This window comes from Gordonia sp. C13, from assembly GCF_023218005.1.
GTDB classification, from domain to species: Bacteria; Actinomycetota; Actinomycetes; order Mycobacteriales; family Mycobacteriaceae; genus Gordonia; species Gordonia namibiensis.
Genome location: NZ_JALPSY010000012.1, coordinates 1 through 57,671 on the forward strand (window position 1 = coordinate 1; position 57,671 = coordinate 57,671).

Genomic DNA, 57,671 nt, shown 5'->3' on the forward strand with positions numbered 1-57,671 from the left:
TGGCAGACTAGGTTCACACCATCCAAGCCACCCCGTCTCCGGGGCAACTCTTCCAGCCTACCAGACCTAATCTCCGCCCCGCAAACCCGAAGATCCGCAGCCCGAAGGAATCTGGCAAACCCCTCAAACACCAACCCGAGACACAAAGACTCGAACCGGAAGTTCAGGGGCGGTCAGCCGCAAGCCCGATCTCCACTCCCCATCCAAACCCTCTCAGGCCGGCCGGGGCGGCGCCGTGGCGCGCTGACTCGACATAAGTTACGCACGTGGGTCCTCAGCGTCAAATCGCCTGGTCAGCGGCTATGCCTGGGGACCAACACCGAGTTCGGCGTGCATTCGGAACGGATACCGAGCCTTGTCCGGGCTTTCCCGATGGAACCGCGCCCCCGTATCCGCCCTCCACGGGCGGTCCGAACGACACACCGTCGCCGGCAGATCTGCGGAGGGTGGATTCCAGGGGCGGGTCCTGGGGCCGGTTCTTCGAGCCGGTTCTCGTTCAGCCATCAACCCGGGGATCTCGAGCCAACACCCAGGCCGAGAGAACAAACCCAGAAAAAGCGAGAACCCCCGCCCGGACATCCCGGGCGGGGGTTCTCGTGTTGGTAGCGGGGACAGGATTTGAACCTGCGACCTCTGGGTTATGAGCCCAGCGAGCTACCGAGCTGCTCCACCCCGCGTTGGTGAACACAACGTTACACACGCGTTTGTCAGCGATGCAAATCGATACCGCAACCGCCCGTGACCAGCATCGATGCCAGTGACAGCGGTCACCGCGGCGATAAAGACGTGGTCACGACGGCGCATCGTCCGGCTCGGGCAGCTTTCGCTGTTGTGAGCTGGGTCACTCTCGGGCGTAGACTCGGCGCTACCCGATCCGGGCTGACCCACTACCGAGGAGGGAACCATGTCCGCCCATCTCCACCATGAGAGCCATGGCAACCACCCGATGAGTTTCATCGGATTCGTACTCGCACTCGGCGGCTTCGTGGCCGCGGCACTGTGGCTGGTCCACATGGCCTCCGGCAACACGGGCCCCGCAATCGTGTCCGCGGTGCTCATGGTCGCGGCGTTCGGCGTGGCCGTCTCGATCTTCTTCACGATCGGCCACCGGTATCACCACAGCCCGGTTCTTCCGGACAACACCCCGGACGAGAAAGAGCGCTACGTGCGCAAGTATCGCGGCTAGCGATACCCGACGCACGTAGCGCTCCGATTCCTTCTCCCGATCGATGCGCCCCTCATCGGGGCGCATCGATCGGAATCTGTCCGGCTAGTTCTGCTCGGGCAGTGATTCGTACTGTGCGACAGCCTTGTTCAGCCGATCGAGGGCTTGGCCGTAACCGGCGAAGTCGCCCTTTGTCTGCGCGTCCCGCAGTGCGCCGAGCGCGTCCCCGATCGCCTTCACCGCGGCGTCGCGTTCGGGCGTTCCGCCCTGGGGAGGCGCGGGCTGCTGCGGGTTGGTCGTCCCACCCTGCTGCTCGGACTGGTCGGGTGTGTCCTCGGACTGCTGCTCACCGGGAACCACACCGGCGGCCGGCGTGATCCCGACCTGACGCAGCGCCTCCGCCGTCGTCGGGGCGTAACCGATCCGCGCCTCGCGTTCCTTCGGCTCGTAACGGGTGATCACCCGGAAGAGCCGCGGGAAGGCTTCTTCGCCCTGGGCCTGTGCGTACATCGGGACCACGTACAGGATTCCGTTGTCACCGACCGGCAGCGTCAGCAGGTTGCCGAACGTCACCTTCGCCGTGTTCTCGAGTGCCTTCAACGATTCGGCGACTCGGCCATCGGTCTTCATCGGGTTGAAGGCCTGCTTCGGTCCCGACCGCTGGTTGTTACCCGGGAGCTCCTTGACGGTGATCTGCCCATAGTTCGACGGGTCCGAGGAGACGGTGATGTAGGCACCGAGGATCGGCCGGTTGAGGCGGGTGAGCACCGAGGTGATCTGGAACGATGCCTGCTTGCTCTCCGGATCCGAGGCCACGAAGTAGTACGGCGGCTGATCGAGTCCGCGCTGTTCGGCGTCGGGACTCGTCGGATCAGAGGGCACCGACCAGAAGTCGTTCGCCTGGAAGAACGTGCCCGGGGAGTCGACGTGGTAGCGCGTCAGAAGTGCCCGCTGGATCTTGAACAGATCCTCTGGGTACCGGACGTGCTCCCGCAGGGAGGTCTGCTTGTCGAACTCGGCACGCGAGGCGACCGAATCCGGGAAGACCTTCATCCAGGTCTTGAGAACCGGGTCCTCGGTGTCGACCTCGTACAGCTTGACCTCACCGGTGTAGGCGTCGACCGTGGCCTTCACCGAGTTGCGCACATACGACACGGTCTTGTTGACCTGCGTGCGTCCGGTCTGCCCGGGATTGAGGTCCTGGGCGTCGGCGGTCGCGCTCTGCAACGACATCGGCTGCGAGTACGGGAAGTTGTCGAGGGTGGTGTACCCGTCGACGACCCACTTGATCGAACCGTCCTCCATCACCGCGGGATAGGTCTTGGAGTCGACGGTCAGCCACGGCGCGACCTGCTTCACGCGGTCTCGCGGGTCGCGGTTGTAGATGATCTTCGACGCCGAGGTGATCTCCCCCGACAGCAGGAAGTTGCGTTCCGCGTACTTGCCCGCGTACAGCAGCCGGCTGAACCAATTGCTCAGCGGGACGCCCGCCGGGCCCTGGTAGGTGTACTTGGCGTCGCCCATGTCGTGTTCGCGGGGCTCGCCGCCCTCGGAACCGACGATCGCGTAGTCGGGATCGATCTTCGCGAGCAGCTCACCGAAGTAGATGCGCGGCTGCGTCACCTTGATCGGGGCGTCGCGCTTGTACGCCTCGGTCTGGTAGTTCGTGGTGTCGCTGACGTAGTAGAACGGGTCGCCGCCACCGTCGATGTCGTTCTCGTCGGCCGACTCGTTGACCCGGTTCGCCGGCGCGGCGACGAAGCCGTTGCCGTGCGTGTAGACGAGATGCTTGTTCAGCCAGTTCTGCTGGTTCTCGAGGTAGCGGCTCGGATCGAGTTCGCGAACCGCCACCACGAAGTCGCGGACTTCGCCGTCGATCTTGTAACGGTCCACCGCGAGCTGGGTCGGGAAGCCGTAGAAGTTCTGGCGCTGCTGCTGCTGGATGAACGTCGGCGAGACCACGTTCGGGTCGAGGATGCGCACGTTCGACAGCGTCGGGATGTCGCTGTTGACGAGGGCGGGGTTCGCCGGCTCGGCCGTCCAGTCCTTCTGCGTGATGACCTTGTCCGGCCCGATGCCGTAGGCCTCTCGCGTGGAGTTGATGGCCCGCTGGATGTACTCGGCCTCCTTCTGGGCAGCATTCGGCTTCACCGAGAACTGCTCCATGGTCAGAGGCCAGCCCACACCGATCAGCAGTGCCGAGAACAGCATCAGCACGGTTGCGAGAGCGGGGATACGCAGATCACGCAGCACGACGGCGGCGAAGAAGGCGACGGCACAGATGATCGCGATCGCCATCAGGATGAGCTTGGACGGCAGGACTGCGTTGATGTCGGTGTAACTGGCGCCCGGGAAGATCTCGGACTTCCGCGAACTCGAGAGCAGGTTGTAGCGGTCGAGCCAGTACGCCGCCGCCTTGAGCAGCAGGAAGGTTCCGGCCAGGACCGCGAGCTGGATGCGGGCGGCCATCGTGACCGATCCCCCGCCCTGCGCGAGTCGGATGCCGCCGAAGATGTAGTGGGTGACCAGGTTGGCCAGGAACGCCACGACCACCACGACGAACAGCAGGTTCAGCACGAACCGGTAGAACGGCAGGTCGAAGGCGTAGAAGCCGATGTCGAGGTTGAACTGCGGGTCCTTCTGACCGAAGGACGTCCCGTGCAGGAACATCTGGACCGTGGCCCAGGAACCCTGCGCGACGAGACCGGCGAGTGCGCCGATGATCAGTGCCGGCAGCACCGCGAACCACCGCACCTTGGTCATGATGGCGGTCCGGTAGCGCGCGAGCGGGTCGTTGGGCCCCGCGGTCGGCACGAAGACCGGCCGGGACCGGTACGCGAGGGCGACCGCGCCGAAAACGATCAGGCCGACCACCAGCGTCGTGATCAGGAAGAGGATGACGCGGGTCCAGACGACCGTGCTGAACACGCTCGAGTACCCGACGTCGCGGAACCACAGCCAGTCGGTCGCAAGACCGATCATTCGTGGCCCGATGAGCAAGAGGACCAGCACGGCGACGCCGAGTCCGATGACGATCTTGCTCCTGCGTGACAGTGTCGGCATTCCTGCCGGCCCTCGGACGCCCACCAGACCCACTCTCCAAAGCTCTCAATCCGGACAACGCCCTGCGTGACGAGCAAGCCTGGGCGTGGTGCCCACTGTACTGGCACCACCCGGGTGCTGATCACACTCGGGCGTCGGGACAACGATCCGAGGTCGATCACGGTTCCCCGGGGTCGTGGACGACGGCTTCGTCGGGGCAAGATGGGCGGGTGCCCGACCCCACGACACCCCCGACGACGCCCCGCGGTTTCTCCACCGACGACCTCGGGAGCGCATTGAGCGAGATCCTCGACCACGTCGACGCCGCAGGCTGGGGCCAGACGCCGTCGGTGTTCGCCCTCGTCCCCACTGCGGTCCTGGCCGAGCAGGCACCCGACGTTCTCGGCGACGACGCCGGCTCGCCCCTCACCCCGATCGAGCAGGAGCACGCCGACCTCGACGCCTTCCTGGCATCGGCGATCTGGCCCGACGCCGTCGTCGGAGCCGCGGTGGCCATCGAGATCGTGGTCGCTCCCCCGGCTCCCGGCGACGACGGTACGCCGCGTTATGTCGCGAACGAGAGCCAGCCGGCTGCAAGCGTTCCGGACGACGCGTCGGAGCAGGCGCGTCTGGTGGTGGGCGTGCTGCGCTCCGGAAAGGATCTCGCGCTCATGCGGTTACGCCATCAGCCGGGTGAGGAGATCGAGACCCTCACCCATCCGCAGCTCGGGACCGAGTTGCGGGCGGCGCTCGCCGGCACCTTCACACCCGACGAACCCGGGGTCTGAACCGCCCGGACGAGGAACGACCGGTCAACAGGTCGGGGCCGGGCGCCCTTCGCCGATGGCGTCCAGGGCGTCCACCGCGCTGTCGAGCGTGTCGACCTTCACCAATTCGAGGCCGTCGGGACGGTCGGAGACGGCCTCCGCACAGTTCCGGGCCGGGACCAGGAACACCGTCGCACCGGCATCGTGCGCCGCGCGGGTCTTGTGGGTGATGCCGCCGATCGGCCCGACGTCCCCGTCGGCGGTGATGGTGCCGGTTCCCGCGATGAACTTGCCGTGGGTGAGCTCGCCCGGGCTCAGCTGATCGATGACCGACAGCGCCAGCATCATGCCCGCCGACGGTCCACCGATGTCACCGACGGTGTAGGTGACCTTCAGCGACGGGTCGGCATTGGCGACCTCGGCCGCGACCCCGAGGAACCCGGCCTTCGCGTCGTCGGGATGTGGGGCGAGCGTGACGGTCACCGTCTGCGGGGTGCCCTGCCGCACGATCTCCAGCGGCAGCACCGTGCCCGGCGGGTTCTTCGACACGACGTCGCGCAGTTCCTTGCTCGTCTCGACCTCGACGCCCCCGACCCTGGTGACCACGTCACCGGCCTGCAGGACACCGGCCGACGGACCCTCGGCGCCCACGCCGGCGATACGCAGAACCGTGGGACGGTCGAGGAAACGCAGCGCCGCGATGGTGGCGCTCTCCTCCGACCCCGTCATCTGCTGAGCGTTCTCCTGCTGGACCTGCTCGGTGGTGCGGTCCGGCGGATACACCTCGTCGCGCGGGGTGAGCGCGTACTTCCCGGACAGCCACATTCCCAGTGCGTCGAAGAGGGTGAGCCCGTCGCTGACCGACACCGTCGTCAGGTTGAGGTTGCCGGTGGTCTTGTCGAGGGGCGCTCCGTCGATCTGCACGACCTTGCGTTCGACGACCTTGCCGTCCTGCTCGACCTTCGTCATGCCCAGCGTGTTCAGCGTCGGACCGGGACCGAGTGCGGCGTAGGGCACCTGCACCTGCGTGCCGACGACGAGCAACGCCATCAACACCAGGGCGCTGACCGCGGCGGTGGCGATCCGGCGGAAGCGGGGGCTCGAACTCATTCCGCACACGATAGTGCCCCGACCTCCGACGACAGTCCCGGCGTCGCTACGCGCACGGCGAACATCCGACGCCGTGGACGCGCCTGTCCGGGCGGTACGGTGGACGTATGAGTGATCTGCCCTTCGGCTTCTCGGCGTCCGGCAACGGCGACGACGACCGCGACAAGAACAGCGGCGACAAGGACAAGCCGGGCGGCAACCCCGGCAACCCCTTCGGTGGCGCCAACCCGTTCGGATTCGCAATGGGCGGACAGGGTTCCGGCGGCGGACAGGGCTTCGGCGACTTCGACCCGTCGAACTTCGACCCGAACATGCTCGGCCAGATGTTCTCCCAACTCGGCAGCATGTTCAGCGGCATGGGCGCCGGGATGGCCGGTGGCGGCGGCGGTCCGGTGAACTACGAGGTCGCCACGAATCTCGCCCGCCAGCAGATCGGTTCGTTCACACCGATCCTGGAGAAGGAGATCTCGGCGTCGGCCGACGCCGTAAGACTCGCCGACGTCTGGCTCGACGACGCGACGACGTTCCCCAGCGGCGTCACCCAGACTGTCGCGTGGACCCCGGTGCAGTGGCTCGAGGAGTCGATGGACACCTGGAAGGGTCTGTGCAACCCGGTCGCCGAGCAGCTCGCGCGCACCTGGCAGGACAATCTCCCCGCCGAGGCCGCCCAGTTCGCCGGGCCGATGCTGGGCATGCTGACCCAGATGAGCGGGATGGCCTTCGGCACCCAACTCGGGCAGGGGCTCGGCCAGCTCGCCAAGGAGGTGCTCACCTCCACCGACATCGGTCTGCCGCTGGCGCCCGAGGGCATCGCGGTGCTGCTCCCCGAGGCGATCGCGAAGTTCGCCGAGGGTCTCGAGCAGCCCGCCCAGGAGATCATCGTCTTCCTCGCCGCCCGCGAGGCCGCCCACGTCCGGCTTTTCACACACGTCGGCTGGCTGCGTCAGCGTCTGCTGTCGACGGTCGAGGAGTACGCGCGCGGGATCAGCATCGACTTCAGCGGGATCACCGACGCCACGTCGAACATCGATCCCACCGAGTTGCTGTCCGATCCGTCGAAGCTCGAGGAGCTCATCAGCTCGTCGACGTCGTTCGAGCCGACCACGACGCCCGAGCAGAAGGCCGCGCTCGGCCGTCTCGAGACGCTTCTGGCCCTCATCGAGGGCTGGGTCGAGCAGGTCGTGACCCGGGCCCTCGGCGACCGCATCCCGAGCACCGGGGCACTGACCGAGACCATCCGTCGTCGCCGCGCCTCGGGCGGCCCCGCCGAGCAGACCTTCGCGACCCTCGTCGGTCTCGAACTGCGCCCGCGCAAGGTGCGCGAGGCGTCGGAACTGTGGCGTCGGGTCTTCGAGGCCACCGACCTGTCGACCCGCGACGGTGTCTGGGCACACCCCGACCTGCTGCCCGACTCCGACGACCTGGACAACCCGGCGGCGTTCATCGACCGACTCCTGCACAAGGACACCGATCTCGACGACGCCATCGCGCAGCTCGAGAAGTCACTCGCCGAACAGGACGACACCGAGTCCGGAGACGACGGGCCGAACGGACAGAGCGGGCAGGCCGGCTCGTAACTCCACAGTCGACGCCGCACGCGCCCATGTTGTGGATAACCGGCCCGACCGCCTCCCGCGAGATGTTTTCGCTGGCAGAGTTGCGTCATGTCCATCACGGTCCCGCGCATCCGGCCGGGAACACCGATCCTGGTACGACCGGGCAACCGGGTGCACGTGGGGATCGATCCGGCCGGCAGCGTGATCATCGAACTCAACGACGCGATCTCGGCGCATTCGGTCGCCACGATGCTGCGCTCGCTGGAACGCCCGTGCACCCCGGAGCTGCTCATCCGTCGGGCGTCTGCCGCCGGACTCGCCGACGACGAGATCCGGACGCTCCTCGACGGTCTGGCCGCGGCCGGGCGGACGGTCCCGAGTATCCAACCCGAAACCCCCTCGGCGAGTGGGGATCTCGTCGAATTCCGCATACAGATCCACGGTCAGGGACCGTTGTCGGACCTGTTGGTCGCCTCCTTGCGAGCGCAGGGCCTGCAGGTCCACCGGACGATGCGCCGACGCCCCGACGGCTCTCTCGACACCGTCGACACCAGACTCGTGATCCTCAGCGACTTCCTCGTCCACGACCCGCGGGTCGTCTTCGCCCTGACGAGGGCGCGGATTCCGCACCTGCTGGTCCGGGTCCGCGACGGCGTCGGAATCGTCGGCCCGCTCGTCCTGCCGGGCCTTTCGAGTTGTCTGATGTGCGCCGACCACCATCGCTCCGACGCCGATCCGGAGTGGCCGACGATGGCGGTGCAGCTCATCCGCGCACCGGGCGACCCGGATCCCGCGATCGTGCGGCCGACCGCCGCGATCGCGCACGGGCAGGTCGAACGTCTCGTGACCGCACTGCGTGGGCCCTCCCCCGCCGCGCCACGGGGCGTGCCGCAGTTGTTGAATCAGGTGTTGGAGTTCCGCGATGATCCTGTGCGAGTGGACCGCCGAGAATGGTCACCCCACCCGAGCTGCGATTGTCGTCTGGTGCGAGACGAACAGCTCAAGTCGTCTATTGTGTGACGCGGAAAGGATGCTATGACCGACATCACTCGGGGGCAGGGTCGTCGCAACGCGAAGTTGGCTTCTCTCCCCATCGGTATGGCCGGACGTGCGGCGGCGGGGCTCGGCAAGCGCATGGTCGGTAGAGACAAGGACGAGGTCAACCAGGAACTCCTCGAGAAGTCCGCAGAACAGCTGTTCGCGGTCCTCGGTGAGCTCAAGGGCGGCGCCATGAAGGTGGGTCAGGCGCTGTCGATCATGGAAGCCGCGATCCCCGACGAATTCGGTGAACCGTTCCGCGAAGCACTCACCAAGCTCCAGGCGGAAGCACCGCCGATGTCGGCCGACAGGGTCCACAAGGTCCTCGACCAGCAACTCGGTACCCGCTGGCGTGAGCGCTTCAAGGAGTTCTCCGACGAGCCGGCCGCGTCGGCATCGATCGGCCAGGTGCACAAGGGTGTGTGGTCCGACGGGCGTGAGGTCGCGGTCAAGGTCCAGTACCCGGGCGCCGACCACGCGCTCAAGGCCGACCTGAAGACGCTGTCGCGCATGTCGGGCCTGTTGCAGAGGTTGTCGCCGGGCACCGACGTCAAGGCGATGATGGACGAACTCATCGACCGCACCGAGGCCGAACTCGACTATCTCGGCGAGGCCGACAACCAGCGGGCCTTCGCCAAGGCGTACGACGGGCATCCGAACTTCCTGATCCCCAAGGTGGTCGCCAGCGCGCCCAAGGTCGTGGTCTCGGAATGGGTCGACGGTGTCGCGCTGTCGAAGATCATCGCGACCGGCGACCAGGAGACCCGCGACAACGCGGCTGCGAAAATGGCCGAGTTCGAGGTCAGCTCGCCGTACCGGGTCGGCCTGCTCCACGGCGACCCGCATCCGGGCAACTTCTTCATCGCCGACGACGGCCGTTTCGGTGTCCTCGACTTCGGTGCGGTCGGCCACTACCCCGGTGGACTCCCCCCGGAGACCGGGCCGATCCTGCGGCTCGCCCGCGACCAGAAGTACGACGAACTCAAGGACCTGATGGTCGAGGCGGAGTTCATCCGCCCGTCGCACGCGTCGAAGGTCACCAGCGCCGACCTCGAGGCGTACCTGCGGCCATACGTCGACCCGCTGTACTCCGAGTCGTTCCACTTCACGCGCAAGTGGATGCAGCGTGCCGCGGGCAAGGCGACCGACGTGCGCGGCGAGGTCTACAAGACCTCGCGGAACCTCAACGTACCCAAGCGGTTCGTGATGGTGTTCCGTGTGCTCGGCGGTTGTGTCGGCATCGCCTCGCAGCTCGAGGCGCACGCGCCGTACCGCGCCATCATGGAGGAATGGGTGCCCGGTCTGGGTGACTGATCCCCGACGACGAACAGCGACGCCGCGAGTATCTGCTCGCGGCGTCGCTGTCTGTGTTCTCAGGCCGCCGAGTTCTTACGCGGCCGGCCGCGGGGCCGCTTGCGTGCGATCACGGTGCCACGTTCGAAGATCTCGCCGCCCCACACGCCCCAGGGCTCGGCACGATCCAGGGCCGCCTGCAGGCACTGGGTCCGGAGCGGGCAGTCGGCACACATCGCCTTGGCACGCTCGAGGTCACGCGGGTTGTCGGCGAACCACAGGTCGGCGTCGGCCACCTGGCAGGGCAGGTCGAGCCGGGCGGTCGCTGCGCGGTCCGCCGAGATACAGGACTCGAGTACGCAATCGACGGTCATTGGGTTTCTCCACATCTGCTCGTTTGGGATTGGTGACCCATGTCCTCGATGTGGCTGCCGGTCCGAGAACCCCTGCGAGGGGTGATGATCGGGTGACAAAAAAGAGGGCCACGGGTTTCGCCTCTGCGATTCGCCCGTGGCCCGAAGTTCTCGGAGGTCTAACTCCGGAGAATCGGTGTCGGTACGGGGAACCCATGCGGCGCGGGGGCTGCTGCTGCGGCTGCTGCCGGCGCTACGTGCGCTGCTACCGGATGCACTGCCGCGGCGGGATGCGCTGCCGCAGTCGGCGGAGCGACCGCCGGGAGTGCGGCTGCAACGGCCGGCGTTGCCGGAATCGTCGCTCGAGCGACGACCGGACGTGCACAGACGGCAGGCAGCCAGGAGCGGTTGCGACGGGCGCGCAGAACGACGGCGTGTGCCTGGTTCGGCTTGGCCGCAGACACGGCGATGCCGGCCTGGTTCACGGTGCTTCCGTTCACTGATCCGCTCCTTTCTCTTCTCGACGAACTCCGATGAGCGATGGTTCCTGGTGGGCACAAGAGCGTTCCCACCCGTGTGCTGACGGAGATCAGCCTAAACGGTGCGCCAGAAGGCGCACAACCTATTTTTGACCTGCGGTTTTGACGAGTTCGAGGAGATCCTCGCCGTACTCGTCGAGTTTCTGCGCGCCGATCCCCGAGATCGACACCAGCGCAGCGGTATCCGTGGGCCGCTGTTCGGCGATCGCGGTCAGCGTCTTGTCGGAGAAGACGACGAAGGGCGGGACCTTCTTCGCCTGGGCGCGAGACCTGCGCCATTCCTTGAGCGCGACCAGGAGGTTCTCGTCGAGGTCGGACGGGCATCCCGCGCACCGACCGAGCAGCGTCGCGGTCGAATCCATCAGCCGTGAGCCACAGACGCGGCAGGTGGGTCCCTTGCGGGGGGTACGTTCCTTGGCGATCTTCGACGCCGGCGAGTCGTCGGGGACGAGATCGGTCAGGAACCGGGAGCGACGACGGGCGCGTCCACCCTCGTTACGCGCGAGGGCCCACGACAGATGCAGGTGTTCGCGGGCACGCGTCACGCCCACGTAGAACAGTCGGCGCTCTTCTTCCACGTCTTCCCAAGACCCCTTGATGGCCTGGCTGATCGGCAGTGACCCGTCGGTCAGCCCGACCAGGAAGACCGCATCCCACTCGAGTCCCTTGGCCGCGTGCAGCGACGACAGGGTGACGCCCTGGACCGTCGGCGGATGACGCGCCTCGGACCGGGTCGTGAGTTCGGCAGACAGTTGCGGCAACGTGAGGTCGGGGTTCTCGGCGACCATGTCCTCGGTCAACTGCACCAACGCCTTCAGCGACTCCCACCGGGCGCGCGCCTGGGCGCCCGACGGTTCCTCGTCGGTGAGTCCGAGTTCGCCGAGGACCGCGCGCACGACCTCGATCGTCGTGACACCGGGCCTCACCTCGCGGTTGGCGACCGTGGCGATCTGCCGCATCGCCTGCCGCACCTCGGTGCGCGCGAAGAACGCCTCGCCGCCGCGCACCTGATACGGGATGCCGGCCTCGGTCAGCGCCTGCTCGTAGTTCTCCGACTGGGCGTTGACGCGGTAGAGGATCGCGATCTCCGACGGTGCGACACCCGACTTGATGAGGTGCTTGATCTCGATCGCGATCGAGGTGGCGGCGGCCGGCTCGTCGTCGTATTCGGCGAACTGCGGTTGCGGGCCGGACGGCCGCTGTCCGATGAGGCGGAGACGGGTCCCGGCGATGCGTCCGCGCGCGGCACCGATCACGCGGTTGGCGAGGTCGACGACCTCGGGCGTGGACCGGTAGTCACGCTCGAGCCGGACGACCGTCGCCTCCGGGAAGCGACGGCTGAAGTCGAGCAGATAGTTCGGGGATGCGCCGGTGAACGTATAGATCGTCTGGTTGGCGTCGCCGACGACCGTCAGATCGTCGCGCTCGCCGAGCCAGGCGTCGAGCAGTCCCTGCTGGACGGGCGTCACATCCTGGTACTCGTCGACGACGAAACACCGGTAGCGCGAACGGAATTCGTCGGCCGCACCGGGCTCAATGGTGAGGATCTGCGTCATGTAGATGAGCATGTCGTCGAAGTCGAGGAGGCGATCGCCGTCGGGTGAGACCTTGGAGTCCTCGTAGTGGCCGTACACCGCGGCCACCTTCTGCGGCGGTGCGGGCGACTCGCGTCCGAGGCGGCCGACCGCCTCGACGTAGTTCTCCGGCGAGATCAGGGTGGCCTTGGCCCACTCGATCTCCGACGAGAGATCGCGCAGGGTGTCGGTAGCGGTGTCGAGTCCGGCGCGGCGTGCGGCGCGCGAGATGAGCGGGAACTTGTTGTCGATCAGCTCCCACCGGGCATCGCCGAAGGCGCGCGGCCAGAAGTAGCGCAGCTGCCGCATCGCCGCGGCGTGGAAGGTCTGGGCGGCGACGTTGCCGGTGGCCCCGCCGACGCCGAGGCTCCGCAACCGGGTCCGCATCTCGCCCGCCGCGCGAGCGGTGAATGTGACCGCGAGGACCTGGCCGGGATTCACCTGACCGGTGTCGACCAGGTGGGCGATGCGTCGCGTGATGGTGCGCGTCTTGCCCGTACCCGCGCCGGCCAGCACACAGACCGGGCCGCGCGGAGCGAGGACGGCCGCGGACTGCTCCGGGTCGAGTCCCTCGACCGCGCCGGCATCGCGGAAGCGGGCATCGGGGTTCGCGAGGGAGGTCGGATGGCGCACGGACTCCACTATGTCACCACCCACCGACGCTCCCCGGACCGGCGATCGGGCTGTGCGTGACGCGTCCCACGTCGCCGATCGCGGCGCCGCCGGGAACAGCCTGCGCATGCGTGGTGTTATGACAGTCATGAGCAACGTGATCGACGACGAGGCAGGCGCCCGCAACTCCGACACCGGCGAACTGACCATGTACACCACCTCGTGGTGTGGTTACTGCGCCCGCCTGAAGACCGGACTGAAGGCCAGCGGTATCCCCTGGCAGGAGATCGACATCGAGTTGAACCCGGATGCCGCCGAATTCGTCGGCAGCGTCAACGGCGGCAACCACGTCGTCCCGACCGTTCTCTACGCCGACGGCACCACCGCGACCAACCCCTCGATCGCCGACGTCAAGAAGAAGCTCGGCGTCTGATCTCGTGACCTGAACACCCGGGCCGGCCTTGCCGGACCCGGGTTTTCTCGTCTACCGGGACTGCTGCGCCGTCACCCGGCCGCGGCCCAGGACTCGATCAGCGTGCGTGCGATGGAGATCGATCCCGGCAGCTGCAACCGGGGTGCCGCGCCGTCGGGTCCGGGATCGGCACGCGTCCACCCGTCCCGCGACAACGCCTCGCGCACCTCGTCACGGTGGAACCACTGCGCATCGCCGATCTCGCCGTCGAGGAAGGCGAGCTCGTCAGCGGGATCGCCGATCGCGGCGAAGCCGAGCATGAGCGACCGCGGGAACGGCCACGGCTGGCTGCCCAGGTAGCGCGGTTCGCGCACCACGATGCCGACCTCTTCGTGCACCTCCCGCAGCACACATTGTTCGAGTGACTCCCCCGGTTCGACGAACCCGGCGAGGGTCGAGTACCAGCCCTCGGGCCAGACGGCCTGGCGCCCCAACAGGATCCGGTCGGCGCCGTCGTGGACCACGGTGATGATCGCTGGATCGGTGCGTGGGAACTCGTCCCGGCCGGACTGGACGCTCCGACGCACCCAACCGCCACGCGCCGGCCGCGTCGCCGACCCGTCGACCGGCGAATGACTCGCCGTCTCATGCCAATTCAGGATTCCCAGCGCGGTGACGAGCAGTCCCGCCTCGTCCGGCGTCAGATGTACGGCGCCACGTCGTGCGTCGTCGGTGGGTCCGTCGATGTGATCGACCCGGCGCGCCCACCGGTCGATGCCGTCCACGACACCGAGGATCACCGCATCGGCGGGCGGCTCGTCGGCAACGGTGGTCGCCGGAACCCAGTGCAGCACACCCGACTCCCCGACCGGATATCGACCGTTGGAGTCGATCAGCAGCACCTTCGCCTGTGGCCATCCCGCCAGCATGCGCTCGGCGTCGTCGCGGACCTCGTCGGCGCGGTGGAATGTCGCGCGCGACAGAAGCGGCTGGTGGACCAGTTCGAAGTGCACGTCGGTGTGTCCCTTTTCAGTGGTCGGTGCGCGGGGTGTCCTGGTGGCCGACACGCTTCTCGTCGACCGTGCTTCTCGTCGACGGGGTCTAGTCGTCGCCGGGGCTCTTGCGGACGTACAGCAGACGGTCGCCGACCTCGATCTGTTCGACCTCGCTGTCGTCGACCCGGTGCAGCACCCCGTTGCGGACGACGCCGAGCACGATGTCGCGGGTGTGCGCGGGCGAGCCGCCGGTCTCCGTCGGGTCGACCTCGCGTTCGGCGATGGCGTAACCCGCGTCGGGGGTGAGGAGATCCTCGATCACCTCGACCACCGACGGGGTCATCGTCGCGATACCGAGCAGGCGACCGGCCGTCTCCGAGGACACCACCACGGAGTTCGCGCCCGACTGCCGCATCAGGTGGGTGTTCTCCGACTCGCGGATGGACGCCACGATCTTGGCCCGCGGATTGATCTCGCGTGCGGTGAGTGTCGCCAGGACGGCGGTGTCGTCGCGGCTGGTGGCCACGACGATGCTCGAGGCATGCGCGACTCCGGCCAGACGCAGCACGTCGGACTTGGTGGCGTCGCCGCGGACGGTGACCAGACCGTTGGAGGCCGCGGACTCCAGGACGGTCGGGTCGGAGTCGACGACCACGATCTCCGAGGGCTTGATGCCGTCGCCGCGCATGGCGTCCACCGCGGTGCGGCCCTTGGTGCCGTAACCGATGACGACGGTGTGATTGCGCACGGTATTCCTCCAACGCTGGATCTTGAGCGCCTGTCGGGACCGTTCGGTGAGCACCTCGAGGGTGGTGCCGATCAGCACGATCAGGAACAGCACACGCAGCGGCGTGATGATGATGATGTTGATGAATCGGGCGAAGGGACTGATCGGCGTGATGTCGCCGTAGCCGGTCGTCGACAGAGTGACCGCCGAGTAGTACAGCGAGTCCAGGTAGGACAGTTCGCTGTTCTGCGCGTCCCGGTACCCCTCGCGATCGAGCCAGACGACCACCGAGGTGAAGAACAGCGCGAGGCACGCCCAGAGCACGCGGCGTCCGATCGCGCGTGCGGGGCTCTGCTGCAACTCGGGGATACGGACGACGCCGACCAGTGCGTGGTCGGGCCGGTTGGCCAGCTCGGCGTCGGATCCGAAGCGGCCGCGGAAGCGGTTACGCATTGCCACGTTTGCGCTCCTGGAGTTCGCTCACACGCTGAAATGTAACCCACACGACGGTGCGAGGGCTCATTTGGCCAGCTTGGCGGCAAGGGTCGCCTCGTCGGGCAGGTCGTCGGCCTCCAAGGTGTGTCCGTCGCGCACGTAGTGGAAGGCGGCGTGCACCTTCTCCACCGGCACGCCGGCCAGCTGAGCCCAGGCGATCCGGTAGGCGGCCAGCTGGATGAACAGCGACTCCCGTTTCGCCGGTTCGGGTACGACGCCGGTCTTCCAGTCGACGACCGTCCAGGATCCGTCCTTCTCGGCGAAGACCGCGTCGATGCGGCCGCGCACGACGATGCCGCCGATCACGGTCTCGAACGGCACCTCCACCTCGGTGGGACTGCGATTGGCCCAGCGGGACGCGAGGAAGGCCTCGCGCAACGCGTCGAGGTCGGCGTCCGGGCTCGCCGTGGCGTCCGCGGCGCCGGGCAATTCGTCGATGTCGAGCAGCCGGGTGGCACCGAACCAGCGCTCGACCCAGGCGTGGAATGCGGTGCCGCGCCGCGCCATCGGGTTGGGCCGGAAGGGCGTCGGGCGCCGGAGCCTGCGGGCGAACTCGGCCTCGTCGGCGTCGAGTTCGACGAGCTGGCTGACCGAGAGGTGCGTCGGCAGCGTCACCTCGACGAGCGCCTGGTTGGCCTGGTGGTGTTCGGCCAGCAGGGCCGACACCTCCGCCTCCCAGGCCGCGACCTCGTCCTCCGGGTCGGGCGGCATCGGCAGCATCTCCGGATCGTTCGGGGCCTCCGGCGCCTCGAACAGTGCGGGCGCCTCGCGAGTGGCGATGGCGTCGAGGACGAGGTCGGCTGCCGCCTGCACGGCGTCGCGGCGGCCGGCGAGCGGATCACGCGGCCACGGCTGCGCCACAACGCGTTCGGCCAGCGGGTTGGTCGCGTCCTCGGCCGGCGGCGGGGTGCGCACCGCGATCGACAGGCCGGTGGAGTCGACGGCGGGATCGGTGATCGCCTCGTCGATGGCGACCATCAGCTCGTCGAAGAAACCCGAACCGCCGCGCGGCTTGTCACCGGTCTCCGACCAGTGGTGAGCGGAGATCAGCAGGTCGTGTCGTGCGCGGGTGAGGGCGACGTAGAGCAGGCGCCGATCCTCCTCGAGGCGGCGTTCGCTGATCGCCGCCTTGTGGTCGGACAGGGCGTCCTCGAGTTGTTTGCGGTCGCCGACGGTGTCGATCTTCAGCAGCGGGAAGCCCTCGGGCGTGCCGTCGGCCGACTCGGCCGGGATCGCGAGGTCACCGCGCAGGTCGGCGGGTAGTTCGCGCGCGCTGCCGAGCCACGTGGTGTCGGCCTTGGCGCTCGGGAAGATTCCCTTCGCGAGGTGCGGGATCGCCACGACGTCCCACTCGAGACCCTTGGCCGCATGCACGGTGAGGATCTGCACGCGCTGCTCGGCGACCTCGATCTTGCCGGGCTCCAGGCCTTTCTCAATGGATTCGGCGGCGTCGAGGAAAGCCAGCAGCCCGGGAAGGTTCGCACCGGGACGGTCGGCGTAGTGGCTGACGTAGTCGGCGAAGGCGTCTAGGTGTTCGCGGCCGGTGATCGCGCCGCGCATGCGCCGGGCACGGATCTGCGCCTCGACGCCCACGCCGATGGTGTTCTCCACATCGGCGACGAGTTCGGGCAGTGGTTGTCCGATGCGGCGGCGGAGGGATTCGAGCTGCGCACCGAACGCCCGGATGCGGGCGTATCCCTCCGGGCTGTAGTCGCCGGGGTCACCCGGATCGACGACGGCATCGGCGATCCCGGCGCGATCGACGATCTCGGTGGGCAGTACGGCGTCGAGCGCGGCGTCGAGTTCCTCGCGGCTGGTGACGACGCCACCCGCCTCTGCGTAGCTCTCGGCGGCCAGCGTCGTGGCCCGACGCCACAGCGCGGCAAGGTCTTTGGCGCCGAGACGCCAGCGGGCACCGGTGAGGAGCCGCATCACGGCGGTGCCGGCCATCGGATCGGCCATGACGCGCAGCGTCGCGACGATGTCCTCGATCTCCGGGACGTGCAACAGTCCACCGATGCCGACGACCTCGGTGGGGATGCCGCGGCTCTCCAGCTCGGCGGCCAGCGGGGCGGAATCCTCGTTGCGCCGCACCAGGATCGCTGTGGTGGGCGGAGCCTCGCCGGCGGCCTCGGCCGCGCGATAGCGCCGCTCGACCTCGTCGGCGATCCAGTTACGTTCGTCGAGAACGGTCTCGGTGAGGGCGATGGCCGCGGTGCCGTGCGGGGCGTCGGGGCGGGGTCGCAGGATGGAGACCGGGATCCCGCGACGCCGCAGTTCCTCCGAGATCTGGTTGGCCAGGCGGAGGCCCTGAGCTGCGTTGCGCCAGCTGGTGAGGAGTTCGCGACGTTCGGCGGGCGTGCCGTCGGGTCGTGGGAAGTCGCGGGCGAACCGCGGGAGGTTGGCCGCCGACGCACCGCGCCAGCCGTAGATGGACTGGATCGGGTCACCGACCGCGGTGACGGCGACCGACTCCCGCGACGGGTCGTGGCCGCCGAACAGGGTCGACAGCAGCACGCGCTGCGAATGTCCGGTGTCCTGGTACTCGTCGAGGAGGACCGCGCGGAACGCCGTGCGCTCGGCGGCCACGACCTCCGGGTTGGACACGACGAGCTTCGCGGCGAGCGACATCTGGCTGCCGAAGTCGAGCGAGGACTGCGCCCTCATCGTCTCGCCGAGGGCGATCACCATCGGGATCAGTTCGCGCCGTTCGTCGATGACCTCCTTGACCTTCAGCAGCGCCTGCGTGGGCTTGTCGCGCTGCTTCGGCCCCTTCGGCAGGGTGTCGATGAGCTCGTAGAGTCGCGAACCCGCCTTGGCGAGATCGTCGATGTCGACGAGGTGTTCGGACATCTCGCCGTACAGCTTGAGGACCGACTCGGTGACGCTGGCCGGAACCTTCTTGGTGTTCAGCTCCCCCGGCCACGACGACACGAGCGAGAAGGCGAGCTGCCACAGTTCGGTCTCGGTGAGCAGCGTCGACGACGGTTCGACGGGCAGCAACAGACCGTAGTCGGCGATCAAGCGGCCGGCGTAGGCGTGATAGGTGCTGACCTCCGGGTCGGCGCCGCGCAGCCGTGCGGCCAGCGTCCCGTCCGGGTCCCAGGTGCGCAGGGCGGGCGCGCCCGACAGCATGGACAGTCGACGCCGGATACGTGCGCCGAGCTCGCTGGCGGCCTTGCGCGTGAAGGTGAGTCCGAGGATCTCGTCGGGTGCCACGATCTGGTTGGCGACGAGCCACACCACCCGCGAGGCCATCGTCTCGGTCTTGCCCGCACCAGCTCCGGCGACGACGAGCATCGGCTCGACCGGCGCCTCGATCACCGCCACCTGTTCGGGGGTCGGGTCGGGAAGGCCCAGCGCCGCGGCCAGCGACTTCGCGCCGATCATCGTCCGGCCGGTCGTGAGTCCACCGGTCTGGGTTCCGCTAGTCATCGGTCACCGCCTTTCCGGGGATCTTCGCGGGGCAGCTGGTGGTGAGGTTGCAGTGCACGCAGCCCGGGTTGGGTGTCGCGGTGAAGGTCGGGCCGATGCTCGCGCGGGCGGCCCGGCGCACCACGCCGATCCACTCGTCGAGCATCTCGGGCGTCAACGGCGACTGGACGCGTTCGGCCGCACCGGAATTGCGGTTCGCGGTGGACACGTAGACCAGGCGCGCACCACCCGGCGGGACATCACCGAACTGTGGCACTCCCCCATGCGCCAACGCGACCTGGTAGGCCGCCATCTGGGCGTGCTCGTCGGCCTCGGCCTTGGTGATCGCGTTCTTCGACGTCTTGACGTCGACGACCACCGGGCGGCCGGCCGCATCGGTCTCGAGGCGATCGACGCGGCCGCGCAGCCGCACGTCGGGCGCATCCTCTTCGTCGGGATCACCGGTGGGACCGCCGGGAACGGTGGCGTCGACCGGCAATTCGACGCCCACCTCCTCGAGGTCGGCACGCGAGATCCGCAGCCAGTCGCGGAAGTGGCCGAGCATGCTCTCGGCGCGTTCGAGTTCCCGGGCCGAGTACCAGCCCGCGCCGGTGTCGACCCGGTCCCAGATCGCGCGCAGCGCCGCGGTCACCTCGACCGGATCCAGCTGTCCCGCAACGGCCTGGACAAGTGTGTGCACGAGGCTACCGGTGAGTGCGGGCGTCCCGTCGCCGTCGCGGCCGCCGTTGCGTTCGAGCACCCAGCGCAGCGAACACCGGTTCAGCGCTTCGACATTCGACGGCGACAGCACGACGGGTCCGTTGTCCGGTGTCCACAGCGGCGCATCGGTGCTGGGTTCGGCGAGCCCGAACCAGTCGCGCGGGTGGGCGCCGGGGATGTCGGAGTCGGCGAGTTCGGCGAGCAGCCGGGCTGCGGCCCGGGTCCGCTCGTCGGGTTCGTGGGCACCGGCCATGACCACCGAACGCAGGGTCGCGACCAGCGACGGGAGCGACAGAACGCGGTCCACCCCGGGGTCGAGCTGGAGTTCGGCCTGAGGCGCCTCGTCGTCGGGATCATCGACGAGATCGGCGAGTTCGGTGAGGAAGCGCGACGGCGAGGCGTCGCCGCTGCCGTCCTCCACCGCCGTCACGAGCAGCCTGCTGCGTGCGCGCGTGCAGGCGACCAGGAACAGCCGCCGCTCGTCGGCGAGTGCCGTCGCGCCACGGGCGACTGTGTCGACCGCGCCGGCATCCATGCCGTCGAGGATGTCGACGAGCGCACCGGTGGAGAGCACACCGCCGCGGCTGCGCAACGACGGCCACAGACCGTCCTGGACCCCGGCCACCGCGACAACCTCCCACTCGCGGCCGACCGCGGCATGCGCCGACAGGACGGTCACCGATTCGGTTGCCGCCGTGGCGGTTCGGGTGTCACGCGGGATCTGCAGCTGGGACAGGTAGTGGACGAACCCGGCCGGCCCGGCGGCGGGCAGGGTGTCGGCGAAGTTGGCCGCTGCCTCGAACATCGCCATGACGGCGTCGAGGTCACGGTCGGCCTGTTCTCCGGCCGGACCGCCCCGGACCGCCGACGCCGCCCAGCGCCGTTCCAGACCGGTGGCCTGCCAGGCCGCCCACAGCGTCTCTTCGACGCCGCGTCCGGCATCGTGCGCCCGCTGTCCGGCGGCGACGACGTCGAGAACGCGGGCCAGCGGCGCCGCCTCGGTCTCGGTGAGGGCCCGGCGGTACCGTGCGCCGAGCTCGGGGTCGAGGAGGGCGCGGGTCAACGAGGTCAGCGAATCCGGTTGCGCCGTCGGGTCGTTCTTCTCGTCGAGGCGACGGATGCCGCGCCGCAGGCGTCGCATCGCACCGGGATCGGCCGCACCGACCGGACCCGACAGCAGCGTCAGCGTGTCCTCGGTGGTGAACAGCTCGGACTCCGGGGTCGCCTCGCTCCGCATCGTCGGGTCCTCGCGGCGGGCGGCGACCACCCGCAGCACCAGCATCAGCGCGATCACCGCACGCTGGCGGTGCAACGGCAGATCGCTGGCCGGGGTGGTCACCGGGACCCCGGCCGACCGGAACGCACGGCGCAGCGGGGGCAGGGCGAGGGACACCGACCGGACGATCACGGCCATCTGCGACCACGGGACGCCGTCGAACAGATGGGCGCGGCGCAGCAGGTCGGCGATCGCGGTGGCCTCCTTGGCCGCCGATCCGTACACGCGCACGGCAGCCACGTCGCGTGGCACTGCGGCGTCGGACTCGGCCTGCACCGGTTGGGGATATGCGTGCGGGCGCGCCCCGGGGAGCCTCGCGGCGATCGCGCGGCCCAGGCGGGCGAGGTCGGGGTGGGAGCGGAAGTCGTGCTCGAGCACGATGTCGCGCTCGGACCCCGGCTCGGCGAGCCCGTCGGCGAATCGTGGACTGGCCCCCCGGAATCCGAAGACCGACTGATCGGTGTCGGCCGCGATGATCGTCGAGGTGGTGCCGGTACCGACCAGCCGGATCAGCTGTGCGGCCTGCGGATCCAGATGTTGCGCGTCGTCGACGAGGAGGTGACGGATGCGGCGGCGTTCGCCACTGAGCAGGTCGGGATCGGTCGCGAAGGCCGACAACGCCGAACCGATCAGCTCGGCGGCGTCGACGGCCGGCGCCGACGCACCGGGCGTCTCGAGGCCGACCGCGCCGCGCAGCAACATGTTCTGCTCGTATTGGGCGTACGCACGGGCCGCGGCGGTCCACTCGGGGCGTTTGTGTTCACGACCGAGGGCCGCGAGTTCTTCCGGCCCGACGCCGCGTTCGGCGGCCCGCATCATCAGGTCGCGCAGTGCCTGCGCGAAACCGTCGGTACCCAGGGCCGGCCGCAGATGCGCGGGCCAGTACTCCGCGCCGTCCTCGATGTCGCCGGCGAGCAGCTCGCGCAGCACGACGTCCTGCTCCGATCCGGTGATCAGCCGCGGGGGCGGGTTGCCGTGGGCACTCGCCTGCAGGCGCAGGATCGCGAAGGCGTAGGAGTGCACGGTCCGGACGAGGGGTTCGCGGAGCGCACCGCCGAGCACACGCCGCCCGGCCGCGTTGGCCGAGAGCACGCGCCGGGTGATCTCCTCGCGCAGCGCGACCGCCGCCCGGCGGCTCGACGCCAGGACTAGGACCGATTCCGGATCGGTCGCGGGGTCGAGCAGGCGTGCGACAGCGGCGTCGACGATCAGCGAGGTCTTGCCGCTGCCCGGTCCGCCGTGGACCCGCACCGGACGCCAGGCCTGCTCCTCCTCGCCGGCCGGGATGCTCGCCGCCGGGTCGATGACCTGCGTGATCGCCGGCGGCCACTCCCGGGGACGGTCCGTGGCCTCGGGCGCCGCGACGAGCCGTGCGCGCAGGGCGCTGCGTGACGCCTGGGTGCCCGGTTTCCGACTCATGGGCTCCATCGAATCATGTGCCACCGACGACTCCCGCGGCCCGAGGTGTCGGTGCGGGTGGGCCGGGCTCGCCACCCGCGCATACGGCAGGATGGACGAGGTGACAGCTCTCAACACGTATGTCTTCGGCGGCGACACGGCGGAGGGCGACACCGTTCTCGCAATCCACGGTCTCACCGGCCACGGTCGTCGCTGGGAGCCCCTGGCACAGCACCTGAGCGGTGTCCGCATCGTCGCGCCGGACCTCATCGGCCACGGACGTTCACCGTGGCGTCCGCCGTGGAGCATCGAGCACCATGTGCGTGCACTGTCCGCCGTGCTCGACGACCACGTCCCGACCGACCGGCCGATCGTCGTCGTGGGCCACTCTTACGGTGGTGCACTCGCTCTCCACCTGGCGAACCGTCGGCCCGACGACGTCAAGGGGATCGTCCTCCTCGACCCCGCCCAGGGCCTCGACCCCGAGTTCGCGCTCCAGGTCGCCACCGACAGTCTCGACAACTGGGACTACCCGAGCGCCGACGCCGCGCGCTCGGCCAAACGTGCCGAGGGCTGGGCGGATGTGCCCGACGATATTCTCGAGGCCGAGCTCACCGAGCACCTCATCCCCCGCCCGCACGGCCGGGTCGGCTGGCGGGTCAGTGCACCCGCGGCCGCCGCGTCCTGGAGCGAGATGGCTCGGCCCGCAGTACTTCCGCCACCGGGCGTGCCCACACACATCGTCGTCGCCGATCAGGTGCAGCCGCCCTTCGTGCGGCCGTCATTCCTGGAGGCCTGCGCGAGCGAACGCGGTGACGACGTGACCGTGCACCACGTCGACTGTGAGCACATGGTGCCGTTCCTCGAACCGGAACTGTCCGCGTCGCTGATCCGCTCGCTGCTCTAGGACCCCGATGGCGGCGATCACCGAGGAACAGGTCGAAGCCGTCCGCGCCCTGGTCGCGGCGATCCCGGTCGGCCGGGTGAGCACCTACGGCGACCTGGCCGGCGCGGCCGGACTGTCCAGCGCCCGGATCGTCGGTTGGATCATGCGCACCGACACCGCCGACCTGCCGTGGCATCGGGTCGTCCCCGCGAGCGGTCGTCCCGCTCCGCATCTCGCGAACCGTCAGCTCGAACGGCTTGCGGCGGAAGGTGTCCCGATCTCCCACGGACGAATCCGGTTGCGCGAGTGCCGGTGGGCGATTGCGTGACCTCGATACGCGGCGTCCTCGCGTCGCTCGGTCGTCGCTACTCGGCCAGCAGAACGAACCACCCGCGGGCCCGGCCGTCGCTACTCGGCCAACAGAAGGAGCCACCCCCGCGGGCCCGGCCGTCACCACTCGGCCAACAGAACGAACCACCCACGGGCCCGGCCGTCACCACCCGGCCAACAGAACGAACCACCCGCGGGCCCGGCCGTCACCACCCGGCCAACAGAACGAACCACCCCCGCTGGTTGAGTAGGCGAGGAGCTTGCGACGAGCCGTATCGAAGCCAGCCGACGCAGCTCACACGAGCCGCGGCACCGGGGTGCGTCGGTACGGGCTGATCGCGGCCCGCATGCGGGTGACGATGAGGTCGACGATGCGCGGGTCCGGACCGAGCGGTGCGGCGACCGCGTCGGCGCCGTAGGTCTCCAGACGCTGGTGGAAGAGCCCCGGCGCGAGCAGGTAGCTCGCGACCACGACGCGACGTCCGGTGCGGCGCGCCTTCTCGATCGCCTCCGGCACCGACGGCTGCGCGGTCGTGATGAACCCGACCTCCACCCGGCCACCGATCAGGGATTCCAGTTGGCGCGCAGCCAGATACACCTGGCCGCAGGCACTGGGGTCCGACGACCCGGCGGCGGCCAGGACCACCGAATCGCCCGGCTCCCAGCCGGCCTCGGCGAGCCGCAGGCGGGCGACCGCCGCGATCGCCGGGTCGGGGCCGAGCGCGCGGGTCACGACCGTGTCGGGTCGGCCCGCGAGCGCGACGTGTTCGGGGATGTCCTTGCGGACGTGGTACCCCGAAGCGAGGAAGGCCGGCACCAGCACCGCGGGCTTGTCGAGGTCGGCGATCACCTCGGACGGCGTCGGCCCGAGCACGTCGACGAAAGCGGTACGGGTCAGCCCGATCCGCGCACTGACAGCCTCGGCGATCTCGGCGATCACGGTGACGCCGTGCGGGTTACGGGTGCCGTGTGCGACCAACACCGGACTGACGTCGCGCAGGCGGTCGCCGTGCGGGAGCCGAACAGTGCCGTCTCTCAGGGCATTGTCTCGCATGTGTCCTCCCCTGGACGTGGTCATTCGTCTTCGGCGTCGTACTCGAGGTCGACGGCCAGGCGGTAACCGCGTTTGACGACGGTCTGGACCATCTTCGAATCCCCCAGTGCCGCACGGAGTCGCGCGACCGCGACCTCGACGGCATGGGTGTCGGAGCTGTCGCCGGGCAGCACCGCGAGCATCTCCTGCCGCGACACCACCCGACCGGGGTTGCGTGCGAGCAGCTTCAGCAGCAGCAGGCCGGTCGCCGACAGGTCCTTCAGCTCGCCGTCGACGACGACGGCCTGGCCGCGTATCGCGGTGTCGTGTCCGGCGACCCGCAGCACGTGGGTGCGGCGCGGAAGTTCGTCGGTGATCAGGCGCGCAAGAGCTCCGAGCCGGAACCGGCGGGGATACGTCGTCGGGATCTGCAGTGCCTCCAGCGGACTGGCGGTCACCGATCCCACGCACATCACCGGCACCGCGGTGCGCAGCGCGTGCACGAACTGCTGCAGTTTGCCGAGTTCCTTGGCGCGGGTGAGGATCGATGCCGCGGCCGGCGCGCTGGTGAAGGTGATCGCGTCGAGATCGCCGCGCAGCACCTGCGCGATCATCTTGTCGATACGCGCCACATCCGGGTGCATGTTCCAGCGGTAGACCGGGATCGGCACGACCTCGGCCCCCGCGGCCCGCAGAACGGTGCAGAAGTCCGGCAACGGTTCCCACTCACTCGTCGCGCCGTGGAGCTGTACGGCGATGCGCACGCCCTCGACGCCCTCGGCGAGGAGGTGGTCGAGCACCTCCGAGGAGGACTCGCTCTCCGGCGACCACTCCTCCCGCAGGCCCGCGGCGCGGATCGCGCCCTTCGCTTTGGGGCCACGCGCGATCAGCCGGCTCTGCGACAGCGAACGCAGCACATCCTCGGCGTTGCCCCAGCCGTCGGCCGCCTCGATCCAGCCGCGGAAACCGATGCCGGTGGTCGCCACCATGATCTGCGGCGGCGAGGCGATGATCTCCTCGGTCACCCGCTCGAGTTCGGTGTCGTCGACGAGCGGCAGGATGCGGATCGTCGGCGCCTGGACGACCCGCGCACCGCGTCGTTCGAGCAGTGCGGCGAACTCCTCGGCACGACGCGCCGCGGTGATACCGATGGTGAATCCGGTGAGCGGCAACGGGTCGGCTTCGGCCGCATCACCGGGAAGATTGATGGCGTTCACGCGGGAAAGAACACCTCGACGTTCCGCTCGACGACGCGTACGCCGTAGCTCGGCACGGAGACCGATTCGTCGTCCAGGCACACACCGGTCCGCAGTGCGAAGACCTGCTTGCCCAGCGGCGAGGCCACTGTCGGCTCGCCGGCGCGGTCACCGGTGAGTCCGCGCGAAAGCACCGCGGCTCGACCGAACGGGTCGATGTTGCCGATGGCATACAGGCGCGAGCGGCCGGGAGCCGCCTCGCGGTCGGTCTCCGCGGCCTGCAGACGGAACAACGCCGCCTGTTCACCGCGCGGACCGAGTACCGCGACTCCGCGTCCGACGATCAGGTCGTCGATCGGGCACGCCCTCACCCAGGCTCCCTCGACCGTCCCCGACCCGTCGGCTCCGGACCGCTGTCCGGTCTCGTCTGGTGCGATGGTCATGTCGGCACTCCTTCCTTCACCGGCGCTGCGGTCACAACCGACCCGGTGTTCTCCTCCGCTCCCGGACGCACCTGCGGCATGTCGAGCAGCACCGGCACCTTACGTTCGTACTCGGCGAACCGGATGGTCGGGTCGACCACGTCGGGTGCGTTCACGAACGACACGAACCGCTTCAGTTTGTCCTCGTCGTCGAGCACCGCCGCCCATTCGTCCCGGTAGCCGGCGACGTGCCGGGCCATCGCATCCTCGAGTTCGGCGGCGAGTCCCAGGCTGTCGTCGCAGACGACCGCCTTGAGGTGGTCCAGTCCGCCTTCGAGGGATTCCAGCCACGGCGCGGTGCGCTGCAGCCGGTCGGCGGTACGGATGTAGAACATGAGGTACCGATCAATGTAGGCGACCAGGGTGTCGTCATCCACTCCGCTGGCCAGCAGCTGCGCATGCTTGGGGCTCTGACCGCCGTTGCCCCCGACGTAGAGGTTCCAGCCGTTCTCGGTGGCTATCACGCCGACGTCCTTGCCGCGGGCCTCCGCGCATTCGCGGGCGCACCCGGAGACGCCGAACTTGATCTTGTGCGGCGACCGCAGGCCCCGGTACCGCTTCTCCAGGAAGACCGCCATGCCGACCGAGTCCTGGACGCCGTAGCGGCACCAAGTGGAGCCGACACAGCTCTTCACCGTGCGGAGACTCTTCCCGTAGGCGTGCCCGGACTCCATCCCGGCGTCGACGAGGCGTCGCCAGATCTCGGGCAGCTGGTCGACGCGGGCTCCGAACAGGTCGATGCGCTGGCCACCGGTGACCTTGGTGTACAGCCCGTAGTCGCGGGCGATCTCGCCGATCACGATGAGCTGCTCGGGGGTGACCTCACCGCCCGGCATGCGGGGCACCACCGAGTACGAGCCGTTCTTCTGCATGTTCGCGAGGAAGTGATCGTTGGTGTCCTGCAATCCGGCCTGCTCACCGTCGAGGATGTGATCGCTCGACGTCGAGGCGAGGATCGAGGCGACGGTCGGCTTGCAGATCTCGCAGCCCTGGCCGGTGCCGTAGCGGTCGATGAGTTCGGAGAAGGTCCGGATGCCGGTGACGGCGACGATCTCGAACAGTTCGGCGCGCGACTGGGCGAAGTGGTCGCACAGCGACTTGCTGAGTTCGACGCCCGACGCGGTGAGGAGCTGCTTGATGCTGGGCACACAACCGCCGCAGGTGGTGCCGGCCGAGGTGCAGCCCTTGATCGCAGCGATGTCGCAGGCGCCGTCGGCGATGGCCGAGCAGATCGAGCCCTTCGACACCCCGTTGCAGGAGCAGATCTCGGCATCGTCGGGCAGCGCGTCAATGCCGACGCCGGTGCCGCCCTCCGGGGCGATCAGGGCCGCAGGGTCGCCGGGGATCTCGCGACCGACCATCGGCTTGAGCAGGGCGTAGGCCGACGCATCGCCGACCAGGATCCCGCCGAGCAGGGTCTTCGCGTCATCGCTGACGACGATCTTGGCGTACTTGCCCGCGACCGCGTCGTGATAGGTGATCTCGAGGGCGTTCTCGGTGGTCGCGAACGCATCGCCGAAGCTGGCGACGTCGACGCCGAGCAGTTTCAGCTTGGTCGACATGTCGGCGCCGGGGAAGGTCGACGAGCCACCGAGGAGACGGTCGGCGACGACCTCGGCGGTCGAATAGCCGGGGGCGACGAGTCCGTAGCAGCGGCCCTCCACCGCGGCGACCTCGCCGATGGCGAAGATGTGCTCGTCCTCGGTGACGCAGTTCGTGTCGACGAGGACGCCGCCGCGCTCGGCGACCGCGAGGCCCGCATCGCGGGCGAGCTGGTCGCGGGGCCGGACTCCGGCGGAGAAGACGACCAACGAGGCGTCGATCAGCGACTCGTCGGAGAGCGTGACACGCAGGCCGCCGTTCTCCGCGTCGGCGATCTCCGAGGTGCCGACGCCGGTGTGGACTTCGAGGCCGAGGTCGGTGACGAGGTTCTTCAGGATCGCGCCGCCGCCGGCGTCGACCTGCATCGGCATCAGGCGCGGCGCGAACTCGACCACGTGCGGCTTCAGGCCCATCAGCTTGAGCGCATTGGCCGCCTCGAGCCCGAGCAGACCGCCGCCGACCACGACGCCCGTCGCCCCCGGGCCGGCCGCGTCGGCGGCTGCCCGGATGTCGTCGAGGTCGTCGAGGGTGCGGTAGACGAAGCACTTGGAGTTGTCGTGGCCCGGCACCGGCGGCACGAAGGCGTACGAACCCGTTGCGAGAACGAGTGCGTCATAGGCGATCTCGCGGCCGCCGGAGGTCACCACACGTCGGTGCGCGCGGTCGATACCGGTGACGGCCTCACCCAGATGCGTGACGACGAGATCGTCACCGTCGTAGGTGTTGCCGTCCAGCGCGAGCGAATCACGCTGCCACGCACCGACGTAGGAGGACAGACCCACGCGGTCGTAGGCCGGATCTCGCTCCTCGGAGACGATCTCGACGCGCCACCGGTTCTCGGTGTCACGCTTGCGCATCTCCTGCACGAAGCGGTGGCCGACCATGCCGTGACCCACCACGACGACGGTGTTGCGGCCGGTGTTGGTCTCGCTGCTCATTGTCTACTCCCTGTGCCTTGCCTGATGGTCGAGTTGCGCCGCGGGCGAACTCAGGCCAGCGCTTCCCTGGTGGTGGCCGGCTCGCCGGTGCCGGCGGTGGTGCCGGTGGCCTCGGCGACCGGCAGATCGGTGGTCTCGCCGACGACGATCGGGCGTCGTGCGTAGAACCACCAGGTGACCACCGCGGCCACCACATAGAAGGTGAGGAACACCCAGAAGGCCTGCGTCGCCGACTGATTGGACTTGTAGCTGGACCGCAGCACCAGGTTGATGCCGACACCGCCGAGACCGCCTGCCGCACCGGCGATGCCGATGAGCGCGCCGGACATGCTGCGCGACCAGGTGGACTTGCCGAAGGCGTTCAGCCCCGACAGCGTCTGCGCCTTGTGCTCCCAGATCGTCGGGATGATCTTGTACACCGAACCGTTCGCGATGCCGGAGATCAGGAACAGCAGGATGAAGCCGGTGATGAAGGCCGCGAGCACACCGCCACTGATCACCTTGCCGTTGGCGTCGGCCGACATGCCGGCGATCACGAGGATCGAGGCCGAGGCGGCCATCGCGATGAAGCAGTACAGCGTGACCTTGCCGCCGCCGATGCGGTCGGCGAGCTTGCCGCCGTAGGGGCGGGCCAGCGAGCCGAGAAGCGGTCCGATCCAAGCGATCTGCGCTGCTGCGAGGGCAGGCTTGGAGGCACCGGCGGAGGTGAAGCTGATGTTGAGGACCTGACTGAACGCGAAACCGAAACCGATGAACGAGCCGAAGGTGCCGATGTAGAGCAGGCAGATGAGCCAGGTGTCGCGGTACTTGAGGCAGTCGATCATCGCCTTGCCGCTGGCGGTCTGGTGGTCGAGGTTGTCCATGTAGATCGCCGCGCCGATTCCCGCGACCGCGAGTGCGACGAGGTAGATCGCGCAGACGATCTCCGGCTGGTCGGCGAACAGCCAGATGACCAGCAGTCCGATGACCTGGACGACCGGGACGCCGATGTTGCCGCCGCCGGCGTTGAGGCCGAGCGCCCAGCCCTTGAGACGCTGCGGGTAAAAGGCGTTGATGTTGGTCATCGAGGAGGCGAAGTTGCCGCCGCCGAAGCCGGTGATGGCCGCGACCGCGAGGAACCAGCCGAACCCGAACTCGCCCGGGTTCATCATCAGCATCATCGTCAGACCGGTCGGGACGAGGAGCACGATGGCGGAGAAGATCGCCCAGTTGCGTCCGCCGAACCTCGCGGTGGCCTGGGTGTAGGGGATGCGCAGGCACGAGCCGACGAGGGTCGCGGTCGCGGCGATGACGAACTTCTGGTCCATGCTGATGCCGTATTCCGGGCCCATGAACAAGGCCATCACCGAGAACAGCGACCAGATCGAGAAACCGACGTGTTCGCAGATCACCGACCACACGAGGTTGCGCTTGGCGATCGCGGCGTTGCCGTTCTCCCAGGCGACCCTGTCCTCCGGATCCCAGTCGGTGATGGTGTGGTCACGCTTGAGCTGTGCTCTGAGGTCTGCGAATGCCATGCGTCCCCGTCTTCCGATGCTTGGTGGTCACTGCACGAGCAGTGCGGGCTGTCTTCTCGACACAACAGCGAGCTGTCATATCGGACGCCGACACCGATGTCGTGCGATCGAGACCAAGCATCCCGGGGGCGTGTTGCGCGGATATTCCGCGAGGTGACCGGACCGTCACGTTGTTCTCACTTCGGCACGAAGGCCGTGTGAGAACTCAGGAAAACCCCGATCAGGGCTGTGAGCTGCGGTTATACGAGCAAACGTACCAGTTCGACGACCCGCTGCAACCCGGGCAGTGCGCCGGCGGTCGAGCGCGGGTGCAGGGCGTGGACGGCCAGACGGAACATCGTCGCCCGTAGCATCATCTGCGGCCACTCCGGCTGATCGGACCACCGCTGGACGAGTTCGGTGTCGGCGCCGCCCCAGGCGAGGGCGTCGACCACCGCCACCGCGGCCGCCCACGGGGCGGGCCGCCAGTACGGGACGATGTCGGTGATGCCCGGTGCCGCAGCACCAGCGAAGAGCACGGTGCCGAACAGATCGCCGTGCACGACCTGAGACGGCAGGTCGACCGGCTTGCGTAGCTTCGCCAGGGTTCTCAGCATCTCGACGCTCTGCACGCCGTCGGGTGCGGTCGGCTCGGCCATGCCCGCGGCACGTGCCGAGCGCAGCGGGACCTCTTCCCACGCGGCCCGGTCGGCGGCGGTGAAGACGTCGACGTCGGTGTGTGGCGGCGCCGGGGGCTGCAGCAGGAAACGCGGGCGTTCGAGGGACGCGGTCGCCTCGTGTAGACGGTCGGCGACGAGGACTACCTCGTCGTGGCGCGGTTCGGGTGTCCCGGCGATGTAGGTGTCGGCACGCCATCCCGAGACGACGTAGCGGCCGTCGGTGGCACGGAACGGGCGTGCGATCCGCATGCCCTCGACGTACAGCGTCTCGCGGACTGCGGCCGACCAGGCGGCGCGTGCGTGGTCGGGAACCAGCGACAGCACGACCTCACCGACGCGCCAGCCACCGATCCATGATTCGCCCATGGCGACGGGCGGATGGGAGGTGAGCCCGAACGTGTTCAGCACGTGTTCGGGCGGCTCGACGGTATTCACCAGGTCAGATTACCGAGCGCTGGTGACCGATTCGAGAAGGCACGCGGTGGGAGCACCCGAGAACGGATGCCCCCACCGCGGTGAGGATGACGCTCAGTAGACCGGCAGTGTCTTGTCGACCTGATTGGCCCAGGCGGTCACCCCACCCTGCAGGTGCGTGGCGTCGGCGAACCCGGCACGCTTGAGCGCGGCGAGGGCCTCGGCGGAGCGGATGCCGGTCTTGCAGTAGAGGACCGTCGGGCGATCCTGCGGCACCTTCGCGAGGCCTTCACCGGACAGGATCTCGCCCTTCGGGATGAGGGTCGCACCCTCGATCCGCACGATGTCCCACTCGACCGGCTCGCGCACGTCGATGATCGCGAGCTTCTCCCCCGCGTCGATCTTCTGCTTGAGTTCGACGGCGGTGAGCGTCGAGCCGGCCGCGGCGTCGGAGGCCTCGTTGGACACCACACCGCAGAAGTCGTCGTAGTCGATGAGGCCGGCGATGCGCTCACCCTCCGGGTCCTTGCGAATCTTGATGGTCCGGTAGGTCATGTCGAGGGCGTCGTAGACCATGAGGCGGCCGAGCAGCGGTTCACCGATACCGCAGATGAGCTTGATGGCCTCGGTGCCCATGATCGATCCGATCGAGGCACACAGGATGCCGAGAACACCGCCCTCGGCGCACGACGGCACCATCCCGGGCGGCGGGGCCTGCGGATAGAGGTCGCGGTAGTTGATGCCGCGGCCGTCGGGGGCGTCTTCCCAGAACACCGACGCCTGCCCCTCGAAGCGGTAGATCGATCCCCAGACGTACGGCTTGTGCGCGAGCACCGCGGCGTCGTTGACCAGATAACGGGTCGCGAAATTGTCGGTCCCGTCGAGGATGAGGTCGTACTGCGAGAACAACTCGATCGCGCCCTCGGGCTCGAGTCGCTGATCGTGGATGTTCACGGTGACGTACGGATTGATCTCGAGGATCGAGTCCCGCGCGCTCTCGGCCTTCGGGCGTCCGATGTCGGACTGGCCGTGGATGACCTGGCGCTGCAGGTTGGACTCGTCGACGATGTCGAACTCGACGATCCCGATGGTGCCGATACCGGCCGCGGCGAGGTACAGCAGCGTCGGCGAGCCGAGCCCGCCGGCACCGATGACGAGCACCTTCGCGTTCTTCAGGCGCTTCTGCCCGTCCATCCCCACATCCGGGATGATCAGATGGCGGCTGTAACGGGCCACCTCTTCATTGCTCAGTTCGGCTGCCGGCTCCACGAGGGGTGGCAGCGACCCGGTGAGCGACCCTTGCGACGACACGAACGCCTCCAGTAATCGGCGAGTACACGGACTCTTGGCACAACCATCGGAGCCGCCCGCTCATTCCCGGGGTCAGCGCTTGGGGAACGGCCAGGGATTCGGGCGGCAGACGAACGTGCGGTTGGCCTTCATGTCCGGGTCGAGGGCCATGATCTCGGAGTTCGCGGTGCCGAAGGACTGCTGCATCATCACCGGCGCGAGCGCCCCGTTCTCGCGGCACGGCTCGTGCGATGCGTAGCCGAGTCCGTGCCCGACCTCGTGATTGACGAGGTACTGGCGGTAGGCGATGTCGTCACCCTGGTAGGACAGCGCGCCGCGCACCCAGCGGGCCTCGTTGAGGGTCACGCGCTCCTGCGGCGGGTAGTAACAGGAGGTCTCCAGCTTGATCTGGTATCCGCACAGTTCGCGGGTCGTGCCGGTGGAGACCAGGGTGATGCGCAGATCCGGCTCGCCGCGGTCGATGCGCCGGAAGCTCACGCGCCCGTCGCCGATCCAGCTGCGTGGGTTGGCCAGCGTCATGTCGACCATCTTCGCGAAGGTCGGGTCGCCGCCGTAGTCCTGCGGATTCAGGCCGTTCTCCACCTCGACGGTGTAGGTGTACTCCTGGCCGCCGGTGCCGACCTTCGGACCCGCACCGCGCAGCACCCGGAAGGTCTGCTTGCCCTGCGTGGTGAACGGGCCGCCCTGCGGCAGGGTGCCCGCGGGCAGCGCCGCGGCCTGGATGTCGCCGGTCGGCGCACCGATCGGGCGTGTCTCGGTGCTGATGTCGGTGTTGCGGGCGGCCGAGTCGGGATTGACCGCGGCGGTCGGCGCCAGATCGGAACCCCGTCCGTCCTGGATGGTCACCACGATGAGAACGATCGTGAGAATCGTCAGAACCGGGATGGCGTAGGCGCGCCAGCCGTACGTCGAGACGAACCGGCCGAGAGCCGACTGCTTCTTGTATTCGGGCTGCGCATCGCGGTCGACGCGGGGACGGCCGTTGTCATCGGTCGGGTCCCAGCGCGCCCGAAGCGGCTGGTCCGGCTTGGGACGCCCCGACGATCTCGGGCCGACATCCTTGGTGCGCACCGGTCCCTCGTCGAGGCCGGTGCCGCCATCCTCTGTGCGGCTCACGGAACAACTTTCTCACAGCGGACCGCAGATACTGCGCAGGAAGGTCTCCCGAGTACGATCTTCGCCATGTCGACCGCAACCAACGCGTCCTCGGTACCCGGACGCAGTACGCGCCTGCCGCGCAGCGCACGGCGCATGCAGTTGCTCGATGCGGCCAGTGAGATCTTCGTCGAACGCGGCTACCACGCCGCGGGGATGGACGAGATCGCCGTGCACGCGGGAGTGAGCAAACCCGTCCTGTATCAGCACTTCCCGTCGAAGCTGGACCTCTACATCGCGGTCGTCGACTCGCATGCCGAGAAGCTGGTCAGCGACGTCAACACCGCCCTGCGCACCACGACCGACAACCGGAAGCGTGTCCGAGCCGCGGTCGAGGCCTTCTTCGACTTCATCGACCAGGACAACTCGGGCTACCGGCTGATCTTCTCCTCCGACGCCTCCGACCCCGCGGTCATCCGTCGCGTCGAGGGTGCGACCGAGGCCTGCGTCGACGCGGTGTACGGCCTGGTCATGCACGACTCCGGCCTCGATCCGTACCGCTCGCGCATGCTCGCCTCCGGGCTCGTCGGTGCCAGCCAGGTCAACGCGCGCTACTGGCTCGAGGCCAAGCGTCCCGTGGACAAGCAGACGGCCGTCGACACCACCGTCGCACTGCTGTGGGGCGGTCTGTCCCACTTCCCGCGCCAGGCCGCACCGCAGACCGACGCTGAGTCGCCTGCGGAGACCGACTCCGGTCCGGCCTGAGACCCCGACGACGAGTCCCGGACATACGACAAGGGTCCGGCGCGCCCGTAGCGAGTGATCGCGAGATGCGTGCCGGACCCTTGTCGTTGGTCTGTGTCCCGCCTCAGGAACCGAATCCGACGCGACGGTTCTCCGACGCCCCGACCTCGGCGTAGGCGATCTTGGTGACCGGGATCAGGTAACGGGCGCCCTTCTCGTCCACCAGCGCCAGCAGCGGCTGCTTGCCGCCGAGTGCCGCCTCGACCTCGGCGTAGGCCTCGTCACTGGTCAGCGACGTCGCGACGGTCAGCTCACGCGGGCTGTCGGTGATGCCGATCTTCACTTCCACGGCCATGTGCCGCCCTCCTCCGGTGTCAACAACGCTTGCCGCACAAGGCTAGTCCAGCGGTCACCGGACCGGACAGCCGCTCCGCTGACAGCGAAAAGCGGCGGGAACGAACAGGTGGTCAGTCGAGCCCGAGATCGGCCATGCGCTCGGCGTGTTTGGCCGCGACCGCATCGAAGAAGTGAGCCACCCCGGACAGCGAGGACGCCCCGGAGAACAACAGGTCGGTGACCTCCTCCTCGGCGGCGAGCACCCACTGCGCGTGGGTGATGGCCTCACCCAGCAGACGGCGACCCCACAGGACCAGCGCCGACTTGATCGACGGATCGGCCTCGACGGCCGCCCGGACCTGCTCGCGGGCGAACGCCGAGTTGGCGGTCTCTGCCATCACCTCGGCCATCACGGTGCGCGAGTCGGGCGGGAGCATGTCGGACAGTTCGACGTAGAAGTCGGACGCCAGACCATCACCGACGTAGGCCTTGACCAGCGCCTCGTACCAGGTCTTCGGAGTGGTGGCGCGGTGGTACTGATCGAAGACCGACCGGTAGCGTTCGACGGCCTCGGCGGCGGTGAGCCCCGTCATCGTCTCGACTCGCTCGGCGAGGCGGTCGAAGTGGCCGACCTCGGAGGCGGCCATCCGCGCGATCGCGATCTTGCTGGGCACGTCGGGAGCCATCGCCGACTCCTCGATGAGGCGATGGAAGGCGGCGAACTCGCCGGCCAGCAGCACCGCGAACAGCTTCCCGACCACGCGGTCCTGGGTCTCGATCGCAGCTACCGGGATGATGTCGGAGGGTTCGGAAACAGGCGCCATGAGGTGATGGTAGCGGCCTCTCAGGAAGCACCAAGTACACTCGACCTCGGTGCACCCCGACGGGACCCCCGGCGCCTGCCCGCTGAGCTGCGTGATCATCGCGTGCTCGCCGGCGCGAGCGTGTGGATGCGGCCGATTGGATCTTTCGACGACCCCTCGCGACCTTCGCGGAATCGAGACAGCGAGTTCCTCGCGGATCGAAGAGTTCGTCGCACGACGCCCGGCCGAATCCCCGGTACCACCACGACATTTGCGCGCGCACTTTCGAGCTTTTTCCTCGTGCGCGCAGGAATCACACGCGCGCAAGAGAACTGGCCAGAAAGGCAACAACCGCACATGAGCGATTCGGCCGTGCAGACGACCATCGTCGACGAAACCCACACCGCCCCCACCTTCGCCGAACTCGGCGTGGACGAGCGTATCGTCTCGGCACTCACCGAGGACGGCAAGACCCAGACGTTCGCCATCCAGGAACTGACCCTCCCCCTCGCCATGGGCGGAGACGACCTCATCGGTCAGGCCCGTACCGGCATGGGCAAGACCTACGGCTTCGGCATCCCGCTGCTCCATCGCCTCGCCAACGCCGAGGCCTCGGGTGTCCGCCCACTCGACAACACCCCCCGGGCGCTGATCATCGTGCCCACGCGCGAACTCTGCGTGCAGGTGACCAGCGACCTCGAGATCGCCGCCAAGAACACCGACGTCACCCTCGCCGACGGCACCAACCGCATGCTGAAGATCACCTCGATCTACGGTGGCCGCCCCTACGAGGCGCAGATCGCCGAGCTGCAGTCGGGCGTCGACGTCGTCGTCGGCACCCCGGGCCGCCTGCTCGATCTCGCCCAACAGGGCCACCTCGTGCTCGGCAAGGTCTCGATCCTCGTCCTCGACGAGGCCGACGAGATGCTCGACCTCGGCTTCCTCTCGGACATCGAGCGCATCATGGCCGCGCTGCCGACCCCGCGCCAGACGATGCTGTTCTCGGCGACCATGCCGGGCCCGATCGTCACCCTGGCCCGCACCTTCCTGCACCGGCCCACTCACATCCGGGCCGAGAACGCCAACGACTCGGCGGTGCACGACCGCACCAAGCAGTACGCCTACCGTGCGCACGCTCTCGACAAGGCCGAGCTCGTGGCCCGCATCCTGCAGGCCGAGGGACGCGGCGCGACGATGATCTTCACCCGCACCAAGCGCACCGCGCAGAAGGTCGCCGACGACCTCGCCGAGCGCGGGTTCAAGGTCGGCGCCGTGCACGGCGACCTCGGTCAGGTGGCTCGCGAGAAGGCCCTCGGTCGGTTCCGCGACGGCACCATCGACGTCCTCGTCGCCACCGACGTTGCCGCCCGCGGCATCGACATCGACGACGTCACCCACGTCATCAACTACCAGTGCCCCGAGGACGACAAGACCTACGTGCACCGCATCGGACGCACCGGTCGTGCGGGCCGTACCGGCATCGCCGTGACCCTCGTCGACTGGGACGAGCTGCACCGCTGGGAGCTCATCGACAAGGCCCTCGGGCTCGGCATCCCCGAGCCGGTCGAGACCTACTCGACGTCGGAGAACCTGCGCGAGGATCTGTCGATCCCCGAGTCGGCCACCGGCCGCATCGTGGCTGCCAAGCCCGCCCGCGACCCGAACGAGACCCGCGAGACGCGTGAGGACCGGGAACCGCGCAAGCGGTCGACCCGCACCCGTCGTCGTACCCGCGGCGGCCAGGGTTCCGAGGGCGGCGACTCCGCCAAGTCCGAGAACACCGCGGAGTCCACCGCCGAGGCCGAGAGCGGCGAGTCGGCGAGCAGCGGCACCAAGGCCTCCGGTGAGGACAACGGCGACGGCACCTCGAAGCCGCGTCGTCGTCGCCGTCGTCGCGGTGGCGCCAACCGCAAGCCCGCGGGCGAGGGCTCGGGCGCCGGCGACGCGACCCCGGTCTCCGCACAGTCCGCAGCCGAGTAACCCACCACGAGTCCACGCGTGGCACGCGTCAAACCGGAGCGGCGTCGGCCGATCGATCTCGCGGTCACCGCGACCATCATCGTGCTCGTCGCCGTCGCCGGGCTCATCGCCTGGTTGGTGAGCCCGGTCCGCGGGACGACCAGCATCCAGGCGCAGTCCGCCCCGCCGCAGGTCGAACAGCCCGCGGCGGTTCCGGACGCCTTCGCGCCGCGCTGGCAGGCCTCCTCCGATGCCACCGTCGCCCCGGCGATCGCCGATTCGGTGGTCGTGACCGGCGACGGCGGCACCGTCATCGGCCACGACCCGGCGTCCGGGGCCGAACTGTGGTCCTACCGCCGAGACCTCGACCTCTGCGTCGTCGACACCGCCTGGACCGCCAGCAGCGACCTCGCGCTCGCCGTCTATCGCAATTCCCGGGGCTGCTCGGAGGTCACCGCGCTCGACGCGAAGACCGGTGCCCGCAAGGGCTCCCGGACCAGTGACGCCGACGACGAGCTACGCCTCGTCAGCGACTACGGGTACGTGGTCGCACAGGGCTCCGGGCGATTGGAGACGTGGGGTTCGAATCTGGTCCGCGGCGTCGAGTACGGCCGCGTGGAGGCGCCCGTGCGCCCCGAGGACGAGGCGAAGCGCAAGGCCTGCGTGATCTATTCCTCGGCCATCACCGGCGATCGCATGTCCGTCGTCGAACGGTGTGCCGACGACCCAGGCTACCGGCTGACCGTGCTGGGCGCCCTGCTCGACGACGACGAACGAGTCGAGCAGTACGGTTCGACGCTGATCACCGGTGACGTCAGCGGACCTCCGCCGGTGGTGATCGCGATGTCGTCGACGGGTATCGCCGTCTACGACGGTGGTGCGAGTCCGGCCGAACCGCCGGCGCTCGGTGGCGACAGCGGACCATCGATCCGCCGCTTCGATTCCGAGGGCGTGGCCACCGGTTCGAACACCGTCGCCGGGGATGCCACTCCGCCGACGGGCAGCGTCCCGCTCGAGGGCAACGGCATCGTCACGTACTGGACCGGCAAGGCCACCGTGGTGCTGGATGCGCAGAGTCTCAAGCCGATCTACCAGGTGCCGGCGACGCTGGGCCCCGGTCAGGTGATGGCGGGGCAGCTACTGCTGCCGAGTGCGTCGGGGATCAGCGTGCGCGACGTCGCCGGCGGTCGTGAGATCCGTTCGATCCCACTCGACCGCAGCAGCGCACCGGGCGGCGTGGTGAGCCTGCGGGTCATCGGCGACACGGTCGTCGAACAGCGCGGTACGACGGTCGAGGCCTTCGGGCCGGCCTGACCTCGTCCGTTCTACGCCTCAGAAGTCGACGGTCCGCACGTCCTCCCCCGCATCCCAGTGCTTCCACAGGTTCTCCGCGAGTTCGCGATATGCGGTGGCGCCCTTGTTCTTTCGCCCACGCATGACCGACGTTCCGGAGGCGGAGGCCTCCGCGAACCGGACCGTGCGCGGGATCGGCGGGCTCAGCACCGGCAGGTCGTAGCGATCGGCGACGTCGGAGAGGACGTCCCGGCTGTGTGTGGTCCGGGCGTCGAACAGCGTCGCCACCGCTCCCAGCATCTTGAGGTTCGGATTGGTGATCTGCTGGACCTCGCGGACCGTACGCAGCAGCTGTCCCACGCCGCGATGGGCGAGCGTCTCGCACTGTAGGGGGACGATCACCTCGTCGGCGGCGGTGAGGCCGTTCAGGGTGAGCACGCCCAGCGACGGCGGGCAGTCGACGATGATGACGTCGAAGTCCTGCCCGACCTCGGCGAGTGCCCGCTTGAGCGCGTACTCACGTCCCGGGCGCATCAGCAGCAGCGCCTCGGCGCCGGCCAGGTCGATGGTGGCGGGCAGCAGCGTCACCTTGTCCTCGGTGTCGAGGAGCACGTCGGCGATCTCCTCGTCGCCGAGGAGCACATCGTGCACCGACGACTCCAGCTGGTCGGGGTCATGCCCGAGGGAGAACGTGAGACAGCCCTGCGGGTCGAGATCGACGACCAGCACCGACACGTCGAGGTCGGCGAGAGCGGCTCCGAGGGACTCGACCGTGGTGGTCTTGGCGACCCCACCCTTCTGATTGGCAATCGCGAGGATGCGCGTCATGCGCCCCACTGTACGGGCGACCGCCCGGACGTCGACGTATTGGAGTCAGGGTTGTGGTAACAACTGGATCAACTGGTCGGAATGCCCGATTCCGCGCCTCGCGCCCGGTTCAGTGGTCGGGTTCGAGGTCCCCGGCGAGCCACCGGACGGAGGCCGGGCTGAACAGCATCACCAGCACGGCGAGCGCCGCCAGGGCGAGCGGCACGCTGAACACCGGCCAACCGCTGGTGTACAGGTAGTACGCGACCGGGAGCAGCAGGATCTGGGCGACCATCGCGATCGAGCGACCCCAGCGCCGCCCGGCCAGGAGGGCGAGCCCGCCGACGAGGACACCGCCGCCGATGATGCCGAACCAGCCCGCGGTGCCGTAACCGCTGATGGCCGTCTCCTCGTGTCCGGCGAGACCGCGGATCACCAGGATCACCGCCACCGTGACACCGATCAGGCCCTCCACGGTGGTCACCGCTCCGGCCACCTTGATCTGGGTGGGCGTCACCGACGGATCGACGTCGATCTCGAGTCGGTCCTGCTCCGGGCGGTCCTTCTCCGTACTCACGCGTCCAGGGTATTCGGCGCCGGCGGGAGGTGGCTGCGCACCCCACGGCGGCCTTCCACGACCTCGCCGATGCAGGGCGGATTGCACGGTTGCGCCACCTACCCCATATCCTCGGGTGTCGTGCGCGTCATGCTCATCGTCAACCCCTTCGCCACCGCGACCAGTCCGGCCGGGCGCGATGCTCTCGTGCACACACTGAGCGCTCACTTCGACCTCGACGTCGAGCTCACAACCCACCGCGGGCATGCGTTCGAACTCGCCGCCCGCGCGGCCGCCGAGGACTTCGACACGGTCGTCGTCCACGGCGGCGACGGCTCGGTGAACGAGGCCACCAACGGCCTCCTCGATCCACCGGGTACGAGCGACCCCTCTCGGCGCCGGCCGAGCCTGGCCGTGATCCCGGGCGGCAGCGCGAACGTCTTCGCCCGGACCCTCGGCATCGACCCCGACCCGCTGCTCGCGACCCAGCAGATCATCTCGCTGCTCGACGCCGGGGAGAGCCGTCGAATCGGTCTCGGCCACACTGACGATCGCTGGTTCCTGTTCAACACCGGCATGGGCATGGACGCCGTCGTGGTGCATGCGATGGAAGACAAGCGTCATGCGGGCAAGGCCGCCACTCCCGCGCGGTATCTGTGGACCACCGTCAGCAGCTTCCTCAAGCAGGCCGGCAGCTCGGCGACGTTCGACGTCGAGATCCCCGGCCGCGACCGGATCGTCGGCGCCCGTTTCGGTTTCGTCTCCAACACCAGTCCGTGGACCTATCTCGGGCCGCGCGAGATCCGCACCAATCCGACCACCGGCTTCGACACCGGACTCGGTGTGTTCGTGGCGACGTCGACCGGCGTCCTGCGCAACCTCCCTCTCGCCACGCGACTGCTGGCACAGGCAGCTCCCAAGGCGCACCACCTTTTCCGCGACGACGACGTCGACGAGATCCGGTTCATCGCCGAGGCCCCGATCGATGTACAGATGGACGGTGACTACATCGGCGCGTTCCGCGACATACGTTTTCGTCATCGTCGTGACGCCCTGACCGTCATCGCACCCGCCCCCACCGCATAGGGCAGCGCGGCGATCGCGAACAACGCCGCAGGCCCGAGATGTACCGATCCCGCCGCCCATCCGGCGAAGGCGAGGATCGCGACCACCTCCTCCCCCACGCCCGCGATCGACGTGACCGTTGCCCGCGACGCGGAGTCCAGCCGGTCCTGCAACGCGGCGTCGGCGACGACCAGCGCCCACCCGAAGACCCCGAAGGCCACGGCCACGCCGACGACGCCCGCCGGGTGAGCCCACAGGGCCGCGGCGATCAGCGCCGATGCGCCGAGCCCCACCGCGGGGCCGACCATCACGGTGTCCCGGACGCGCCGTGCCGCAAGGGAACCGCAGATGTCGCCGGCGGCGACCACGATCATGAGCAGTGCGACGGCCTCCGGGGTCGCGGCACCCGACGTCGGGCCGCCCAGGAAGGATTCGACCAGCAACGGCAGGTACTCGTCGAGCGCTGCCACCCAGGTCAGGGCGATGACCAGGACCAGTAGCCGACGTGCGATCGGACGGTCACGCAGATGGCGCAGGGCGCCGCGGAGGACCGCGAGCCAACCGTCGGGTGCGTCGAGTTCAGCGGTGTCGGCACCCGGACTCGAATCCTGTCCGGGGCCGCCTGCCCCGGGGCGACCCGATTCCGGCAACCCGGCGGAAACCAACGCGCAGAGCACGCAGGCCGTGACACTCGCAACGCCCGCTGCCGTGTACCCACCCCACGCGAGGAGCGGCACCGCCAGGGCCGTGCCGCCGATCACCCCGATCGCGGCCGCGGCCCGCATCGCACCCGAAAGCCGTGCGTACTCGTGTGACCGGCCGAGGATCGCCAGTTCGTCGTAGACGAGCGCCTGGCTCGTACCCGAACGCAGCGAACCGCCGATCGCCCACAGCATGAAGCCCGCGGCGAAAGACGGGAAGGAGGGAGTGAAGGTCCAGAGCGCGAAACCGGCGCCCGTGACCAGAGGCCCCGCCACCAGCAGGCGGCGTCGCGAGAACCGGTCGGCGAGGACCCCGGTCGGCACTTCGACGATCACCGTCGACAGCGACCACAGGATGAACAACGCACTGATCTCGGCAGGCGACAAACCGGCCCCGGGGACCGTGGGGTCGGCGAACAGAATCGCGTAAACCGGGTAGAGCGGGATCAGATCCTCGAGCAGGGCGGCACCTACGGCGCAGCCCGCCAGACGCCGCTCAGAACCCCGGCCGCGAGCGCCGGATCGGAGTGGTGTGGATCAACATCGTCGACGCATGTGAGCAAGAATACGTGAGCCGGCTCCACGTCACGCGGGATTTCCCGAGAGCGTGAGGGTCGTACCTGCGGAAACTCATCGACAGCCCCTGAGAGGGCGCGTAGGCTACTACACGGACGGCGAACCTGCTGTCCATACCCCCCATGGGGTCGGCTTTGGCTGAAGTGGTAGGCGCGGGACGTGATGTTGCCCACGTGTTAACCAAGAACCATTGACTTCGGCTGGATTCGTGAAAGTATTCACAAGCAACAACGCGGAAACATTTGGTGCGCCCGCGTGAACTGAGAGTTACCAGCCAAACAATCAGCAAGCAATCAACTAATCGAGTGGTGCGCGGAAACGCGCCTGAAGGAGTAGTGGAATGGACTGGCGTCACAAGGCCATCTGTCGCGACGAGGATCCGGAGCTGTTCTTCCCCGTGGGAACCAGCGGTCCGGCCATCGCGCAGGTCGCCGACGCGAAGCTCGTCTGTGCGCGGTGCCCGGTCACCGCTGACTGCCTCTCGTGGGCCCTCGAGTCGGGCCAGGATGCAGGCGTCTGGGGCGGCATGAGCGAGGACGAGCGTCGCGCACTGAAGCGTCGTACCGCACGTACCCGCACCCGGAGCAGCGTCTAGGCCCATCCGAGCCGGCGTTCGCCCGCATTCGAAGAAACCCGGCCACGGCCGGGTTTTTTCGTGTCCGGCAACAGCTTTCACACCCGGATGACCGCGCCGCGTCAGGAACGCAGCGGAATGTGCACGCCGACTTCGGTTCCCGCCCCTTCAGGGTTCGGCCGGACGTCGAGTTCACCGCCGAGTTCGATGGACACCAGTGTCTTCACGATCTGGAGTCCGAGGTGGTCGGAGGCCGCCGGGTCGAAGTTCTCGGGCAGTCCTGAGCCGTTGTCGCGCACGGCGATACGAAGGTTGCGCACGTCACGTTCGGCGATCACCGCGATCTCGGCGTCGGATCGGGGCGAACCGTCGAAACCGTGCTCGATCGCGTTCTGGATCAGTTCGGTGAGCACCATCACCAAGGGCATCGCCAGCTCGGCGGTGAGGACGCCGAGCCGGTCACGGTGACGCACCGTCACCCGTGACTCGTTGGACGCCACATCGACCAGGATCGGCACGAGACGGTCGACGACCTCGTCGAGATCGACCTCCTCGTCGACGCTGCCGGACAGCAGTTCGTGGACCAGGGCGATCGACGCCACCCGGCGCACGGCCTCGTTCAGCGCCTCCCGCGCGTCGGTGTTGGACGTGCGGCGGGCCTGCAGGCGCAGCAGCGCCGAGACCGACTGCAGATTGTTCTTCACCCGGTGGTGGATCTCCCGGATTGTCGCATCCTTGCTGATCAGCGCGCGGTCGCGTCGTTTGACCTCGGTGACGTCACGGATGAGCACCACACTCCCCGACTCCTCCCCCTTCGGGCGGAGCGGCACCGCCCGGATGAGGACCGTCGCGCGCCGGGCGTCGGCCTCCACCCGCATGCCGATGTCGCGGTACGGGCCGGTGGGCACCTCGGCCACCCCGGCCGCGATGTCGAGCATCATCGCTACGTCGTCGGCCTCGAACGGCTCGGTGACGAGTTGTTTGACCACATCGGAGAGCCGCGTGTGGTTGAGCTCCGCCGTCCAGCCCATGCGATGGAACGCCGACAGCGCGTTGGGGCTCGTGTAGGTCACCGTGCCGGTCCGGTCGAGCCGGATGAAACCGTCGCCGGCGCGAGGGGTCGACAATCCCCGCGGATTGCCCTCCTCGTGCGGGAACGTGCCGTCGGCGACCATCTGGCACAGATCGTCGGCCGAGTCCTGATATGCGAGCTCCAGGGGCGAAGGCAGTCGCGGATGGGTGAGGTCGACGGCGCGCGTCAGTACGCCGATCACCTCACCCTCGAAGCCGACCGGGACCGCTTCCTGCCGCATCGCGGTGGCCCCGAACCACGTCGGGTCCTCGTCGCGGAGGACCTTGTCGGAGTCGAACGCGCGGACCACCTGCGGATGCACGGAGGTGTCGATGACCCGGCCCACCTCGTCCGTGGGAAAGACGGTCGACGCGGTGTTGGGTCGGCACTGCGCGACGGTGACCACGTCCCCGTCGTCGGTGCGCACCGACAGGAGGAAGTCCGCGAAGGAGAGGTCGGCGAGCAGCTGCCACTCGGCGACCAGACGCTGCAGGTGTGCCGCGGCCGCGTCGGAGAGCGTGGTGTGCTCGGCGAGCAGGTCGGCAAGGGTCGACATGGGGTGCGGCGCGGGTTATTCGAAGGTGGCGATGACGTCGCCGGCCTGGATGACGTCGCCCACCTTCACCTTCAGGTCGGCGATGGTGCCCGGTTCCTCGGCGAGAACGGGAATCTCCATCTTCATCGACTCCAGCAGCACGAGGGTGTCGCCGACCTCGATCTGCTGTCCGGGGGCGATCAGGACCTCGAGGACACTCGCGACGATCTCTGCCACCACGTCTTCAGCCATGCACATAAGTTAGCCCACGAGGTGACCGGCGACGACGGGTCGGGGCCGGGTCGGGACCGATCGCGACCGGTCGGTGGCCGGCCGGGTTTTGGCACGTGGGAGAATGCCTGAGACACTGTGATGTCCCCATCCGCCGGCAAAAGGAGATGCGTCATGGGAAAGCGCGGACGCAAGAAGCGCGCTCGTAAGAAGAACGCTGCCAACCACGGCAAGCGTCCGAACGCCTGATCTTCGCCTCACGGCGGGGTTCGGCGAACGAGCACCAAGAAAAACGCCCGGGTACGGCCACCATGGCCACCCGGGCTTTTTCATGTCGTCACCCCCGGATCAGCCGGGGGTGACGGGGGTTTCAGCGGTCGGTCTCGGCGACCTCTTGGACGATGACCGTCTTGCGGATCTCCACCCGCAGACGATCACGCAGGCCCTGCGGTGCCTGGTCGCCGCCGCACTTGCGGTTGACCAGCGCCTTCAGCTGCCGCTCGATGCCGTAGTGGGCAAGGCACGACGGGCAGGTGTCGAGGTGACCCTGGAGTCGCTTGCGGGCGTTCTCGTCGCACTCGTTGTCCAGCAGCAGCCAGACATCGGCGATGACCGCCGAGCAGTCGAGCTGGGTGAGTTCCGGATCGATGTCGCTCATCGCGCCACCTCCGCACCCTTGGCCGTGGCGGATCGGTGGAAACCACGCTCCCGGGCGACGTCGGCGAGCAACTCACGCAGCTGACGGCGTCCTCGGTGGAGTCGGGACATGACGGTGCCGATGGGGGTGTCCATGATCTCGGCGATCTCCTTGTACGGCAGGCCTTCCACGTCGGCGTAGTACACGGCCATCCGGAAATCCTCCGGAAGCTCCTGCAGCGCGGCCTTGATCTCGTCGTCCGGAAGGGCGTCGAGGGCCTCGATCTCCGCCGAGCGCAGCCCCTGGGAGGTGTGCTCGGCAGTCGACGCGAGCTGCCAGTCGGTGATCTCGTCGGTCGGGTACTGCGCCGGTTGGCGCTGTTTCTTGCGGTAGCCGTTGATGTAGGTGTTGGTCAGGATCCGGTAGAGCCAGGCCTTGAGGTTGGTGCCCTCCCGGAACGACGCGAAAGCCGTGAACGCCTTGATGTAGGTCTCCTGGACCAGGTCCTCGGCATCGGCGGGATTGCGGGTCATCCGCAGCGCGGCACCGTACATCTGGTCGAGCAACGGCAAGGCGTCGCGCTCGAACCGTTCGGTGAGCTCTTCGGGGGACTCGCTCGGATCGGCGCGCCGCGGCGCACCCTTCTCGGCGGACACATCCGCAGCGGAACCGGTCGCGGTGGACCCCGGACCGGCTGCTTCGGTGTCGGCTGACTCGGCTTCGGCCACTACGATCCCTTCGATGAGAGGCGTCACTGGGACGTTGCCGGTCAAGCTTACCGACCCCGGCCCGGACAGGAGGTGCGTCGCCTCCACGAGTACCGGTGGCTCGAGTACCGCCGCTGTGCTCATCTCGGTTCTACCTCCTCGCATGCGCTCCCGATCTTTCTGTCGCAACCAGTCACAACAGGGTGGGACGGGCAGTTTGTTCCCGCGGCGTCGCATACGCTCACCACGTCACATCCGGCCCAGTCCCACCGGGAGGCACCCGACCATGGCGGCAACACCTGCGATCGCTGCCCTCGAACGCGCGAAGATCGCCCACACCGTGCACCGCTACGACCACGACCCGCGATCGGAGGCCTACGGGGCCGAGGCGGTCGAGGCCCTCGCCGACGCGCTCGGGGTGGTCGGCGAGCAGGTCTTCAAGACGCTGGTCGTCGAACTGTCCGGTGGCAGCCGCCCCGGCCTGGCGGTCGCCGTGGTCCCGGTCCCCCGCAAACTGTCGGTGAAGGCGGCCGCCGCCGCACTCGGCGCGTCGAAGGCGCAGATGGCCGAGGCCAAGGCCGTCACCCGCAGCACCGGTTACGTCCTCGGCGGCGTCTCCCCCGTCGGGCAGCGGACCGCCCTGCCGACCGTCGTCGACTCCTCGGCACTCGGGTTCGACCGGATCCTCTGCAGTGCGGGCAAGCGCGGTCTCGAGATCGCCCTGGCACCGGCCGATCTCGTCGCCGTGACGAAGGCCGTGGTCGCCGACATCGCCGTGTGAGGTCCCCTCTGTCGCAGGCGAATGGCAGCATGGTGAACATGTGCGGACGCTATGCGGTGACCACCGATCCGGCGAAGCTGGCGGCGGAGATCGACGCGGTCAACGAGGTACCGGAGCCGGCGAAGGAACCTGCCGACCCCGATGCCCTCGACCTCGACACCCCCGCACCTCGCGCCCTCGGCCCGAACTACAACGTCGCGCCCACGACCACCGTGATGACCGTGGTGAAGCGACATGCGCCGGAGGACCCGACCGACGATCCGCTCCTGCGCATCCGCGCCATGCGCTGGGGGCTCGTACCGCCGTGGACCAAGGAGATCGGCAAGGGACCGCTGCTGTTCAACGCACGCGCCGAGAGCGCCGCGGAGAAGAGTTCGTTCCGTGCGTCGGTGAAGTCCAGGCGCTGCCTGGTGCCGATGGACGGCTGGTACGAGTGGAAGAAGGGTCCGCCCGACAGCAAGGGCAAGCCCACCAAGATCCCGTTCTACATGTCCCCGCAGGACGGCACCCGGCTGTTCATGGCCGGACTGTGGTCGGTGTGGCACGACAAGAACTCCGACGCCGCCCCACCGCTGTTGAGCTGCTCGATCCTCACCACCGATGCGGTCGGCAAACTACGCGACATCCACGACCGGATGCCGCTGATCATGCCGTACGACAACTGGGAGGCCTGGCTCGATCCGGACCACCGGGCGCCGGACGACCTGTTCGCGCCGCCCGCCGAACCGCTCGCCGAGGCGATCGACATCCGCGAGGTCGCCCCGCTGGTCAACCGCGTCGCCAACAACGGGCCGGAGCTGCTCAACCCCCTCTGAGTCAGAGGTCGGCGACGAGGACCGCAGCCCCGTCGAAGCGTCCCGCGGCCAGGTCGTCGAGGGCACGATCGGCCTGCGACATCGTGTACTCGTGCGTGGTCGCCCGAACCCCGTGCTGGGCGGCCAGCGTCAGGAACTCCGCACCGTCGGCACGGGTGTTGGCGGTGACCGAGCGGATCTCCTTCTCGTAGAACAGTTCCCGCTCGTAGTTGAGCGGCGGCACGTCGGTGAGGTGGATGCCGGCGATCGACAGGACGCCGCCGCGGTCGAGCGCGCGCATCGCCACCGGGACCAGCTCACCGACCGGGGCGAAGGTGATCGCGGCGTCGAGCAGTACCGGCGGCACGTCGGTGGCATCGCCGACCGACGCCGCACCGAGATCGGCGGCCAGGCGCCGGGACTGTTCTCCACGGGTGAGAACGTGTACCTCGATCCCGAGGGCGATCGCCAGCTGCGCACACAGGTGAGCACTACCGCCGAAACCGTAGAGTCCCAGCCTCTTCGGACGGCCGGGCCCTGTCCCGGGGTCGTCGAGGAGGCCGGTACGCCGGAGCGCGCGATAGCCGATGATGCCGGCGCACAACAGCGGCGCGATCGAGACGTCGTCGATCCCGGCCGGCAGCGGGTAGGCGAAGGCCGCGGGCACGGTGACCAGCTCGGCATAACCGCCGTCGACGTCCCATCCGGTGTACACCGATGCCGCACACAGGTTCTCGGCACCGCGGAGACAGCGATCGCAGGTCCCGTCGGTGCGGTGCAGCCAGGCGACGCCGACGCGGTCTCCGAGGGAGAAGCCGTCGGCACCCGGACCGAGTTCGACGACCTCCCCGACCACCTCGTGCCCGGGCGTCACATCGGCATGGCGAATTGGCAGATCGCCCTCGGCGACGTGGAGGTCCGTCCGGCACACACCGCAGGCACGGACCCGGACGAGCAACTCGCCGTCCGCCGGCCGCGGTTCCGGTTTGTCGACGAGCCGCAGTGGTCGGGTGTCGATCGGCCCCGGCTCGCTCACCGCCCAAGCGCGCATACCTCAGGCTAAACCCGCCCGCGCGGTGCAGCGTGGTCTTGCACATGACCGGTCTCACACCGGTCGGGCTACACCTTCCCGACACTGTGTCGATATCGTTGCCGACATGGTGTCGGTAAACATGCGAGGGCAGTGACACGTTCCTTGCCCTTCGAGAACTCTCTTTCGCACGCGGACGATTCGCCCTGATGGGGTCGGTGGTCGCGCTCATCGCCATCCTGATGGTGCTGCTGAGCGGCTTGTCGGTCGGTCTGGTCAACGACGGTGTCTCCGGTTTGAAGAAGCTGCCGGTGACCTCCTTCGCCTTCCAGAAGGACATCGCGACCGACTCCGCCTTCTCCCGCTCTCTGGTGCCGACGTCGGCGGTCGGGAAATGGGCCGAGCAGCCGGGCGTCGAGGACGCCGCACCGTTCGGCAACACCCTGATCAACGGCCGCACCAACACCGGCGTGGACATCGACCTCGCCCTCTTCGGCGTCGAACCGGGCAGCTTCGTCAGCCCCACCGCCTCCGAGGGCAAGTCGCTGTCGACCGCCCCCGGTGAGATCGTCATCAGCCAGACCGCCGCCGATGACGGACTGTCGATCGGTGACACGGTCACCGTCGAGCCGCTCGGCACCCAGCTGCGTGTCGTCGGAATCCTCGACGGCCAGAGCACCTTCGGACACGTCGACGTGGCGTTCGTGCCGCTGAAGACGTGGCAGGAGATCCGCGCCGGAGCTCGTCCCGGCGAGCCGGTGCCGCCGCGCGTCTATGACGACATCACCGCCGTCGCTGTGAAGGCCGACAAGTCCGTGGACCTGGCCGCCGGCGATGCCGCCGCGGACACCACCTCGCTGACTCTCGACGACCGCGCTCGCACTCAACGACGTCAGTCTCGTCCACGGCGACGGGGAAGACGTGGTCACCGCACTCGACGCGGTGAACCTCGAAGTCGCCGCCGGCGAGTTCGTCGCCGTCGTCGGCCCGTCCGGATCGGGCAAGTCCAGCCTGCTCGCGGTCGCGGGCGGCCTCATCACCCCGACGTCGGGGAAGGTCACCGTCGGCGACGCCGAACTGGGAACCGCGTCCAAGCGCGACCTGACCCGGATCCGTCGCGAACACATCGGGTTCGTGTTCCAGAGCGGCAACCTGCTCGACGCGCTGACCGTCGAGGACCAGCTGCGTCTGCCACTGACCTTCGGTCGCGTCGCCGAGTCCCGCTCACCGGCCGAACTGCTCGCCCGGGTCGGGATGTCGCACAAGGCGAAGCGCCGTCCGCATCAGCTGTCGGGCGGTGAACGTCAGCGCGTCGGTATCGCGCGGGCGCTGATGACGGCTCCTGACGCCCTCCTGATCGACGAGCCCACCGCGGCCCTCGACCGTCGGCGCAGTCACGAGGTCGTCGAGCTGCTCGCGCGCGAGACGCACGAGCACGGCGTCGCGACCGTGATGGTGACCCATGACCAGGACGTTCTCATACACTGTGACAAGGTGTACGAGATGATCGACGGACAACTGAACCCGGGCTCCCCGGCGTCCAGCTGAGCTGAGGAGGTGGGCGTTTGCCACGCATCCAGGCGCCCACCGTCGCCGAACACCGGCGACAGCAGGAGCAGGCGATCCTGGCCGCCGCGAAGGCGATTCTCGCCGAGACCGGTCAGGTCCCGACCCTCGCCGCAGTCGGCAAGCGCGTCGGGCTGGCCCGCTCCAGCGTCTACCAGTACTACTCGTCGAGCGAAGAGCTCCTGGCCGCGGTGGTGGCCGACCTGTTCCCCAGTTGGGTCCGGTTCGTCCGGGATCGGGTCACGGCACAAACCGAACCCGGGCAACAGATCTGGGGTTACATCGGCGCGAATGTCGAACTGTTCGTCGGTTCCGAGCAGGACGTGGCCAACGCGCTGACCCGAGTGGTCGACCCGAGTGTGTTGCAGGAGCCGATGCAGCGGTTCCATCGGGAACTCCAGGAACCGCTCGTCGAAGCCCTCGTCGCGCACGGCGAACCGCGGCCACTCGAGATCGCCCAGCTCATCGACTCGATGATCGTCCAGGCGTGTCGGTCCCTCGGAGGCGAGCACTCCGAAGCCTCGACGCAGCCACCCACGGAGGCGAACGCACAGGAGATCACCGCGATGATCCGCCGCCTGATCGGCGGCTACCTCGGGCTCGCCGACGCCTGACGCCGGCGAGTACGACCCGTCTCAGCGGAAGGCGTAGTCGCTCAACGGGAACGAATCCATCTCCCGAAGGGTCCGCAGCGTCGAGGCGGGACGCAGGAGGGTCGCCTCCCCGTGCTGGTTGAAGTAGTAACTCCGCGAGCTCACACAGTTGCCGTTGTAGAAGACCGACGACTGCAGACGGTCGGTCACCTCGTCGAGGAAGGCGTCGTTGGCGGTCTCGGTGACCTCGAAGGTGTCCTGCCCGCGACGTCGGAGTTCACCGAAGAGCCGGGTGATGTGCTTCATCTGCCCTTCGATCGTGGTGAAGTACGACAGACCGCTGTAGGAGTACGGGCTGTTGAGCGAGATGAAGTTGGGGAACTTCGGCACGGTGACACCCTCGTAGGCCTGAAACCTGCCCTCGCGCCAGAACTTCCCGAGGTTGCGTCCCTCCCGCCCGACGATGTCGAACGCCGGGAAGTTCACGTCCCACAGGTTGAATCCCGTTGCCAGCACGAGGGTGTCGATCTCGGTCTTCGTTCCGTCGCCGGCCAGGATCCCGTCGGCCTCCAGACGGGCGATGCCGCTGGTCTGCAAGGTCACGTTCGGCTTGGTGAAGCTGGCGAAATACGTGTTGGAGAAGGTCGGTCGCTTGCAACCGAAGTCGTAGTCGGGCGTCAGCTTTCGACGCAGTTCCGGGTCGGGGACCTGGGACCGCAGGTGCGCCTTGGCCAGCCGGGCTGCGAGCTTGTTGCCGGGCTTGAGCTGCTTGTAGTGCAGCACGCCGGAGACCATCAGCAGCTCCAGCAGCGAGGTGTTGACCAGGCGGGCCGCCCGCTGCGTCAACGGGATCCGCCGGAACAGCTGCTGCACCGCCGACGGGATCGCGAAGTCGATCTTGGGGACGACCCAGATCGGTGTCCGCTGGAAGACGGTGAGCGCATCGGCACGCTCGGCCACCTCCGGGATCAGCTGGACCGCCGTCGCCCCGGTGCCGATGACCGCGACCTTCTTGCCGGTGAAATCGAAGCCGTCCTCCCACGCCGCGGTGTGCAGGATCTTCCCCTGGAAGTTCTTGATCCCCGGGAAGTCCGGGACATGGGGCTGGGAGAGGAAGCCGGTCGCGGTGACCAGATAGCGGGCGGTGCGCTGCGTTCCGTCACCGGTCCGTACGCGCCACAACCGCGCGGCGTCGTCCCATTCGGCGGAGTCGACAGTCGTGCCGAACTCCATGTGCCGCTTGAGGTCGTACTTGTCTGCGACGTGGTGGGCGTAGCGCTTGAGCTCGGGCCCGGGCGCGAACAGTCGCGACCAGTTCGGGTTGGGCTCGAAGGAGTACGAGTACGTGACCGAGGCGATGTCGACGGCGAGACCGGGATAGTGGTTGACATGCCAGGTCCCGCCGAGATCGTCCTCGCGCTCGAGGATCGCGATGTCGTCGATGCCGAGGCGTTTGAAGGCGATGGCGGCACCCATTCCGCCGAATCCGGCGCCGACGATCAGCACCTCATGAGCAGGCGCGGCGTGTGCAGGTTGCATGAGAGACCCCAATAACTGTAACCGACAGTTACTGTAATCTAACACACACCGCGACCGTGTGTATCTCCCCTGGTCAGGCGATCGCGGTGCCGTCCCAGAGCACATCGAAGAACTGTGTCGCCATCAGTTCCTCGCTCTTGTTGCGATTCAGCCCGAGCTCCTTGCGGTAGGCCAGGATGTGCTGCAGCGACAGCGCCGAGTACAGCAGTGGCAGGTGGTCGTGCGGCTGGTCGTAGACACCGCTCGCACCCTTGGCCGCGGCGAGATTCCGGCGAAGATGAGACGGGTGCTTGAGCGCGTCGCGCAGCACCGCCGCCTTGATCATCTTCCTGCGTCCAGCCGGGACGACGACGAGGTCGCCCGGGTCGAACAGGGCGGTGTCGAACTCCTCGGACGTCGCCACGGTGCAACCGGCGGTCGGTCGCGGATTGCACTCGACCATGTGGTGGACCCCGTCGTCGGTGACGAGGTAGTCGAAGCTGATCTGCCCGTGCCAGTTGAGTTCCCGCGCGATGGTCTGGGCTGCGGCGAGGGATTCCGGCGAGTCGACGGACTGGAAGACGATGCCGCCGCGATCGTCGATCGCGAGGGGGTGCTCGTAGCAGGAGTGCAGGACGATCTCGCCGTGGTGGGCGACGCTCCAGCTGCACCGGTCGACACCCGCGAGGTATTCCTGGACGAGCCACGGGTCGTCGGGCGTCGGCGTGATGTCATCGATCGAGGACTCCCCGGCCAGCGGCCCGGTGTTGGTGAGGATGTCGAGCCCGCCGCGCCCGAAGGCGGCCCGGGCGAACCAGTGCGGCCACCGTTGGGTGGCCTCGCGCAGCTCCTCACGGCTCGTGGTCGTCACCGACTCCGCGGCCGGGAGCCCGAGTTCGCGGCAGAGAGCGGTGAACCCGACCTTGTCGTGGACGCGGGCGAGGGTCTCGAAATCGGGGAAGAACAACTCGACGTCGGGATGCGCCGCGGAGATCCGGTCGCGGTGTTTGGCGAGGTAGAAGACCTCCTCGAACATCGGGAGCAGCCAGGTGATGTCGTGCTCGCCGATCGCCTCGATCACCGCGTCGACGAAGGCGGTGGTCTGTTGGGTGGGTGCGGGGAGCACGAGATGCCGTCGCGCGCCGCGCGAGTGACTCCCCGGCGCCGAGGCGAAGGTGTCCGCGGCGGTGACGTCCCGCCCTGTCTCACCCAGTTTGTGGATCTCGTCGACGGCGAACGGCATCCGGGATGTGGTCACGAGGATGTGCGGTTCAGAGGCCTGCATGGCTGCAGACGATAAGCGACACGCGGGCTTCCGGCCCGGCGATGGCGGACAGATGGCGAGGATTTGTTCCCGGTCGGCACTCCCGCCCGGTCCGGCGGTAGTTTGGCAGTCTCATGACTGATCGATCCGGCACCCCCTCAACCCGCTCCTCCCGTGGTGCGGCGGCCGCAACCCGTTCGACCACCCCCTCCTTCGTGGCGGCGGTCTACGCCTTCGCCGTCGTCATGCTCGGGACGACGCTGCCGACACCGCTGTACTCGCTCTACGGCGAGGAGCTCGGCTTCGGTGTCGCCACGACGACGATCATCTTCGGTGTCTACGCGGCGGGAGTCATCGCCGCACTGATCGGCTTCGGTCGCTGGTCCGATGTGATCGGGCGGCGCAAGTTGCTCATCGCCGGCGCACTGCTCTCAGCGGCCAGCGCCGTCGTCTTCCTCACCGCCGGACCGGTCTGGCAACTGCTGGTCGGCCGGGTGCTGTCAGGATTGTCTGCGGGGATCTACGCCGGCGCCGCAACGACTGCGGTCATCGAACTCGCACCACCGTCGTGGCGGGGCCGGGCGCCGGCCGTCGCGACCGCGGCCAACATCGGCGGACTCGGGATGGGGCCGCTGATCGCCGGAGTGCTCGCCGAGTATGCGCCCGATCCGCTGTACACCCCGTTCTTCCTCGACCTCGTCCTCCTGGCACTCGCCTTCGCCGGCATCTGGCGACTACAGGAGACGGTCGACGTCAAACCCGGTGCCCGTCTCGGTGTTCAGCGACTGTCGGTACCGGCCGACATGCGCGGCGTGTTCCTCCGCGCCTCGATCGCCGCCTTCGCGGGCTTCGCGGTGATGGGCACGTTCACCGGCGTCATGCCCTCGTTCGTCACGCAGATATTCGGCGTCGACGACCGCGCGTTCACCGGCTTTCTCGTCTTCGTGCTGTTCGCCTCCTCCGCGGTCACGCAGATCGTGGTGCGTCGCATGCCCACCGAGCCCGCGCTGATCGCCGGTTGCGCGATCCTGATCGGCGGCACCTGCCTGTCCGTCGTCGGGCTCATCGCCGCGTCGACCGCAGCCCTGCTCGCCGGCGCGGTGGTGTGTGGCGTGGGCCAGGGAATGTCGTTCAGCAAGGGACTCGCGTCGGTGGTCGCGGCCAGCCCGGCCGATCGGCGAGCCGAGGTCACATCCACCTATTTCGTGGTGGCCTACGTCGCGATCTCGCTGCCCATCGTCGGGCAGGGTGTGGCCGCAGAGCAGTGGGGACTGCGGCCGGCCGGCATCGCCTTCAACATCGGCGTCGCGGTGCTCGCGCTGGTGGCGTTGATCCTGACGATCATCGTGGTGCGGCGCCCGGAACCCCGTTCTCGTTGAGCACGTCCACCAGCTGCCGGAAGCGCACGCTGCTGACGAGGTCCTCCACGAGCACCACCTCACCGTCGGCGTTGGCGAGCGGGATGCACCAGTTCGGGTATTGCTCGGCACTCGTGCCGGGTTGGTTCTGAATTCGCCTCTCCCCCACCGCGTCCACGAGTGCGACGCTCAGCAGCACCGACGGTGTGTGCGCGATGACTGCGTAGAGGGCGTCGACGACCTCCGGTTCCGACAGCGGGGTGTCCCGCGACAGCAGTCCACGCTCGTAGGCGAGTTCGAGGACGGCGTCGCGTTCGCGTTCGTTGCGTTCCCGTTCGGCCTCTTCCCCTGTCTCGAGCAGTCCCAGCCGCGCCCGCAGCGCGATGTGGTCACCGGCCAGGTAACCCGACGTCGGCGGGAGGTCGTGCGTCGTCACCGACGTCAGGCACAGTTCGCGGTAGCGTTCCGGCGCGATCGCCGCCTGGCGGTCCTGCTCGAACCACAGGATCGACGTGCCCAGGATTCCTCGCTCGCGCAGCGTGTCCTGCACCGTCGGTTCGAAGACCCCGAGGTCCTCGCCGACGACCACCGCGTCGGCCCGTTGGGCCTCGAGGGCCAGGATGCCGATCAGCGCCTCGCTGTCGTAGTGCACGTAGGTGCCGCCGGCCGGTCCCATGCCGTCGGGAATCCACCACAGCCGGAACAGCCCCAGGATGTGGTCGACGCGGACCCCGCCCGCATGACGCAGCACGGTGCGGATCATGTCGCGGTAGGGCTCGTAACCGGCTTCGGCCAGTCGGCGCGGATGCCAGGGCGGCTGATCCCAGCCCTGGCCCTGCTGATTGAAACCATCCGGCGGTGCGCCCACCGTCGCACCGGAGGCCAGCACGTGGCCGAGCGCCCAGGCGTCGGCGCTGTGCCGGCCGACGCCGACGGCGAGGTCGGCCATCACGCCGATGGACATCCCCGCGGATTCCGCGGCATGCGCCGCGGTGGCGAGCTGTTCGTCGCAGATCCACTGCAGCCAGATGTGGAAGTCGATGCGCCGAGCGAGCTTCCGGCGCTTCTTCTTGAGGTACGTCGGATCGAGGAATTTGTCCTGCCAGCGGGGGTCGTCGGCGTCGTAGCGCTCGGCCAGTGCGCACCAGGTGGCGAATCGCTTGAGGCCCTTGCTCTCTCGCTTCCGAAACTCCCGCAGGGCGGTCTTGCGGGCGGGGCTCAGCGGCACGCCGTAGATCAGTTCGAGTGCTTCCAGCTTCGCCCGGTAGGACTTGTTGCGCCGGATCCGGTCGGTGGCGGTGTTCTCACCCATGAACCCGCGGGCGAGCTTGTCCAACCACTTGCGCTGGGACTTCGACAATCCGTCGAGTTCGGGGATGTCGGTGACCCGGATGTAGATCGGGTTGAGGAAGCGGCGGGTGACCGGAAGATAGGGCGAGGCCTCGATCGGAGGGTGCGGTTGCGCCGCATGCAACGGATTGACCTGCACGAAATCAGCGCCGTACGCACTGCCCGCGACCTCGCAGATTCCGGTCAGATCGGCGAAGTCGCCGACCCCCCACGAGTCTGCCGACCGGATCGAGTACAGCTGCACGGCCAGGCCCCACCGCTGCTGCCCCAACAGCCGGTCCGCGGTGTGCAGCCGGCGCGGGGTGACGATCAGCGGCGCGCTCGACGCCGTCGAGTCGTCGAGGTCGAGGGCTTTGATCTGGTGGTATCCGGGTTCGAGGTCGTCGGGGATCGCGAAGGTCGCCCGCCCGACGAGCGCGCCGTCGATCTCCCGCGGGTCCACCCACACGTCGAGTTGTTCCGGCGCGACATCACGGCCGTCCTCGGTCGCGATCCACACCTTGACCAGGTTCCCGTGCGGGACATGGACCCAGAAGGTGTTGCCGCCGCCCTCGGTCACGACCGTCACCGCGGGGACGAATTCGCGCCACGGCCGCTCGTCGACCTCCCGGATCGACTCCTCGATCTCCTCGGGTGAGTCCGCAGGGACGTCGAGCGCGGTGAGGACGGCGACCAGCGTCTCCGCGCTCACGTCGTGGGTCTCCTCGTCCCAGCCCACATAGCTGGTGGCCACACCGTGACGATGCGCCAGTTCGGTCAACCTCTCGGTGTTCACGTCAGCCACCTCGCCATCGTCTCAGGATTCGGGCGAGTCCGCGCTACGTCCCTTCGATACGCCCTGCGCAAGCTCCGGGCTACTCAGGGAGCGGGGA

The 57,671-nt window shown here is 68.5% G+C and carries 49 protein-coding genes and 1 tRNA gene (1 of these 50 running past the window's edge); 19 read left to right on the forward strand and 31 right to left on the reverse strand.

Annotated elements, in window-relative coordinates; genetic code table 11:
- Window positions 1–600 precede the first annotated feature (600 nt).
- A tRNA-Met gene (locus tag M1L58_RS11635) sits at window positions 601–677 on the reverse strand.
- A 227-nt stretch (window positions 678–904) separates the two neighbouring features.
- Here M1L58_RS11635 and M1L58_RS11640 point away from each other — a divergent pair.
- Entirely contained in the window at window positions 905–1,186 is a 282-nt protein-coding gene (locus tag M1L58_RS11640) for a hypothetical protein (protein ID WP_006866888.1), read from the forward strand.
- Window positions 1,187–1,270: 84 nt separating this feature from the next.
- On the opposite strand, the gene M1L58_RS11645 is transcribed toward M1L58_RS11640, so the two are convergent.
- Window positions 1,271–4,228 (reverse strand): UPF0182 family protein, encoded by a 2,958-nt coding sequence (locus tag M1L58_RS11645; protein ID WP_248659007.1) that lies wholly within the window; start codon window positions 4,226–4,228, stop codon window positions 1,271–1,273.
- A gap of 209 nt (window positions 4,229–4,437) precedes the next feature.
- Here M1L58_RS11645 and M1L58_RS11650 point away from each other — a divergent pair, with 209 nt between their 5' ends.
- On the forward strand, window positions 4,438–4,995 hold the full coding sequence (locus tag M1L58_RS11650) for a PPA1309 family protein (protein WP_248659008.1): 558 nt from the start codon (window positions 4,438–4,440) through the stop codon (window positions 4,993–4,995).
- Between the two features lie 24 nt (window positions 4,996–5,019).
- Here M1L58_RS11650 and M1L58_RS11655 read toward each other — a convergent pair whose 3' ends face one another.
- On the reverse strand, window positions 5,020–6,084 hold the full coding sequence (locus tag M1L58_RS11655; RefSeq protein ID WP_248659009.1) for a YlbL family protein: 1,065 nt from the start codon (window positions 6,082–6,084) through the stop codon (window positions 5,020–5,022).
- A 107-nt stretch (window positions 6,085–6,191) separates the two neighbouring features.
- Here M1L58_RS11655 and M1L58_RS11660 point away from each other — a divergent pair, with 107 nt between their 5' ends.
- From M1L58_RS11660 to M1L58_RS11670, 3 genes are all read left to right on the forward strand, one after another.
- Window positions 6,192–7,661, forward strand: a complete 1,470-nt coding sequence (locus tag M1L58_RS11660; RefSeq protein WP_006866892.1) for a zinc-dependent metalloprotease — start codon at window positions 6,192–6,194, stop codon at window positions 7,659–7,661.
- A gap of 87 nt (window positions 7,662–7,748) precedes the next feature.
- Window positions 7,749–8,660 carry a hypothetical protein gene (locus M1L58_RS11665; RefSeq protein WP_248659010.1) on the forward strand — a complete coding sequence of 304 codons (912 nt, stop codon included), beginning with the start codon at window positions 7,749–7,751 and terminating at the stop codon, window positions 8,658–8,660.
- Window positions 8,661–8,675: 15 nt separating this feature from the next.
- Entirely contained in the window at window positions 8,676–9,992 is a 1,317-nt protein-coding gene (locus M1L58_RS11670; protein ID WP_006866894.1) for an ABC1 kinase family protein, read from the forward strand.
- Between the two features lie 59 nt (window positions 9,993–10,051).
- On the opposite strand, the gene M1L58_RS11675 is transcribed toward M1L58_RS11670, so the two are convergent.
- Window positions 10,052–10,345: a WhiB family transcriptional regulator gene (locus tag M1L58_RS11675; protein ID WP_006866895.1), complete on the reverse strand. Its 294-nt coding sequence runs from the start codon at window positions 10,343–10,345 to the stop codon at window positions 10,052–10,054.
- A 601-nt stretch (window positions 10,346–10,946) separates the two neighbouring features.
- Window positions 10,947–13,079, reverse strand: a complete 2,133-nt coding sequence (locus M1L58_RS11680) for an ATP-dependent DNA helicase UvrD2 (RefSeq protein ID WP_308221810.1) — start codon at window positions 13,077–13,079, stop codon at window positions 10,947–10,949.
- Window positions 13,080–13,197: 118 nt separating this feature from the next.
- Between M1L58_RS11680 and M1L58_RS11685 the strand changes: the two genes are divergently transcribed.
- Window positions 13,198–13,482 carry a mycoredoxin gene (locus M1L58_RS11685; protein WP_005197022.1) on the forward strand — a complete coding sequence of 95 codons (285 nt, stop codon included), beginning with the start codon at window positions 13,198–13,200 and terminating at the stop codon, window positions 13,480–13,482.
- 71 nt (window positions 13,483–13,553) lie between these two features.
- On the opposite strand, the gene nudC is transcribed toward M1L58_RS11685, so the two are convergent.
- The 4 genes from nudC to M1L58_RS11705 all read right to left on the reverse strand — a co-directional run bounded on the left by nudC (window position 13,554) and on the right by M1L58_RS11705 (window position 22,507).
- The gene (gene nudC, locus M1L58_RS11690) at window positions 13,554–14,474 is read right to left on the reverse strand and encodes an NAD(+) diphosphatase (protein ID WP_248659012.1); all 921 of its coding nucleotides are present in this window, start codon (window positions 14,472–14,474) and stop codon (window positions 13,554–13,556) included.
- An 88-nt stretch (window positions 14,475–14,562) separates the two neighbouring features.
- Complete coding sequence (locus M1L58_RS11695; RefSeq protein WP_040536179.1) at window positions 14,563–15,636, reverse strand: potassium channel family protein; 1,074 nt, start codon at window positions 15,634–15,636, stop codon at window positions 14,563–14,565.
- 66 nt (window positions 15,637–15,702) lie between these two features.
- A complete protein-coding gene (locus tag M1L58_RS11700) occupies window positions 15,703–19,113 on the reverse strand; it encodes an ATP-dependent helicase (protein WP_282578622.1) in 3,411 nt (1,136 codons plus the stop codon).
- The gene (locus M1L58_RS11705; RefSeq protein ID WP_248659013.1) at window positions 19,106–22,507 is read right to left on the reverse strand and encodes an ATP-dependent helicase; all 3,402 of its coding nucleotides are present in this window, start codon (window positions 22,505–22,507) and stop codon (window positions 19,106–19,108) included. Before M1L58_RS11705 ends, M1L58_RS11700 begins: the two co-directional genes overlap by 8 nt.
- A 100-nt stretch (window positions 22,508–22,607) precedes the next feature.
- Between M1L58_RS11705 and M1L58_RS11710 the strand changes: the two genes are divergently transcribed.
- Complete coding sequence (locus M1L58_RS11710; protein WP_006866902.1) at window positions 22,608–23,393, forward strand: alpha/beta fold hydrolase; 786 nt, start codon at window positions 22,608–22,610, stop codon at window positions 23,391–23,393.
- Between the two features lie 7 nt (window positions 23,394–23,400).
- The gene (locus tag M1L58_RS11715) at window positions 23,401–23,700 is read left to right on the forward strand and encodes an MGMT family protein (RefSeq protein ID WP_248659014.1); all 300 of its coding nucleotides are present in this window, start codon (window positions 23,401–23,403) and stop codon (window positions 23,698–23,700) included.
- A 297-nt stretch (window positions 23,701–23,997) separates the two neighbouring features.
- On the opposite strand, the gene M1L58_RS11720 is transcribed toward M1L58_RS11715, so the two are convergent.
- The 8 genes from M1L58_RS11720 to M1L58_RS11755 form a co-directional block, all read right to left on the reverse strand.
- Window positions 23,998–24,756 (reverse strand): sirohydrochlorin chelatase, encoded by a 759-nt coding sequence (locus tag M1L58_RS11720; RefSeq protein WP_248659015.1) that lies wholly within the window; start codon window positions 24,754–24,756, stop codon window positions 23,998–24,000.
- Window positions 24,757–24,776: 20 nt separating this feature from the next.
- On the reverse strand, window positions 24,777–25,952 hold the full coding sequence (locus tag M1L58_RS11725) for a uroporphyrinogen-III synthase (RefSeq protein ID WP_006866905.1): 1,176 nt from the start codon (window positions 25,950–25,952) through the stop codon (window positions 24,777–24,779).
- Window positions 25,949–26,374, reverse strand: coding sequence for a nitrite reductase small subunit NirD (gene nirD, locus M1L58_RS11730; RefSeq protein WP_248659016.1), 426 nt, complete (start codon window positions 26,372–26,374; stop codon window positions 25,949–25,951). Before nirD ends, M1L58_RS11725 begins: the two co-directional genes overlap by 4 nt.
- Window positions 26,371–28,953 carry a nitrite reductase large subunit NirB gene (gene nirB, locus M1L58_RS11735; protein WP_248659017.1) on the reverse strand — a complete coding sequence of 861 codons (2,583 nt, stop codon included), beginning with the start codon at window positions 28,951–28,953 and terminating at the stop codon, window positions 26,371–26,373. The genes nirD and nirB overlap by 4 nt, the downstream gene beginning before the upstream one ends.
- Window positions 28,954–29,003: 50 nt before the next feature.
- Window positions 29,004–30,470 (reverse strand): nitrate/nitrite transporter, encoded by a 1,467-nt coding sequence (locus tag M1L58_RS11740; RefSeq protein WP_006866908.1) that lies wholly within the window; start codon window positions 30,468–30,470, stop codon window positions 29,004–29,006.
- A gap of 239 nt (window positions 30,471–30,709) precedes the next feature.
- On the reverse strand, window positions 30,710–31,564 hold the full coding sequence (locus M1L58_RS11745; protein WP_006866909.1) for a TIGR02569 family protein: 855 nt from the start codon (window positions 31,562–31,564) through the stop codon (window positions 30,710–30,712).
- A gap of 93 nt (window positions 31,565–31,657) precedes the next feature.
- Window positions 31,658–32,854: an adenylyltransferase/sulfurtransferase MoeZ gene (gene moeZ / locus M1L58_RS11750; RefSeq protein WP_006866910.1), complete on the reverse strand. Its 1,197-nt coding sequence runs from the start codon at window positions 32,852–32,854 to the stop codon at window positions 31,658–31,660.
- Between the two features lie 72 nt (window positions 32,855–32,926).
- The gene (locus M1L58_RS11755) at window positions 32,927–33,970 is read right to left on the reverse strand and encodes a DUF3152 domain-containing protein (RefSeq protein WP_006866911.1); all 1,044 of its coding nucleotides are present in this window, start codon (window positions 33,968–33,970) and stop codon (window positions 32,927–32,929) included.
- 66 nt (window positions 33,971–34,036) lie between these two features.
- Between M1L58_RS11755 and M1L58_RS11760 the strand changes: the two genes are divergently transcribed.
- Window positions 34,037–34,714: a TetR/AcrR family transcriptional regulator gene (locus tag M1L58_RS11760; RefSeq protein ID WP_006866912.1), complete on the forward strand. Its 678-nt coding sequence runs from the start codon at window positions 34,037–34,039 to the stop codon at window positions 34,712–34,714.
- 103 nt (window positions 34,715–34,817) lie between these two features.
- On the opposite strand, the gene M1L58_RS11765 is transcribed toward M1L58_RS11760, so the two are convergent.
- Window positions 34,818–35,048, reverse strand: a complete 231-nt coding sequence (locus tag M1L58_RS11765; RefSeq protein ID WP_006866913.1) for a DUF3107 domain-containing protein — start codon at window positions 35,046–35,048, stop codon at window positions 34,818–34,820.
- A gap of 112 nt (window positions 35,049–35,160) precedes the next feature.
- A complete protein-coding gene (locus M1L58_RS11770) occupies window positions 35,161–35,853 on the reverse strand; it encodes a ferritin-like fold-containing protein (RefSeq protein WP_248659018.1) in 693 nt (230 codons plus the stop codon).
- Between the two features lie 336 nt (window positions 35,854–36,189).
- Here M1L58_RS11770 and M1L58_RS11775 point away from each other — a divergent pair, with 336 nt between their 5' ends.
- Both M1L58_RS11775 and M1L58_RS11780 read left to right on the forward strand, forming a co-directional pair.
- Window positions 36,190–37,812: a DEAD/DEAH box helicase gene (locus M1L58_RS11775; protein WP_248659019.1), complete on the forward strand. Its 1,623-nt coding sequence runs from the start codon at window positions 36,190–36,192 to the stop codon at window positions 37,810–37,812.
- Between the two features lie 18 nt (window positions 37,813–37,830).
- Window positions 37,831–39,105 (forward strand): Rv3212 family protein, encoded by a 1,275-nt coding sequence (locus M1L58_RS11780; RefSeq protein ID WP_248659020.1) that lies wholly within the window; start codon window positions 37,831–37,833, stop codon window positions 39,103–39,105.
- 18 nt (window positions 39,106–39,123) lie between these two features.
- Here M1L58_RS11780 and M1L58_RS11785 read toward each other — a convergent pair whose 3' ends face one another.
- Both M1L58_RS11785 and M1L58_RS11790 read right to left on the reverse strand, forming a co-directional pair.
- Window positions 39,124–39,912 (reverse strand): ParA family protein, encoded by a 789-nt coding sequence (locus tag M1L58_RS11785; protein WP_005195209.1) that lies wholly within the window; start codon window positions 39,910–39,912, stop codon window positions 39,124–39,126.
- A 109-nt stretch (window positions 39,913–40,021) separates the two neighbouring features.
- Window positions 40,022–40,468, reverse strand: a complete 447-nt coding sequence (locus M1L58_RS11790; RefSeq protein WP_154882457.1) for a hypothetical protein — start codon at window positions 40,466–40,468, stop codon at window positions 40,022–40,024.
- Window positions 40,469–40,597: 129 nt separating this feature from the next.
- On the opposite strand from M1L58_RS11790, the gene M1L58_RS11795 reads away from it, so the two are divergent.
- Window positions 40,598–41,533, forward strand: a complete 936-nt coding sequence (locus M1L58_RS11795) for a diacylglycerol/lipid kinase family protein (protein ID WP_248659072.1) — start codon at window positions 40,598–40,600, stop codon at window positions 41,531–41,533.
- On the opposite strand, the gene M1L58_RS11800 is transcribed toward M1L58_RS11795, so the two are convergent.
- Window positions 41,485–42,636, reverse strand: coding sequence for an MFS transporter (locus tag M1L58_RS11800; protein ID WP_248659073.1), 1,152 nt, complete (start codon window positions 42,634–42,636; stop codon window positions 41,485–41,487). The genes M1L58_RS11795 and M1L58_RS11800 overlap by 49 nt on opposite strands.
- 493 nt (window positions 42,637–43,129) lie before the next feature.
- Here M1L58_RS11800 and M1L58_RS11805 point away from each other — a divergent pair, with 493 nt between their 5' ends.
- A complete protein-coding gene (locus M1L58_RS11805) occupies window positions 43,130–43,384 on the forward strand; it encodes a WhiB family transcriptional regulator (protein WP_004023450.1) in 255 nt (84 codons plus the stop codon).
- A gap of 101 nt (window positions 43,385–43,485) precedes the next feature.
- On the opposite strand, the gene M1L58_RS11810 is transcribed toward M1L58_RS11805, so the two are convergent.
- Entirely contained in the window at window positions 43,486–44,991 is a 1,506-nt protein-coding gene (locus M1L58_RS11810) for a sensor histidine kinase (protein ID WP_248659021.1), read from the reverse strand.
- Between the two features lie 15 nt (window positions 44,992–45,006).
- On the reverse strand, window positions 45,007–45,222 hold the full coding sequence (locus M1L58_RS11815) for a biotin/lipoyl-binding carrier protein (RefSeq protein WP_248659022.1): 216 nt from the start codon (window positions 45,220–45,222) through the stop codon (window positions 45,007–45,009).
- Window positions 45,223–45,375: 153 nt separating this feature from the next.
- Between M1L58_RS11815 and M1L58_RS23615 the strand changes: the two genes are divergently transcribed.
- The gene (locus tag M1L58_RS23615; RefSeq protein ID WP_369758845.1) at window positions 45,376–45,450 is read left to right on the forward strand and encodes a 50S ribosomal protein bL37; all 75 of its coding nucleotides are present in this window, start codon (window positions 45,376–45,378) and stop codon (window positions 45,448–45,450) included.
- Window positions 45,451–45,571: 121 nt separating this feature from the next.
- Here the strand turns inward: M1L58_RS23615 and rsrA are convergent, their stop codons facing one another.
- The gene (gene rsrA, locus M1L58_RS11820; protein WP_006866922.1) at window positions 45,572–45,859 is read right to left on the reverse strand and encodes a mycothiol system anti-sigma-R factor; all 288 of its coding nucleotides are present in this window, start codon (window positions 45,857–45,859) and stop codon (window positions 45,572–45,574) included.
- The gene (locus tag M1L58_RS11825; protein ID WP_374112703.1) at window positions 45,856–46,566 is read right to left on the reverse strand and encodes a sigma-70 family RNA polymerase sigma factor; all 711 of its coding nucleotides are present in this window, start codon (window positions 46,564–46,566) and stop codon (window positions 45,856–45,858) included. The genes rsrA and M1L58_RS11825 overlap by 4 nt, the downstream gene beginning before the upstream one ends.
- A 265-nt stretch (window positions 46,567–46,831) precedes the next feature.
- Between M1L58_RS11825 and ybaK the strand changes: the two genes are divergently transcribed.
- Together ybaK and M1L58_RS11835 are read left to right on the forward strand one after the other, a co-directional pair.
- Window positions 46,832–47,326, forward strand: coding sequence for a Cys-tRNA(Pro) deacylase (gene ybaK / locus M1L58_RS11830; RefSeq protein ID WP_006866924.1), 495 nt, complete (start codon window positions 46,832–46,834; stop codon window positions 47,324–47,326).
- Window positions 47,327–47,364: 38 nt separating this feature from the next.
- Window positions 47,365–48,141, forward strand: a complete 777-nt coding sequence (locus M1L58_RS11835) for an SOS response-associated peptidase (protein WP_248659023.1) — start codon at window positions 47,365–47,367, stop codon at window positions 48,139–48,141.
- Between the two features lies 1 nt (window position 48,142).
- Here M1L58_RS11835 and M1L58_RS11840 read toward each other — a convergent pair whose 3' ends face one another.
- Entirely contained in the window at window positions 48,143–49,171 is a 1,029-nt protein-coding gene (locus M1L58_RS11840) for a zinc-binding alcohol dehydrogenase family protein (protein WP_248659024.1), read from the reverse strand.
- A gap of 900 nt (window positions 49,172–50,071) precedes the next feature.
- Between M1L58_RS11840 and M1L58_RS11850 the strand changes: the two genes are divergently transcribed.
- Window positions 50,072–50,698: an ABC transporter ATP-binding protein gene (locus tag M1L58_RS11850; protein WP_248659025.1), complete on the forward strand. Its 627-nt coding sequence runs from the start codon at window positions 50,072–50,074 to the stop codon at window positions 50,696–50,698.
- A 17-nt stretch (window positions 50,699–50,715) separates the two neighbouring features.
- Entirely contained in the window at window positions 50,716–51,330 is a 615-nt protein-coding gene (locus M1L58_RS11855) for a TetR family transcriptional regulator (protein ID WP_248659026.1), read from the forward strand.
- A 21-nt stretch (window positions 51,331–51,351) separates the two neighbouring features.
- Here M1L58_RS11855 and M1L58_RS11860 read toward each other — a convergent pair whose 3' ends face one another.
- The gene (locus M1L58_RS11860) at window positions 51,352–52,848 is read right to left on the reverse strand and encodes a flavin-containing monooxygenase (protein WP_248659027.1); all 1,497 of its coding nucleotides are present in this window, start codon (window positions 52,846–52,848) and stop codon (window positions 51,352–51,354) included.
- Window positions 52,849–52,921: 73 nt separating this feature from the next.
- Window positions 52,922–54,112, reverse strand: coding sequence for an ATP-grasp domain-containing protein (locus tag M1L58_RS11865; RefSeq protein WP_248659028.1), 1,191 nt, complete (start codon window positions 54,110–54,112; stop codon window positions 52,922–52,924).
- Window positions 54,113–54,225: 113 nt separating this feature from the next.
- On the opposite strand from M1L58_RS11865, the gene M1L58_RS11870 reads away from it, so the two are divergent.
- The gene (locus tag M1L58_RS11870; protein WP_248659029.1) at window positions 54,226–55,470 is read left to right on the forward strand and encodes an MFS transporter; all 1,245 of its coding nucleotides are present in this window, start codon (window positions 54,226–54,228) and stop codon (window positions 55,468–55,470) included.
- On the opposite strand, the gene malQ is transcribed toward M1L58_RS11870, so the two are convergent.
- Both malQ and M1L58_RS11880 read right to left on the reverse strand, forming a co-directional pair.
- Window positions 55,433–57,574: a 4-alpha-glucanotransferase gene (gene malQ, locus M1L58_RS11875; protein ID WP_248659074.1), complete on the reverse strand. Its 2,142-nt coding sequence runs from the start codon at window positions 57,572–57,574 to the stop codon at window positions 55,433–55,435. The genes M1L58_RS11870 and malQ overlap by 38 nt on opposite strands.
- 83 nt (window positions 57,575–57,657) lie before the next feature.
- A protein-coding gene (locus M1L58_RS11880; protein ID WP_248659030.1) for an FAD-binding oxidoreductase crosses the window boundary here: on the reverse strand, window positions 57,658–57,671 show its 3' end. 1,384 nt of this gene lie beyond the right edge of the window; only the last 14 of its 1,398 coding nucleotides appear in the window; the start codon falls outside the window, past its right edge; the stop codon is at window positions 57,658–57,660.

Bases quoted from the DNA above. Each gene is read 5' to 3' on its own strand.
- M1L58_RS11795 (WP_248659072.1), top strand. From the start codon at position 40,598: ATGCTCATCGTCAACCCCTTCGCCACCGCGACCAGTCCGGCCGGGCGC.
- M1L58_RS11660 (WP_006866892.1), top strand. From the start codon at position 6,192: ATGAGTGATCTGCCCTTCGGCTTCTCGGCGTCCGGCAACGGCGACGAC.
- nirD (WP_248659016.1), bottom strand. From the start codon at position 26,374: ATGACCATCGCACCAGACGAGACCGGACAGCGGTCCGGAGCCGACGGG.
- M1L58_RS11785 (WP_005195209.1), bottom strand. From the start codon at position 39,912: ATGACGCGCATCCTCGCGATTGCCAATCAGAAGGGTGGGGTCGCCAAG.
- M1L58_RS11770 (WP_248659018.1), bottom strand. From the start codon at position 35,853: ATGGCGCCTGTTTCCGAACCCTCCGACATCATCCCGGTAGCTGCGATC.
- M1L58_RS11865 (WP_248659028.1), bottom strand. From the start codon at position 54,112: ATGCAGGCCTCTGAACCGCACATCCTCGTGACCACATCCCGGATGCCG.
- M1L58_RS11670 (WP_006866894.1), top strand. From the start codon at position 8,676: ATGACCGACATCACTCGGGGGCAGGGTCGTCGCAACGCGAAGTTGGCT.
- M1L58_RS11870 (WP_248659029.1), top strand. From the start codon at position 54,226: ATGACTGATCGATCCGGCACCCCCTCAACCCGCTCCTCCCGTGGTGCG.
- M1L58_RS11715 (WP_248659014.1), top strand. From the start codon at position 23,401: ATGGCGGCGATCACCGAGGAACAGGTCGAAGCCGTCCGCGCCCTGGTC.
- M1L58_RS11835 (WP_248659023.1), top strand. From the start codon at position 47,365: ATGTGCGGACGCTATGCGGTGACCACCGATCCGGCGAAGCTGGCGGCG.
- M1L58_RS11815 (WP_248659022.1), bottom strand. From the start codon at position 45,222: ATGGCTGAAGACGTGGTGGCAGAGATCGTCGCGAGTGTCCTCGAGGTC.
- M1L58_RS11765 (WP_006866913.1), bottom strand. From the start codon at position 35,048: ATGGCCGTGGAAGTGAAGATCGGCATCACCGACAGCCCGCGTGAGCTG.
- nirB (WP_248659017.1), bottom strand. From the start codon at position 28,953: ATGAGCAGCGAGACCAACACCGGCCGCAACACCGTCGTCGTGGTGGGT.
- M1L58_RS11760 (WP_006866912.1), top strand. From the start codon at position 34,037: ATGTCGACCGCAACCAACGCGTCCTCGGTACCCGGACGCAGTACGCGC.
- M1L58_RS11645 (WP_248659007.1), bottom strand. From the start codon at position 4,228: ATGCCGACACTGTCACGCAGGAGCAAGATCGTCATCGGACTCGGCGTC.
- M1L58_RS11665 (WP_248659010.1), top strand. From the start codon at position 7,749: ATGTCCATCACGGTCCCGCGCATCCGGCCGGGAACACCGATCCTGGTA.
- M1L58_RS11705 (WP_248659013.1), bottom strand. From the start codon at position 22,507: ATGAGTCGGAAACCGGGCACCCAGGCGTCACGCAGCGCCCTGCGCGCA.
- M1L58_RS11640 (WP_006866888.1), top strand. From the start codon at position 905: ATGTCCGCCCATCTCCACCATGAGAGCCATGGCAACCACCCGATGAGT.
- M1L58_RS11685 (WP_005197022.1), top strand. From the start codon at position 13,198: ATGAGCAACGTGATCGACGACGAGGCAGGCGCCCGCAACTCCGACACC.
- M1L58_RS11700 (WP_282578622.1), bottom strand. From the start codon at position 19,113: ATGACTAGCGGAACCCAGACCGGTGGACTCACGACCGGCCGGACGATG.
- rsrA (WP_006866922.1), bottom strand. From the start codon at position 45,859: ATGAGCGACATCGATCCGGAACTCACCCAGCTCGACTGCTCGGCGGTC.
- M1L58_RS11805 (WP_004023450.1), top strand. From the start codon at position 43,130: ATGGACTGGCGTCACAAGGCCATCTGTCGCGACGAGGATCCGGAGCTG.
- M1L58_RS11840 (WP_248659024.1), bottom strand. From the start codon at position 49,171: ATGCGCGCTTGGGCGGTGAGCGAGCCGGGGCCGATCGACACCCGACCA.
- M1L58_RS11720 (WP_248659015.1), bottom strand. From the start codon at position 24,756: ATGCGAGACAATGCCCTGAGAGACGGCACTGTTCGGCTCCCGCACGGC.
- ybaK (WP_006866924.1), top strand. From the start codon at position 46,832: ATGGCGGCAACACCTGCGATCGCTGCCCTCGAACGCGCGAAGATCGCC.
- M1L58_RS11860 (WP_248659027.1), bottom strand. From the start codon at position 52,848: ATGCAACCTGCACACGCCGCGCCTGCTCATGAGGTGCTGATCGTCGGC.
- M1L58_RS11775 (WP_248659019.1), top strand. From the start codon at position 36,190: ATGAGCGATTCGGCCGTGCAGACGACCATCGTCGACGAAACCCACACC.
- M1L58_RS11810 (WP_248659021.1), bottom strand. From the start codon at position 44,991: ATGTCGACCCTTGCCGACCTGCTCGCCGAGCACACCACGCTCTCCGAC.
- M1L58_RS11740 (WP_006866908.1), bottom strand. From the start codon at position 30,470: ATGGCATTCGCAGACCTCAGAGCACAGCTCAAGCGTGACCACACCATC.
- M1L58_RS11695 (WP_040536179.1), bottom strand. From the start codon at position 15,636: ATGCGTAACCGCTTCCGCGGCCGCTTCGGATCCGACGCCGAGCTGGCC.
- M1L58_RS11675 (WP_006866895.1), bottom strand. From the start codon at position 10,345: ATGACCGTCGATTGCGTACTCGAGTCCTGTATCTCGGCGGACCGCGCA.
- M1L58_RS11655 (WP_248659009.1), bottom strand. From the start codon at position 6,084: ATGAGTTCGAGCCCCCGCTTCCGCCGGATCGCCACCGCCGCGGTCAGC.